This is a genomic window from Neptuniibacter sp. 1_MG-2023, from assembly GCF_030547185.1.
Taxonomy (GTDB): domain Bacteria; phylum Pseudomonadota; class Gammaproteobacteria; order Pseudomonadales; family Balneatricaceae; genus Neptuniibacter.
Genome location: NZ_JAUOQR010000005.1, coordinates 173014 through 230684, shown reverse-complemented (window position 1 = coordinate 230684; position 57671 = coordinate 173014). Strand labels below are relative to the sequence as shown.

Here is a 57671-nt window from a genome sequence, read left to right as displayed (position 1 = left end):
ATGGTGCTTAGTGATCCTAAAGTTGTTGTGTTAGATGAAGCGACCTCAGCTTTAGATTCAGAAACAGAAACTTCATTACATCAAGCTTTAGAAACATTCCTGAAAGGTAGAACAACTATCATTATTGCTCACAGGTTAAGTGCTGTGAAACAAGCTGATCATGTTTACGTATTTGAAGATGGAAAAATATGTGAACAAGGGCAGCATGAAGAGTTAATAAACAATAATGGCTTGTATGCACGGCTTTATGGTGATTATCAATAAAGCGGTCTTAAGGTTGTATAATGCGTAAGCAGTTTGAGTGGCGAGAAGATAATAAAGTTGAACTACTAGTCGATGGTGAAAATTTCTTCCCTGTAATGTTGGCTGAGATCGAAAAAGCGCGATATAGCTTGTTACTGGAGTTTTATTTTGTCTCTTCTGGTGTGATTACGAGCCGTTTTGTTCAAGCACTGATTAGAGCTGCACAACGCGGTGTTATGGTTAAATTGATCATTGATGATTTTGGATCTTATCGCTTCTCCAATGCAGACCGTGATGTGTTGAAGGCAGTAGGCGTTGAAATCGTTGTCTATAACCCACTGCATGTGAGCAAATTTACTCGAAATTTTGCCCGTGATCATCGTAAACTACTTGTTGCTGATCAGCGCGTCGCGTTCATCGGTGGTACAGGGTTAAGCGATGTATACTGGTTAGCAGATGAAGCTGGTTGTCCTTGGCATGACCTCATGGCTCAAATTGAAGGACCGGTTGTAACAGACCTTGTCACTATGTTTAATGAATTGTGGCAACGTTGTACAGCACAGGTGCTTTCGCCTGGTGGTAGTCTGGAACAAAAAGGTAACTCGAAGGTCAGAGTATGTACTGTTCAGGGACTCTATCAACAGGATATAAAAGCGAGTTTTTTGAAAAGAGTGAACAGTGCCAATAATAATGTGTGGTTAATGACCGCTTATTTTTTACCCTCTTTTTCTATGCGACACGCTTTACGGCGAGCTGCAAAAAGGGGAATAGATGTGAAATTAATCATTGCTGGGCCCCATACCGATCAACCTTGGGTATTCCACGCTTCTAAACGATATTACAGTCGTTTATTAAAAGCGGGTGTACGGATTTTTGAATATCAACCGAGATTTCTTCATGCAAAAATGTCGGTGGTTGATAGCTGGGCGAGCATAGGTTCATGTAATTTGGATCATTGGAATTTACGTTGGAACTTAGAAGCGAATATTGAACTGCATGATGAACAATGTTTAGAACAGATGACTCAGTTATTTAATGATGATTTGCTTCATTGTCAGGAAGTAACATATGAAAACTGGTCAAAAAGACCATGGCATCGTCGATTAAAAGAGACCTTATGGGCATGGATCAGCCATTTGGTGCTTAAAATAAGATAGAGAAGGAAGTGGAATTATGAATAAATTTACAATTGCAGCGGCTTTAGCTTGTTCACTAGCACTTACTGGCTGTGTGAATAGTTTAAGTGGAGATACTTATTCTCGTAGTGAAGCGCGTCAAGTACAGCAAGTGCAGTATGGCGTTGTGCAGTCTGCACAGCTTGTTGTTATTGAGGGAACAAATTCAGTTGTGGGCGCAGGTGCTGGAGCTGTCGTGGGTGGCGTAGTAGGTTCTAATGTAGGTGGCGGTAAAGGGAAGACCATAGCAACTGTTTTAGGTGCAGTTGCCGGTGGTTTAGCCGGTAAGTCAGCTGAAGAATCACTAACTCAGACTCAAGGCCAAGAGGTTACTGTCCGCCTTGATAATGGCAATACTATTTCTGTTGTTCAGGAAGTTGCTGATGGTCCAATGTTTAGATCAGGTGATCGAGTACGTGTATTAACTGGAAGTGGTACTGCTCGCGTAACCTATTAATCTTCTAAAAAATCGATACAAGGGTGGGTGGCTTTGCTACTACCTTGTATCGATCTCTAAATAGACGCAGTTTTTTGAAAGCTTGTTCGTGATGATTGGCTGTTTAAATTAGTTTTTCTTAATTGTTACTGTGCATTTTCCTCTCATATAGATTGCTATAAGATGCATGTTTTTTAATAAGGCTTCTTTGTATATGCCCTGTAATCATCAAGCTCATATCGGATTAACTGACCCTAAAAGCCCAGAAAATGTAGGCGCTATAATGCGTGCTGCGGGATGCTATAACGCTGCATCGGTGAGTTATACCGGTAACCGTTTTAATAAAGCTCAAGAGCAGGGGCGCCGTTTACAAACTGATACACGTAATGCTGTTGAGCGGATCCCTTTAGAACATGTAGAGTCTTTTAAACAAGCTATACCTAAAGGAGCGCGGCCGGTTGCTATTGAACTGGTGGAAGGGGCAACATCGTTAATTGATTATCAGCACCCTGAAAATGCGTTCTATATTTTTGGCCCAGAAGATCGATCTATAGATAAAGAGATTGTGGCTTGGTGTGAAGATGTAATCTACATACCTACTGTTGGATGTATGAACTTGGCGGCGACGGTTAATGTAGTCTTATATGATCGGATCGCTAAGTTGGGGCCCAAAGCAGATGGGGATGAATTGATTCGTCGTTCGAGGGATCGTAATAATCAATTAAAAGTATAAAGTTGGCGCAGGCGTAAGGTAATTAGTAGCCCGCGCCTCTATTATTACTTCTCAGGTGCGTGGAAGTGTAGGTAAAGATCCACTAACAGCTCTGGAATTTGAGAGCACATTTCTGCACAAAGATTTTCGTCATCACGTATTTTGTTGATGTCATCTTCGTCAAATAGCTCAGACGCAACCATAATCGGTAGCAGCATTTGGGCTACATCATCGTCGGCTTTATTGGAAAACCAGTTGTCTTCCTGAGTAAATACACCCTCCATGAACGCCTGAGACCACCAAGCAAGAGGCGCAATATCTTCATCTTCTTCTGGATCTAAAGATAGTTCACAAGGAAGCTCGATCTCTCCATCACTGTAAAAGTTGGCCCCGATGCTGGCGTAGAAACGTTTTAGTAGGGACATAATCTCTTTTTCTTGAGCGTCTGATTCCCACTTAGGTGTCTCATCGAATACTAATTCTAGCCATGTCTCTTCTGCCAGCGGGGTTGGGCTGATATTTAAAGCACAGAAAAGACCGTGAACGCCAATAAGATCAAGACAGTCTTCTGATACGTGATCTGAATAAAGAAAATCATCCAATTGATCCAACTCAGCGTCGGTCAAGGTATTTGCAGTGTTGAGAGACATGAAACTATTCCATAAAAGATAATGAGGTTGATTTTAGCCTGCTAAGTAATAATTAGCAGCTTTTTTGTTTGTCCTAGATGACCTAATTGGAGTGACAAGCTGTCTAGCTTTCTGGATAATCCGTGCATGATTTCTAGCGCCCTTCAGATCTTAAAAGACGTATTTGGTTACGAACAGTTCCGTGAGCCTCAAGCTGAGATAGTTGAGACACTGGTTAATGGCAGCGATGCGCTGGTTATTATGCCAACAGGGGGAGGAAAGTCCCTTTGTTATCAACTTCCAGCACTGATTCGTCCAGGAACAGCGGTGGTTGTCTCGCCTTTAATTGCCTTGATGCAAGATCAAGTTACCGCGCTCTCCCAGTGGGGGATTAGAGCGGGTTGTTTGAATTCTAGCTTAGATTTTTCTTTAATCAATGAAACAGAGCATCAGTTAAGAGCGGGTGGTTTTGATCTTCTCTATATAGCGCCGGAACGTCTATTACAGCCAAGAACGCTCTCACTCTTGCAAGAGTGCCCTATCGCCCTGTTTGCGATTGATGAAGCGCATTGTGTATCTCAATGGGGTCATGATTTTAGGCCTGAATACCTACAACTCAGCCGATTAGCAGAATTATTTACGGGCGTCCCTCGCATTGCATTAACGGCAACCGCTGATCAACGTACCCAGCAAGAGATTGTTCACCGTTTGGCACTACATGAACCCGCTGAGTTTATTCAAGGCTTTGACCGGCCAAATCTTCGTTATCGAATTGGTCAGAAAGATAAAGCTAAGCAACAACTTCTTAAGTTTTTAAAGAATGAGCATCCTAAAGATTCCGGCATTGTTTATTGCCTTTCCCGTAAACGGGTAGAGGATACGGCTGAGTGGTTGAGTGAGCAGGGGTTTAATGCACTACCTTACCACGCCGGTTTGAGAACAGATCTGCGTAGCCATAATCAGCATCGTTTCCTGACCGAAGAAAATATCATTATGGTTGCAACCATCGCATTTGGTATGGGGATTGATAAACCTAATGTTCGTTTTGTTGCTCACTTAGATCTACCAAAAAGTATCGAAGCTTATTATCAAGAAACAGGCCGTGCGGGACGTGATGGTTTACCTGCGGATGCTTGGATGGTTTATGGTTTGCAGGATGTAATGTTTCTACGCCAAATGCTAGAAGGCTCACAAGCGCCGCTGGAACAGAAAATAGTCGAGCAGCAAAAGTTGGAAGCTATGCTGGGGTTGTGCGAAATAACATCATGTCGTCGGCAAGTCCTATTGAGCTATTTTGGGGAAGATGATCATGCTCCCTGTGGAAATTGCGATACTTGTTTAGAGCCTGTACCTGTATGGGATGGCACGGATGCGGCGCGTAAAGCTATATCTGCGGTTTATCGTTCAGGGCAGAGCTTTGGTGTAAACCATGTTGTGGATACATTATTGGGTAAACCTAATGATAAAACTGAACGTTTTCAGCATCAGAAACTATCTACTTGGGGTATAGGTAAAGATTTAGATAGAAACCAGTGGCGTTCGGTTTTTCGTCAACTGGTGGCACGTGGATTTTTAGGTGTGAATGTTGATCAGCACGGGGTTTTACACTTAACGGATCGTTGTCGTCCCCTATTGAAAGGTGAGGAGAGGATACAGCTACGTAAAGATCAGCGTCAGCATACGCCTTATCGTAAGAATCAAGTACCGCAAAGTAAATTAGAAGCGGCCGATTATGCTTTATGGAATGACCTTAAAGCTACACGTAAGCGTTTATCGGATGAACAAGATGTACCGCCCTATGTGATCTTCCATGATGCAACGTTGATGGAGATGGTGATGTATCGCCCACAAACCTCCGATCAGTTTAGACGTTTAAATGGCGTAGGTGAACGGAAGTTAGATCTGTATGGAGCTGATTTCATTAGTGTGATTGAGCAACATGAGGGTAGTGGTAAGGATGAGGTTGCAAGCCAAGCTCAAGAATCGGTTTTGCTTTATAAAAGTGGTATGACCGTTGATCAAGTTGCACGCCAGCAGCATCTATCTGCCAATGCTATTTATGCTCATCTAGCGCAGTCTATTTTGAAAAAGGAGTTGGCTGTAGATGATGTTATTGAATTACCGAGTAATGAATTCAAAAATATTGAACAGGTCATCTTAGAGTGTCAGCACGAGTATGGCCATGCTTTAAAGCCGGTCTATGATGCTTTGGCCGGAGCTTATGAGATGGGTGTATTGCGTTGTATTAAAGCAAGTATGGATGCCTTGTGAGTGAGGAGCTTAGTTTAACGGCACTGTTTATCAGTGGTTTTATTTCAGCTACTTTATTACCTGGTGGTTCTGAGGTTTTGTTAGCTTGGCAGCTAAATGAAAACATACATAGTGCTACCAGTTTATGGCTAGCTGTAACGGCGGGAAATGTATTAGGTGGTGTTGTTACTTTCTTGATGGGGCGAGGGATAGCGCACTATTTTCCGCTACGTGTTTTTGATAAGCCGCGTCAGCAGAAGGCCCAGAGTTGGATAAAAAAGTACGGCGCCTTCTCTTTGCTTTTATCTTGGTTACCTATCATTGGAGACCCTATCTGTTTCATGGCCGGATGGTTGAAAACAGCTTTTATTTTAAGTGTACTAATGCTTACACTAGGGAAAGCAGTACGTTATCTGATTATTGTTGGCTTGTTTTAAAGCGGTTTAGATAAAAAGTAGGATCTTAAGTCATGTCACAGCGAACGCTATGGGGTAAATTGAGATTAACGATTTTAATCTTAGTGCTATTGGTTGTGGCGTTAAATGCTTGGCTCTCTCAGGTTCGTTCTACGGATTGGCAGGAGTCATTATGGGTGGTTATTTATCCTATTAATTCAGATCAACGGGCAGATACTCAGCAATTTATTAACGGATTGAGTGATAAAGATTTTGATGATATTGAACAATTTGTTAGCCGTGAAGCAAAACGCTACGGTATCGTTTTAGATCAGCCCGTTGAGGTTTATCTAGCGCCCCCTTTACCTAAAGACCCACCAAAACCACCTGAACAATCCAGTATTTTAGAGAGCGTAATATGGAGTCTTCATCTTCGCTATTGGGCTTGGAACAATAACAGTTGGCAAGGACCTAGTGCTGATGTGCAAGTGTATCTGCGTCTCTTTTCTCCTCGAAACCATCAGGTTTTAGAGCATTCTCTTGGTCTACAAAAGGGGATGGTGGGTGTCGTTAATGGTTTTGCCAGTAAGGATTATCAAAGGCAAAACGATTTTATTATCGTCCATGAGCTATTACATACTCTTGGTGCAACGGATAAATATGATCTACATAATAACCAGCCCATTTGGCCTGAAGGTTACGCTGATCCAAATCTGTCGCCTTTGCTGCCACAACTTCAAGCTGAAGTTATGGGAGGGCGCATCCCTGTTGAAAAAAGGTTCTCGGTTATTCCTAGTAGCTTAGAGGATGTTGTGGTGGGTGATGAGACAGCAAAAGAGATAAATTGGATAAAATAGCCCCCCTTTTTTTACTTAGCTTAGCGATAACTGTTTATTCCGCTGATTGTGCCTGTTCGAGCGCGTTGACTATGTCATTTTCAAGTTCAATTAATAGGGCTTGGGCGGGGCTGCTTGGCTTCTGTTGACTAGGTCTTAGAAAAAGCACTGTGGTGTTACTGTTTTTATGTAGCAAGGTTACTGATAGAGGGCATAATGCAGCCATCTCAGGGTCTTTATTAAGGATTTGATTAACATACCAAGGATTGCAAAATACTAAGCTTTGAATCTCTTCATAGCCATTTTGGTTATATTGATCACCCCAGCGTTCTTTAAAGTGATTAAGAGAGCTACCTATATTAGGTTCAAAAATCACAAAAAATTTATTGGCATCAAGTGATTGACTGATTTTATCGTAATTTCCCTCAAAATCACCTTCCATCTCTAACTTAAAAACCGGCGAAGCTATGGACATTGGGCTTAAAGTCGTGATTGTAAATGCAAAACAGATGAGGATAACTTTTCTGGCTAAACGGTTCATGATTAATTTGCCTTAAGATGTCTGATACAGGTTTATTTATATTTCTTTATAGCAGGGATTCCTTGAAAGTGTATCACTTAAAATGTTGATGTATAATTCGCGACCATCAAAGTATTGATGCTCATCTCAATTGAATCTAACCGAACTGAATCAGTTCCATGGCCGTGTCAGTAATGAACTCAAATAGTACGCCTGAAATACATAATCTTACATCTGCTGAGCTTGATTCTGCCGAACAGAAAAAGCTAAAAGTCCGTCAAAATAAGCTGCAGAAGCGACTACGTCGTGAGATGGGTAAAGCTATTGAAGATTTCAATATGGTTGAGGAAGGGGATAAAGTGATGGTCTGCCTCTCAGGCGGTAAAGATTCATACGCTATGCTTGATATCCTAATGAACTTGCAACGTAGTGCGCCGATTAATTTTGAGTTGGTCGCTGTGAACTTGGATCAAAAACAACCGGGTTTTCCTGAAGAAGTTTTACCTGCTTATTTAGAAACTATAGGCGTGCCGTTTCATATATTAGAGCGGGATACCTACTCGATTGTGAAAGAGGTTGTACCTGAAGGAAAAACAACCTGTGCGCTTTGCTCTCGTTTACGTCGAGGTTCGTTGTATGGCTTTGCTGAAGAGATTGGTGCGACAAAAATTGCGTTAGGCCATCACCGTGATGATATTTTGGAAACCCTTTTCCTGAATATGTTTTATGGTGGTAAATTAAAAACGATGCCGCCAAAATTAGTGTCGGATGATGGTAAAAATACAGTGATCCGTCCTCTCGCTTATGCTCGAGAGAAAGATATAGAAGCTTATGCTGAACTAAAAGGTTTTCCTATTATTCCGTGTAACCTTTGCGGTTCGCAGGAAAATCTTCAACGTCAGGTTATCAAAGAGATGTTGCAAACGTGGGATAAAAACTTCCCTGGTCGTATTGAAACAATGTTTCGCTCTTTACAGCATGTTGTGCCTTCGCATTTGGCTGACACTGAACTATTCGATTTTAAAGGTCTTCAGCAGGGCTACCCTCACGGTATAGTACCTGGAACTGAAACCCCAACCTTTAAACCTGAGATGCCGGTAGATGCGAGTGAAGCAGTACAATCTTACAATCCACAGAAGATTGATCTTCTGTCGTTGTAGTTCTATTTTTTGGCGTTTCGCGTTACTTATCTAAGTGACGGACTTTTGTAAATGTCCTAAATTGACGGTTATTAGTCATTGAGGACATTTCACCTCTAAGAGATACTGGCTCCATCTTATTGGAGGTATCTTATGAAGATCATCGTTGCTTTAGGTTATCAGGATTGCCAGATTCTTGATCTGACCGGGCCGTTGCAAGTGTTTGCTTCGGCTAATCAGGCACTAGGTTATGAAGCGTATCAACTTAAAATTGTTGGTGTAGATACGCATCCCATTTGTACCAATTCTGGTATGAAAATTTTACCCGATTTAGCGTTTTCTGATCTGATGGATGCGGATACCTTATTGTTATCAGGGGGGCGAGGGGTTAAAACCCTTCTCCATAATGATGAACTTATTGACTGGGTAAAGCAGAGTGCTAAGCGGGTTAATCGAATTGCTTCGGTTTGTAGTGGCGCTTTTCTATTAGCGGAAGCTGGATTGCTCAAAGGTAAGAAAGCGGTCACACATTGGAAGTCTTGCTCTTTACTCGATAAAAACTATGAGGATATCGAGGTTGAGAATGATGCTATCTGGCTTAAACAAGGGAATCTTTATACATCGGCAGGCGTTACATCGGGGATTGATTTAGCGTTGGCGCTTGTTGAAGAGGATTTTGGCCATGGGATTACTATGGATGTTGCTCGTGAGCTGGTGGTTTTTGTTAAACGTCCGGGCGGGCAGGCGCAATTTAGTACCCAATTAAATGCCCAGAATAAAGCCACAGGGGTTGTGGCTAAAGCACAGGCTTATATACAAAAAAACTTAGATAAATCCCTAGGATTGGCTCTGTTAGCTGAGTACTGCTGCGTTAGTGAGCGACATCTCTTTCGGCTTTTTAAAGAGAGTTGTGAGAGCTCGCCCGCGGCTTATATAGAGAGTAGTCGCTTGAACTTAGCACAACAGTTAGTGTGTGAAGGGAGGCTCAGTTTTCAACAAGTTGCTGAGCGTTGTGGATTTGTCTCTGCTGATAATTTAAGACGTGTTTTTTTGAGGCGCTTAGGTGTTAACCCTCGGGAATACAAAGAACGTTTTGGGACATACTCGTTGAGTAACGAAGTAGGGATAGATTAATGAATAAGAATGTTTTTTTACTCTCCGTATGCCAAGCGCTGCTGACAACGGGCAATGTTTTATTGGTGTCTGTCGTTGCGTTGATTGGTCAAAGTCTAACGGTTAATCCCAGTTTAGCAACGTTCCCCGTCGCCACTCAGTTTTTAGGCTTAATGGCAGCGACAATTCCAGCGTCCTTAATTATGAAGCGTATAGGGCGTAAAAATGGATTCTATTTAGGTAATTGTGTTGGTATTTTAGGCTCTATTGTATGTATCTTTGCATTAACCGCGGACCTGTTTTACTTGTTTTCATTAGGCACATTTTTGCTCGGTATTGGCATAGGGTTTGGTACCTTATATCGCTTTGCTGCTGTGGAAGTCTGCGCGGATGAACAGAAAAGTAATGCGATATCTTTTGTTATGGCTGGTGGTGTACTTGCTGCGATTGTAGGCCCTCAGTTAGCGATTTATAGCCAGACCTATTTCGGTGAGTTTGAATTTGTTGGGGCGTTTATCGGTTTACTTGCACTCTATACTATAGCGTTGTTGATGCTCTTTTTTACTGAGCTCCCATGTGAGCAAGAACAAAATACTTATGCGCCCCAGCGGCCGTTAAAAGAGATTGCCTCTCAGCCTGTATTTATCGTGGCAGTGATTGTTGCGATGGTCAGTTATGTCGTCATGAACCTGTTAATGACTGCAACACCATTAGCCATGGTTCGGTGTGGTTTCACCTTTCCTCAAGCGGCTCAGGTTATTCAATGGCATGTGCTTGGGATGTTTGCGCCATCATTTTTTACGGGGGGATTAATTAATCGTTTTGGTATCTATCCTATCATGCATTTAGGGGCCTTATTTATGCTGGCCTGTATAGGCATAAACCTTACCGGTGTTAGTGAATGGCATTTTTGGACTGCGTTACTCTGTCTAGGTATTGGGTGGAATTTTATGTTTATTAGCGCGACTCAGTTGTTTACTACAGTCTATAAACCCGCTGAGAAGGCTAAATCTCAAGCAAGTAATGAGTTCATTGTTTTTGGTATGGTAGCAGTTACTGCATTATCTTCTGGTTGGTTAGAGATGACATTAGGTTGGCAAGCAATGAATTGGATCGTATTGCCGCTAGTGTTATGGTCTATAGGGGTTATTTTCTATATTGGTCAACAGCGTAAAGTCGTAAATAATTGAGGTAAAAATGAGTTCTTCCCCGCTTTTGCTGACGGTATTAAGTTCATCACCTATCAATGTCCAGCTACATGGGTCTGTCGGATTTGAAGGTTTAGGGGTTGGTTCTATATCTGATATGAACCCAAGCCGGCTGGTGGCTTTAGGACGCGATGATGTACAGCGACTGGAGCAACTTTTTAAGCTTGGGGGGGGCTTAGAGCATACTTATTCTGATCTTTGGGCTGCGGTACTTTATCCCAATGCTCCTATTGAAACCGTTGATATTCAGCCTTTTATTCGTCCGCAGCGGGGGAGTGCGCATCTGTTTTCTATGGTCGGCGATCTCCCTGGGATTGTGAATAATGATCGTTTTCCTATTGGCGATCAATGGCCGATCAGTTGTACTGATCAAGAGCGGGCCTTTTGCTTGTTACAAGAGCGTATAAGAAAACTATGGAAAGAGAGCCGACCTGATCATGAAATGAGGTTAGCGCTGGTGGCTGATTATGCAGGACGATTAGAGAAGTTAGGGCCACATAATTTTATGTATTGGGATGGCGAAATGATGTTTTCTTATACCTCCCTGAGTTCAGATATTGAGCCTTTGGCTTATCAGCAGTTTTCGGGTGATAGCGTTAAGTTGAACGGTGCACTCCCTCTGACGATTATGACTGAAAACGATGCGGATATAGCAATTATTGCCAGCCATTCACTTCTGCCTCAGTCAACGCCTATGACTGCGGGTTCTGTTCTCTGCTTTTCGAGTGGGAATTATTTAGAGCGTTGTGATCCAGTGGTTTTTTGGAACGATTGAGATCGAGATCTACACTTATTGGCTACTTTTCTTATACTACCTTTTTATGCTGCAAGTGCGTAATAAGTCTAAGAGATTGATTATTGATCAATTGTTATAATATTTGATCAAGGTTAATGATTAACCTTACCTTAATCATGATAATGGACTTCAACTTATGATGTTTGTGGCGTTGTTGTAAAGGTTGTAATGGGTTGTTGGCCTATTTATATCTTATTTCGCTTGTATGACGTTTGTCTTAATATGCTTCGCTGCAGGTGCTCTTAATTATTATGGATTCCAAGGTTAGATCTATCTCTCATTCTGTAGAATCAGCGCTGAATGATAAATCTTCTACAAAAAGCTCTTTATTTTTTTGTGATAAGGCAGACCCTTCATTACTTGTTCAAGTATTTGACCGTATTGCTTTACCCACATTTGTTCTTGATAAAAACCATGTGGTTCTGCATTGGAATTCAGCACTTGAAAAGTTAAGTGGGCTGAGTCGTGAAGAGATGATTGGAACCGGGCATCACTGGAAGCCCTTTTATTCAACTCCGCGCCCTTGTTTAGCTGATTTAATTCTTCAAGGGGGGCGATATGAAGATGTTGAGCACTACTATACCAACAAATGTAAACGCTCTGCGTTAATCGATGATGCATATGAAGCTGAGGATTTTTTCCCTGAGTGTGGATCTGATGGTGAGTGGTTACACTTTACTGCAGCAGGCATCATGGATCCTGAGGGAAATTTAATAGGCGCCATTGAAACCCTCGAGAATGTTAGTGCTAGAAAAATTGCTGAGTTTGAGTTGCTTGAGCGGGAACGTACTTATAAAGAGTTAAGTGTGACCGATAGTCTAACTGGCTTATATAATACCCGACATTTTTATACGAAGTTAGAAGCCACGCTGGATGAAGCGCGACGTTATCATCATGAGTTTACCTTGTGTTTTTTCGATCTTGATGATTTTAAAAAGCTGAATGACACTTTTGGTCATTTAATGGGAGATAAAGTTTTAGAAACCTTTGGCTCTTTGGTTCAGTCCTCGCTTCGGGGGCTTGATAGCGGCTATCGTTATGGCGGAGAAGAGTTTGCGGTTTTACTGCCTTCCACTGATATTGAGGGGGCGGTTAAGGTTGCTAATCGTATTCGAGAAAGTTTAGAAAATTATCGATTTATACTGCCTGAAGGAACGAGTGGTAAGCTTAATGTGAGTGTTAGCATCGGCTTAACCTCTTATATTGTAGGGGATAATGTACAAAGTATTATGACCCGCGCAGATGATGGGTTGTATAAAGCGAAAAGCCAAGGAAAAAACTGCATTATAACGGTTTAACCTTTCTTGGCTCTGTGTAATGATTCGCTTACCTACATGGAGGCACGATGAAAAGTTATCTTTTTTCTACAGACAATGAACGCGGTGGGGTTATCCTCTGTGATATTGATACGCTACCTGACGCAGTAGAATATCTTAAACAGCGCTTTAAAGGGGTTGTTCGAGTTGAGCAGGGGCGCGATTATTGGTCGGAAAAAGAGGGCTTTGGTAGTTTGCCTGCATTAGAGGTAGAATCAAAAGACCCCACTTCGTCCCCTTAATTACCTACTTTAACGGCTATTAAGCGCCTTTTAATATTCAGGTTAACTTCGTTAGTGGTTCTGAGTTAAAAGTAAATAGTGTTAGGTTTTCAATTCTCTGCGATTCAAGTCTATAAGGTTAATGCGCTGACTTTATAGAGATTTTTCCTGACAAAGAAATCTGAGTTGAGTAAAGTACAGCTATTACTCCTCATAACGATTACTAAATCAGGAAACGGATGTTTCAGGTTTATCATTCCAACTCATTACTTGTATTGAAAGATCTACTTGTTGAACTTATTCGACGAGACCCTCTTTCTGACCCTTTTCGTGCAGAGCAGATTTTAGTGCAAAGCCCTGGCATGGCACAGTGGCTTAAATTGGAACTGGCTGCATCATCTGGTATTGCCGCATCTGTGGACTTTCCACTGCCAGCCTCTTTTTTATGGCACTGTTTTTCCGAAGTGTTAGAAGGGGTGCCTGCCCGCTCCGCTTTTAATAAGGAAGCGATGAGTTGGAAGTTGATGTTACTGCTACCGGATCTATTGGAGACAGATGAATTTTCTGCTCTTAGGAGCTACCTAGCTGATGATGAGTCTAGGTTTAGGCTCTATCAGTTATGTAATAAAATTGCAGATATTTTTGACCAATATCTCGTCTATAGACCCGAGTGGGTTGCTGATTGGGAGCAAGGCGGCTCTTTGGCCGCAGAGCGTCACCCTTGGCAACCGATTCTTTGGCGTGCATTAACCCAGCAGACTAAAGCGTTAAGTCAACCTCATTGGCACCGAGCAAATATGTTCAGTGCGTTTGTTGAGTCGGTACGAAACATTGGTGATATAGACAAACTCCCTAAGCGTTTATTTGTCTTTGGTATCTCTGCACTGCCTCAGAATTATGTTCAAGCTTTGCAAGTCTTAGGCGAACGTATTGATGTACACCTCATGGTGACCAATCCTTGTCGTTATTACTGGGGGGATATTGTTGATCAAAAACAGATCGCTAGAATGAATCGACGCTGGTTCAGTAAGCCTGAACTTGATTACAGTGACTATGCTGAAGGTAATCCATTACTTGCCTCTATGGGTAAGCTTGGACGTGATTATCTTTATCAATTACAAGACTGTCTTGGTGAAAGTGTTGGTGATGAGATTGATGCTTTTGCGGATCTTGAAAGACATTGTTTACTTAGCAGTATTCAACAAGACATCCTAGATTTAGACAATCCTGCTCAGTTTCCAGAAGATCCTTCCACAAGTTCTTATAAACACTCTATTACAAGCGATGACCAATCATTGATTGTACATAGCTGCCATAGTGCTTTACGAGAGGTTGAAGTCTTGCATGATCAATTACTCGCTATGTTTGAGAATGATCCTAATCTTAAACCCCGCGATGTAATCATTATGATGCCTGATGTAGCTCAATATGCTCCTTATATTGATGCTGTTTTTTCTAGCGTACCCTTTGAGCGCTATATCCCTTATTCCATATCTGATCGGAGTAGTCGCCAAGAAAACCCTTTATTACTAAGTTTTGAGAAACTCGTAAAACTCGATAGTAGCCGCTTTACCGTATCGGATGTTCTTGAATTGCTGGAAGTGCCTGCAATTATGCGACGTTTTGATCTGGATGAGCCGAGCTTTCAGCGATTAAGGTACTGGGTCGATCAGGTTAATATCCGTTGGGGGATGGATTCTGAACAGCGAAGCTTATGGCAATTGCCCTTGTTTGAACAAAATAGTTGGCGTTTTGGTTTGCGTCGAATGTTAGCAGGCTATGCGCTAGGGGAAGAGGTTGGTTATTGGCAAGATATTGCACCTTATATGGAGATTGAAGGTCTTGAAGCTGAACTTTTAGGCAAGCTAGCTGATTTTATAGATCTTCTCGACGAGGTAAAAGACAGCTTTAGTGGTGAACATGAGCTTACGGAGTGGGTTGATATTATTAATGGTTTATTAGATGCCATTTATAGTGCTGATGAAGCCGATGAAATACCTCTGAATGGAATTAGACAAACCTTGCAAGCATTGCAAGAGCAGCTTAGCGATGCGAACTATGTTTTACCCTTGTCTTCTACCGTGATGGCTGATTATTTGATAAATGGAATTAATCAACAGCGCTCGTCTCAGCGTTTTATGGTGGGGGCTGTTAACTTCTGTACGTTAATGCCTATGCGCTCTATTCCGTTCTCTGTGGTTTGTTTATTAGGGATGAATGACTCAGCCTATCCGCGGAGTATCCCACCTGTCGGCTTTGATTTAATGACTGATTACCCTCGACGGGGAGATCGTTCACGCCGAGATGATGATCGGTATCTTTTTTTAGAGGCGCTCTTATCTGCGCAAGCCTGTTTATATATCAGTTTTGTGGGGCGCTCTATCAAAGATAATAATGAGAAAATTCCATCGGTATTAGTGAGTGAATTATTAGACTATGTGACACAAAGCTATGTTTTAGAGGGGGATCAAGCGCTTTCTACGAGTGAGTCAGGTGAGAAATTAAGAGCCCATTTGATTCAACAGCATCCGATGGTACCCTTCAGCCCCGTGTACTTTTTGCCACAAGATTCGTCATCGTCGTTATTTAGTTATGCCCGTGAGTGGTTACCCGCGGCAAGTGCAGAGAGCGAAGCGCCTTCTGCTTTTTATGTCGATGCCTTAGTTGAAGAGCCTCAAGAGCAGGTTGAACTTAATGCTATTATTAGTTTTTTAAAGAATCCCTGTCGCAGCTTTTTCAATCAACGTTTAAAAGTGTTTTTTGCTAATCATGAAGTTAAAGCTCAAGATGAAGAGCCTTTTGCGCTGGATGGTTTACAAGCTTATTTAATTAAACAACGTTATCTTGAAACGGCACTGTCGGATGGTGATCTTAACCAGTTAGATCAGACCATACTTGCAGAAGGCGCCTTGCCTGTTGCAACCAATGGCCAATTAAAGCTTGCTCGGATTCGTCATGACTGTACTGAATTAGCGCACAAGTTATTGCCTCTATGTGAGGGTGAACCACAACGCTTAGAGGTCAAGATAGCCTTTCCTAATTTACTTTTACAGGGCTGGCTAGACCATTGTTATCCAGCCCACTTATTACGTTATCGACCCGCTGAGATCAATGCTCGTGATCGTCTGGGTAGCTGGGTTGAGCATTTAGCGTTGTGTTTGTCTTCAGATCAGTGTCGTAATACCGTATATCGAGGGTTGTCTGGTAAAGTTCACTACCGCGCTGTAGAAAAAGAACAAGCGTATATTTATTTAAAAACCATCGTTGAGTTTTACCAACAAGGTATGAATGCACCCCAAGCATTTGATGCTAACAGCGCACGTGAGTACTTTAAGCAATATCAAAAAGACCCTGATATAGCTTTAGCATCTATAGAAACCCTGTTTTACGGGGGTAGTCATAAAGCAGGTTTGCAAGATGATCCCTATATACGTCGAGCTTATCCTGACTATGCGCAGTTTTTGGAGCATTTTGTGCCTTTAGCAGAGGCCATCTATGCTCCGATGCTCGACTACATGGAGGAGGGTAAAGATGAGTAATATTTTACCTTTAGATCCATTAACTTTCCCGCTTCAAGGGCAACAGCTTATTGAAGCAAGTGCAGGAACGGGAAAAACTTATACTATTACGGCCTTGTACTTACGGCTCCTTTTAGGCTTAGGCAATATTAATGATAAGCCTTTAGGTCCAGATCAAATTCTGGTTGTAACTTTTACTGAAGCCGCCACCGAAGAGTTAAGAGACCGTATTCGTAGTCGAATTGTGGATGCGCGTTCCGCATTTTTGCAGGCAAATAAAGATATATCCGATCCCTTTCTAATCGCATTAAAGCAGCAATCAGCTGATCATGCTCAAGCAATTAAATTGCTTGAGCAGGCGATTCGTCAGATGGATGAGGCTGCTATTTTTACGATCCATGGTTTTTGCCAGAGGATGCTAAAACGTCATGCTTTTGAAAGTGGTTCATTGTTTGATAACGAACTAACAAAAGATGATCAGAGCTTGATTCGTAGTGCGGTTGTCGATTTTTGGCGCAACACCATCTATCCACTTAATAATGATTTAACTGAGTTAGTCTTATCAGAATGTTGGAAAGGACCTGATGAGTTAATGTCTCAGCTGCGAGGGCTGCTGAACCATACAGATTTAAAGGTTGAACCGGATCTGTCTGGGGCCTCTTTACAGGAGGCCTATGATGAACGTTTAGAGGCGTTGAATCATTTCAAACAGTCTTGGTTAGCAAATGATAATGACCTTATCGCTTTAATTCAGGCCTCAGGTGTCAATAAGCGGAGTTATACCAAAGCGAGTGTGCCTAAATGGCTCGCGCAAATCGATCAGTATGCGGCATCTGAACAGTTAGAACCTAATTCAAGCTTGTTGAAGGTGATGAAGCGGTTCACCCAAACAGTGCTTAATGAAAAAACAGATAAAGGTGAGGCGCCACAGCACCCATTATTTGTGGAATTAGATGCTTTACTCTCTCAGCCTTTGCCTATCAGAGAGATATTATTAGGGCGAGCACTGCAAGAGGTCAGTGAGCGTTTACAGCAAGCTAAGAAACAGTATCAGTTACAAACATTTAATGATCTGCTGACGGATTTAAGTGATGCGCTTCGATCTGAAAAAGGCAGTGCGCTCTCTACTGCAATTAATCAGCAATTTCCTGTTGCGATGATTGATGAGTTTCAAGATACAGATCCACTTCAGTACGGTATTTTTTCATCTTTATATGCGGATCAATCTAATACAGCATTGGTGATGATCGGTGATCCTAAACAGGCTATTTATGCTTTTCGTGGTGCGGATATTTTCACCTATATACAAGCACGGCGTTCAGTGAAAGAAACTTATACCTTAGATACTAATTGGCGTTCGACTCAAGCAATGGTTGATGGGGTTAACAAGTTATTTGAGTTTGCGGATTCTGCATTTATTTATGATGAAGATATTCCATTTTATCCAGTAAAAGCGGCGGATAAAGGGGCTAAAAAGCTTAAGCTACAAGAGCATAAACCGGCAGCTCTTACGTTTTGGTGTCATCCAGAGGAAACTCCCTTAAAGAAAGGGCAGTATCTAACTACATTTGCTCAAAGTACCGCCGCTGAGATTGACCGCTTACTTAATTCTGACGTGACTATTGATGAGCGACAGATTGAAGGGTCAGATATTGCTGTATTAGTACGTGATCGTTTTGAAGCAGAAGAGGTGCGTCGTGCACTGGCGGTGTATGAGCACCCCTCTGTTTATTTAAGTAACCAAGATTCTATTTTTACTTCTATCGAAGCGTTAGAGCTGTCGTTAATTTTAGCTGCAGTTGAAACACCGCAAAAGGAACGTACTTTAAAAGCTGCGCTTGCGACCGAGTTATTGCAACTGGATATAGTGCAACTTGATGCTCTCAACCATGATGAAAATCTCTGGGAACAGGTTGTTACTGAATTTACTGGCTATCGTGATCTATGGTTAAAGCGGGGGGTATTACCTATGCTTACCCAGCTTTTGCATCAGCGGAATTTGGCGGCTAAAACATTACAACAAGCCTCAGGTGAAAGGCGATTAACCAATCTATTGCATCTAGCTGAGTTATTGCAGCAGGCTAGCAGTCAGTTAGAGGGTACGCTTGGATTACTGCGTTGGTTTAATGAGCAGATTAGCAATCCTTCTAGTGCCAATGATGATCAAATCTTACGCCTTGAAAGTGAACGAAACTTAGTTACCATCGTGACGGTTCATAAGTCAAAAGGCTTAGAATATCCCATTGTGTTTTTGCCTTTTGCTTGCAGTTTTAGAGAAGCTAAAACTGCCCTTTATCATGATGAAAATGGACAATCCATTTTGGATATGGGTAAAAACGCAGCGGCGCTTGAGCAAGCAGATAAGGAGCGTTTAGCTGAGGAGTTAAGGTTGCTCTACGTGGCATTGACCCGTTCGGTTTATCGTTGTTATGTCGGTGTGAGCGATATACGTACTGGTAATAGTAAAGCATCCCGTCTAAAAGACAGTGCCTTAGGGTATTTATTGCTCCAATCTGGCCGCTCACTGGAAGAGGCTTTATCTGAGTTAGCCTTATGCTCTCCCGCTATAGAGGTGGTTGTTCCACCGGATCATGGTGTTCAAAAAGATCTATTTACGGCGGATGATGTAGTAAATCCAAGGTTAGCAGCGCAGATGTTTACAGGGAGTATTGATCGAGAGTGGCGTGTCAGCAGTTATTCTGCTCTTAGCCGTCATAGCACGGCTTATATACCCGATCTGCCTGGCTTGGATCTTGAGGTGGTGGATGAGGCTACTCAGCTTGTCGAAGTAGATATACCTGAAGGCCGTAATATTTTCACTTTCCCTAAAGGGGCAAATGCAGGAACCTTTTTACACGGTATTTTTGAAGAGATTAGTTTTCCCGCGTTTATCCACGCGCAGACTCAGTCTGGCGGTTTGTTAGACGAGGGATTTTCTCAACAGATAAGCGATCAATTGGTATTGGCCGGTTATGAAGTGGAATGGTTGCCGGTTATTGAGCAGCTGATTACCGATATATTGACGACTGATTTGACGAGTAACGGTTTGAAGCTAGGCGGTGTTGCTGATTCTGATCGATTAGTTGAGATGGAGTTTATGCTCAGGGCTGATAGGGTGACAGTCTCTGATTTAGAGGTGCTTATTCGCAAGTACGATCCTCTTTCAGCCAAAGCTAAGCCTTTATCATTTGAGCCTTTAAGAGGCATGCTTAAAGGCTTCATTGATCTGATCTTTCGTGATGGAGAGCGATATTACATAGTCGATTATAAATCGAATCATCTCGGTTATGAGAGCGGTTGTTATAACCAAACCTCGCTAAACGAGGCTATGATCGAGCATAGATATGACCTGCAATATCTACTGTATACCTTGGCTGTACATCGCTTATTGAAACAGCGTATTCCTGATTATAATTATGAGCGCCATTTTGGAGGTGTTTATTACTTATTTCTGAGGGGGATCGGTCCTTTGGCGGATAACTCAGGGATTTTTAATTGTCGTCCTGAGCAGGCTTTAATTGAAGCACTGGATCAACTATTTTCAGGTGAAGGCTTGGGAGGTAACGCGTTATGATGAACCCAGTCGATGACCAGAAAGATAACTACCTTTTTCAACTTAAACGATGGGTTGGCTTAGGTTATATCCGCTCAGTTGATTATCAGTTAGCCCATTTTTTATCGGATAAAATCGTTTACTCTCCAGAGAATATCTTATTATCCGCTTTGGTTAGTTATGAGCTGGCGACAGGTAATGTTTGTTTACCTCTTTCTCGGCTTCAATCTCCCCAAGATTATTGGCCGGATGAAATCAGCGATCTGTTGATAAAGATAGATTGGTCACGTGTTGAACTAGATGAATTAGTACTAGGTTCTGGCGAACCTGTTACCCCTCTAGTTCTTGATAAAGAAAGGTTTTATCTTTATCGCTATTGGCAATACGAGTGTTCGGTTGCTGAGGCGTTGATACTGCGTGCAGTCTCGATTGAAACCGATGAGGTTCTGCTGCAAGCCGGGTTAAGAAGTTACTTTCCCACCGAAAATACGGAAGAGATTGACTGGCAGAAAGTGGCGGCTGCATTAGCAGTACAAAAACGTTTCTCTGTTATCAGTGGTGGCCCGGGCACAGGCAAGACAACGACTGTTATTAAACTGCTCGCGCTTTATATTGAGCAACAGAAAGCAAAAGGGGATAGTTTTACTATTCAACTTGCAGCGCCTACAGGTAAAGCGGCTGCGCGTTTAGCTGAATCTATTTCTAGTGCTAAGCATAAATTGGATCTTGAGCCTCAATTAAAAGCTGAAATACCATCAGAAGCGAGTACTCTGCACCGTTTGTTGGGGGTTATTCCTAATAGTATCCGTTTTCGGCATGATGCAGAAAACCCCTTACACCTCGACCTTTTAGTGTTAGATGAAGCCTCGATGGTTGATCTACCAATGATGTCTCGTTTGCTTAGAGCCTTGCCTGCTTCCGCACGTTTAGTCTTGCTGGGAGATCGTGATCAGTTAGCGTCGGTTGAAGCGGGTAGTGTTTTAGGCGATATCTGTAGTTGGCCGGATAAGCTTTATTATTCGGCACAGCAATCTTCTCAGCTGAATAAGCTTTGCCAGTTAGCACAACCTTTGCCTGTAGGGGCTAGTAGTACATTTTCGGATAGCCTAGCAATGTTACATAAAAGTTATCGCTTTGATGATCAAAGTGGTATCGGTTATTTAGCAAGGGCCGTCAATGCGGGTTGTTGTACTGATGTAAAAGCCGTGATTAAAGCGGGTTATAGTGATCTTAATTATCACTACCTGTCGCAAGATAGCTATGAGGCTATGATCAACACTTGTGTCGATATTTATGCCGAACTCTTTAAAGGCCTTTTCTCTGGAGGCAATCCACAACAGTTATTAGTTAACATGACGCGCTTCCAGCTTTTATGCGCACGTCGTCAGGGTGCTTATGGAGTGGAAGGTCTTAATGATCGTATTTATACCGGACTGCGAGAGCGAGGCTTGATTAAGGAAGAGGGGGGATGGTATCCAGGCCGTCCTATTATGATCACTCGAAATGATACCTCTCTTTCTCTGTTTAATGGTGATATAGGTGTCGCTGCTTTTGATGATACTGGTCGTCTAAAAGTTTGGTTTGAAGAGAGTGGAGAGCTGAGATCAGTATTGCCCAGTCGTTTACCTGAGCATGACACTGTATTTGCAATGACGATCCATAAAAGTCAGGGTTCTGAGTTTGAGCGGGTGATGATGGTATTACCACCAACTGACAGTCCTTTATTAAGTAGGGAGTTGTTGTACACCGGCGTTACCCGTGCCAAAAAGGTGTTGGATATTATTGCAACTGAATCTGTTTTATTACTAGCAACGGAAAGGCGAACGGAAAGAGCGGGAGGTTTAGCTCTGAGATTGTGGAAATAATCTACAGGGCATACAGGTGATAAATAAACGGCTCAGATTGATACAATCTGAGCTGCAATTTATGTAGATCTATTTAAGAAATACCAAACGTTTAACGGCCGCGATGGTGTCGTCTTTGTTGCTCTAACTCATCCATACGACTTTCTATGCGAATCGGTTTTACTTTAGCTTTACTATTTTCCCAAAGCTGCAGAATAATAATTCCAGCAGCAATAGCAAGAAGAACGGTAAATGTCATCATAACCTACTCCTAAGCCGGTATTGGACCAGCTATAACGTAATTTCAGTATAACCTAAACGAGATCACTATTATCAAAAAGAAAGATCTAAAAAACTATGATTAAGTCTCAGCTTAAATGATAGATCTCTTTTTGTAGCATCGTAAAAGTTTTTAAAACAGCTTACGGCTTCTATTACTATATTGGGGTAATATTTTATTTTTAAACGCCAGCTTGAGTCAGAAACGCTTCCAGCTCAGTAAAACCACCAATATGCTCTTGGCCGCAAAATACCTGAGGAACAGTTTCAACAGGTTTGCCTACTGTTTTTTCTAAGTCTTCTTTGCTGATATTTTCTTTATGAATATCAATGTAACGATAGTCCAGACCTTTTATTTCACATAGCTCTTTTGCTCTTACGCAGAAACCACAACCTTCACGACCAAAAATAGTAATACGTTTCATTGCTGGACCTTCCTTCTAATATTTAAGTTGAGTGTATTGAAACAGCTTCTTATAGGGATGACTAATTAGATCTATTAATCTTCTCGATTGTTTTTCTAAATCAAATAATTTGGTCATTAATTTTGGTGCAAAAGCAGAACTATATTGGTGCGCTAACCTCTAACTTTTGCTGGACACTTATAAGTGTGAGTAATCTTGTGCAGTGCAATAAGGGGTTCAATCAGGGATGGTTATTGGGCTTAACCACTTTGTCCCCAGTGTCTGTGGATAACCCTGTAAACAACCCTTGGGAAAGCAACTTAAGCCCCTATAAAATGGCTCTATCTCATATCTGGTTAAAAAATAACCAGCTATTTATCTTGTTGATTTTAAAGGTATATTCTTGTTTTTTAATGTATATAAAAGGAAATTGCTAAGTTTTGGAGCATTAATGCTTTCGTCATTAATCTTTAACTTATGTCAATGCCTTTGTGGGTTAAATATAAAAAAACCAGGCAAATAAACCTGGTTTTTTTATGACTCAAATATACAGCTTAAAACCACTCATCTTTCCGTTTTCTTCGTTTAGGAAAGTATGGGAGAATCAAACCTAGAATTACACCCCCTAAAGCTACTAGACCGCCATGTGTAAACCAACGCATTAGATTGCTTTCATCGCTAGACTCAATTTTAAAATTAAGCTCTTTGATGGTCGCATTTAATTCTGCTACTTCACTGGTTAGAAGCTGATTCTTTTCGCGCATACCACCTGATTCACTTTGCAGTGTCTCTATTTTAGCGGCTTGCTCAGCGACTGTGATTTGGCTTTCTTCAAGACTGCTTTGGAGCTTCGGTAATCGAACTGAGATACTATCGCCTGGGTCTACAGCGGTCGGTTCAACCCAACCTATGCGCCCCTTAGACATACGTATCTGGACATACTTCGTCTTTGGATCTCGTTTTAGTATATCAACAGAGCTACCACTGGGGATGCGTGTGATAATACGATATTGATTGCTCGGGCCATTATGAACATAGATCATTGCGTCATCGGCAATATGACCTTTTTCAGCATGGACGGAGGCAGAAAAGAGTAGAATTGTGGCTAGAATTAACTTTTTCATTGATACAGTTGTTTGAACACTAGAATTTGTCATATTGTACGGATTAAACTGGCTGCTTAACAGGTTGTTTTGTAAGTAAAGACGTAAAAAGTTCCATAACTGACTAAACAGTGAGGTAAAGTTACGTATTACCAAGAAGCGAGACAGCCTCAGTATGCCTGTTTGGCTATTGTTAAGATTCATATTGTTTTAATTCGTTCACTTTATTTTTTAATCGTTTAAAAAATAGTAATTAATTCTTCAGGGGAACTAAATGGAAAATTTCTTTGACGCCTACGTCTTTCCATGGATCGTAGATATTCTTATTGCGCTTGCTATCTTTTTTATCGGTCGCTGGGTTGTTAAACAGCTGATAAAACTGTTAGAACGCGTTCTGCGTAAATCTAAGCTTGACGATATGTTGATTAACTTCATCACATCTATAGCTAATGTTGTGATGCTACTTTTTGTAATTGTTGCTGCATTAAGCCATTTAGGTGTTGATACTACATCACTTATCGCTTTGGTTGGTGCTGCAGGTTTAGCTATTGGCTTGTCTCTTCAGGATTCTCTGAAGAACTTCGCAGCTGGCGTTATGCTAGTGATCTTTAAACCTTTCCGTGAAGGTGATTTTGTTGAGGCTGCGGGTGTTTCTGCTGTGGTAGAGCATATCCAGATCTTCAACACGATTATGCGTACAGGTGATAACCGTGAAGTTATCGTTCCAAATGGTGCTATTTATAGCGGCGTAATCACTAACTTCTCTGCGCGTGATACACGTCGTATCGATATGGTATTTGGTATTGGCTATGATGATGATCTACGCAAGGCAAAAGAAGTATTAGCTGAGATCATTGCTGCAGATGACCGTATTCTAAAAGATCCAGCACCTGTTATCGCTGTATCAGAATTGGCTGATAGTAGTGTTAATTTTGTTGTACGTCCTTGGGTCAACTCTGCTGATTACTGGGCAGTGCTTTGGGGCACAACTGAAGCGGTTAAATTACGTTTTGATGAGGAAGGTATTAGTATCCCTTTCCCTCAAATGGACGTTCATATGCATAAACAAGAAGAAGCTTAGTTTCTAAGTATTTTTCTTATGATTGAAAAGAGCCTCATTTGAGGCTCTTTTTTTACATAAATTCTAAAACAACAATGATTTTAAGTTATGGATTCTTTTCCTCATCACCTTTTAATAACTTAAGTTCTTTGCTTAACAATAAATTTTCCTGTTTGATCTTTTGTGATTCCAATCGGTATTTCATTATTTCCTGATAACGGGCTTCAATTTTATCTTCGAGTTGATCAATAGTTTCCTGCTGACGTGCTGTTTTGTCTTCTAGTTTATCGAGCTGTGTCTGTAGCTCTTCGATCAAGCCAAAGCTTGTCATGCTGACACTGCTATCACTGTCGCTATCTTTCTCTGTTGTTTGTAGCTCAGAGAATATATGGCTGTATAAGGCCTTTAAGTCAGCTTCTTCACGTTGGTTGTAGCGGATCGTGTTCTCTATAGCATTATGTGCGCTGGCTGCACCTAGAGAGCCTGCGAGCACATGCTCCACCATGCGATGGAACTCGACGAGCTCTATAATGGTGATAGTTTCTTTTTTAGAGACTTGTAAATCTTCGGCGATGGTAAGTACTTCATTGGTCGCTTTCTCTTCATCAATATAATTTGATAAGAGGCTTTTTGCTTCTTCAATTTTAAGCTGTAAAGGGATGTAAGCGTCTAATCCTGTAGGGCGTGCCTTACGTTTTTTCCTTGTGGTCATCGAGCTGATAAATTCAGTTCTAAGGTTTCTTTCGCTTTTATTTGGGCTAAAGATTAGAGAGCCGATAATGTAGCAGCCGATGTTAAATACCATAGACCAAAAAACCGCATGGGTAATCGGGTGTAAACCCTCAAGTCCAAAAAGTGCTTCAGGTCTCAGTGCTTGTATATGCCAAGGCCCATTGGTTAATAGGTCTTCTGAAAACCACCCTTGCTTAATAAATGTGGGAACCAAAAGGCTATAAAACCATATACAAAAGCCAGAAAGTAAGCCTAATTGGGCACCGAGACTATTGCCCTTTTTCCAGAAAATACCACCAAATAAAGCGGGAGAAAATTGTAGAACAGCAGTAAACGAGATAAGCCCAATGGCTACTAATATATAAGCATCAGAGAACTCGTTAGCAAATAACAAGCTTCCCATTAAAATAAGGGCAACAACCAACCAGCGCAGTTGTAATAAGTAGCTCCGAATAAACTGTAGGGGAGGAATTCTTTCCAATATAGGTAGAATTAGATGATTGGACACCATAGTTGAAAGCGTCATTGTGGTAATAATAATCATCCCTGTTGCCGCTGAAAAACCACCAATAAAGGCTAATAGTGTGAGACCACTACTACCGGATTGTTGAGGGAGAAGTAACACAAAAAAGTCGGCTGATTCTGAAGGCATTCCCATTAGTAAGCCGGCAGCGGCGATAGGCACAACGAACAAATTGATTAACACCATATAAAGTGGGAATACCCACATGGCTGTTTTGATATGCCGGTGATTGGCGTTTTCGATAACAGATACATGGAACTGTCGAGGTAAGTTATGTATTGCTGAGAAGCTTAAGATCAGTAGTGTGGCCCACATCAGCCCGCTGTCTTTAGTGGCTGTAAAGCTGGCAACATGCTCTAAGTCTGCGTCTTTTAGACGGTTTAAGATGTCGCCAAATCCATCGAATAAATAATAGGTAGCAAAAATACCTACAGCTATAAATGCAATGAGTTTCACTAGGCATTCAGCAACTAGTGCAGCCATCATTCCTTGGTGGCGTTCTGTTGGGTCAAGCCTTCGAACACCAAAAATGATGGTAAAACCTATCATGAAGAGTGTAACGGTCCAGCCCGCTAAATCATGCTGCGAGCCGCTGTTAGGACTATTAGTGATCAGTTCAAATGAGCTAATGATAGCTTCAAGTTGTAGAGCGATATAAGGAACAATACCGATTAGGGCGATGAGGGTAACTGTTGCAGCGATCTTTTGAGAACGGTTATAACGGGTAGAGATAAAGTCAGCGATACTGGTAATTCTGAATGTTTCTTTCACTTGAATCATGCGTTTAAGCGTAATCCACCAGAAAATAATCCCTATCAGGGCCCCACCATAGACACCTAAAAATAGTAAGCCGGAAGATGCAGCAAAACCTACACTGCCATAAAAGGTCCAAGATGTGTGGTAAACAGCTAAGGATAATGCGTAAACCCAAGGGCTACTTGATGTGGGCTTAGGTTTGTTTTGGATGCGTTTTTCAACTACCTGAGCAATAGAAAAAAGCAGACCTACATATAAGCTAATATAAAGAATAACGGATAGCGGTGTGAACATATTACCCAGCTCAATCTATCTCTGTGAAGTGTCGTTATATTAAACCCTATATCTTGTGGGCTAAAGAGGTTGAGATTAATAATTATAGATGTCTTGCACTAAAGGTCCAAAAGGAAGGGTTAGGCTTTAAATAAATGGAAATCTTTAGATTTGCTTTGTATTGCTATCATCTTTTGTATGTTTATGTTGTTCACAACAGCTATCAGGAACCGGATCATAGCCTCCGTCATTATAGGGGTGACAGCGGCCAAGCCGTTTGATGCCAAGCCATGTACCTTTAATCGGTCCATGCACTTGAATGGCTTCAATCATATAGCTTGAGCAGGTTGGATAAAAACGGCAACGGGGCCCAATCACGGGACTGATCAAGTAGCGATAAATGTTGACTAAGCCAATTAATAATTTGCTTAGGATATTTTTTAAAAAAGTACTCATCCCACCATTCTAGTTGAATTGAGCTATTCAATATAGCGTAAAACGCAATATATAAGGTTTTGTTAATGTAAAGATTGTGCTGTTTAGCTCACAACCCTAAATTAATCATATTAGGGTTGTGAGGCTAGGTACTAGGTGTCTATTTTTCACACCTTTGGTTTATGTTAACTATAAATGTTCTTCTGCATATTCAGCTAAACGTGAGCGGAAAATACCTTCAAGATGAATGTTGGCGGCGCCTTCATAATCTTTAAAGCGTTCCACTAAATAAGTTAAACCTGAGGTTAGTGGGGTTAAATAGTTGGAATCGATCTGCGCTAAATTACCTAAGCAGATAATTTTCGAGCCTTTACCGCAACGGGTTACTATCGTTTTAAGTTGTGAAGGGGTTAAATTCTGGGCTTCATCCAGAAGAACAATTGCGTCCTGAATACTTCGTCCACGAATGAAGTTGAGTGATTTAAATTGGATGTTTGCCTTCTCGATAGCATATTTTACACTGCTTTGAGGGCGTTCATCGTTCTCATGCATAGCTTCAAGGTTATCTTGAATTGCACTCAACCAAGGGGTCATTTTTTCCTCTTCTGTTCCTGGGAGGAAACCTATATCTTCAGCCACAGGTGGTGTTGATCGCGTCACAATAATCTTATTATAACGGCGTTGTTCGATAACCATTTCAAGGGCACAGGCGAGGGCCATTAATGTTTTACCTGAGCCTGCAGCACCATTAAGAATAACCAGATCTAAATCAGGATCTAAGACTGCGTTCATGGCAAAGGCTTGGAAAATATTGATGGGCTCAATTCCCCAACAGTTTTGCTGCATTAGCCTGTCTACGCCTAAATCGCGAAGTGTAACTTGGCCATCACGAACCGAGGTGACGCGTGCGGCAAACTCTTCTGTATCATCGTAAAGGTATTCGCAAGGGTAGGTGTTGGGTAACACCTCTTGGCCTATTTGATGGTAGGTGTGGGTGTCTTCTTGATAGCTAGTGACATCTTCAACTTGCTCCCAGAAATTACCCTCAATGTTGTAGTGGCCTGCCGGTAAAAGATCAATATCTGAAACGAGTTGATCGGTTCTATAATCTTCAACCTTTTTTAGACCCGCGCCCAATGCCTTGAGGCGCATATTGATATCTTTTGTGACCAGAATAGTTTCACGGTGAGGGTTTGTTGCTTGTAAGTGCAACGCGCAGTTAATGATCTGGTTATCTTTGTTGGAGTTCTGCGGTAGGAAGCCTTGTCGTGCGGTAAGTTCATGATCAGGGAAAATGCTCAATTGTCCTAATTTATAATCACTGTTAGCGCTAGACAGAGGGGTAATAATATCTACGCCTTTGGTGATTTGAGCCGCATCTTTAGCGTGGGTGATGATGTCATCTATAGCACGTATCGCTGCTCGTGCTTCTTGAGAAACATTTTTCTTTCTATCCTTTATATCGTCCAACTCTTCTAAAACAGTCATCGGAATAGTGATGTCCTGTTCTTTGAATTCATAAAGGCATTTAGGGTCATGAAGTAAAACGTTGGTGTCGAGAATATAGAGTTTAGAGGCGGTCATAGCCGGTTCCTTCTATAGCCGAGGGGAGTAATGCAAACCAGAGGTTGATTCACGTCAGGGCGAGTGCGACGAAGCCTAGGATTAGGTGCCACAATTCTTCTTGTTATGCTGCAAACGTTATAGTCCGTTTGATCCACTAGGGTTTCTCAGTTGTAGGCTGATTGATTGGTTACTTTTATCTTAGTCGATGAGATTTATCGCGCTAATTTCTAAGTAGCCAACTCCACATAGTCTAGTAATACATATGTTGCTGTAGTATGACAAGAGGCAAATTGTTGCAAGGAAATTAATATGGCGATTGAATCTATAGTGATATTGACCGGTGCGGGTATCTCTGCAGAGTCTGGTATTAAGACTTTTCGCGCCTCAGATGGCTTATGGGAAGATCATAAAGTCGATGATGTGGCGACACCTGAAGCGTTTGAACGTAATTCTCGATTAGTCCATCGTTTTTATAATGAACGCCGTAATCAGCTATTGTCACCTGAGATAAAACCTAACTTAGGTCATTATGCGTTAGCTGAGTTAGAAGAGAAATTTTCGGGCAGAGTTTTAGTCGTTACCCAGAATATTGATAACTTGCATGAACGGGCAGGAAGTAGAAACCTCCTACATATGCATGGTGAGTTATTAAATTTACGCTGCAAAGAAACAGGTGTTATTTACAGGATTGATCAAGACTCACAGCCAGAAGATCTCTGTCAATGTTGTGGGTCATCAGGGAACTTACGGCCAGATATTGTCTGGTTTGGTGAACTGCCTATGCATATGCCGCAGATCTATAATGCGTTGGAGCAGTGTGATCTATTTATCTCTATTGGCACTTCTGGGCATGTTTATCCTGCTGCCGGTTTTGTTGAGATTGCTAATGCTGCAGGTGCATTAACGGTTGAGCTTAATCTTGAACCATCTAGGGTGGGAACGGTTTTTGATCATAAGATTTATGGCCCCGCAAGTGAAATAGTGCCTGAATTTGTTAATGAAATCCTTTGCCAGATTTAAACTAGGTTTTTGATTTAGAATGGCTTTTTGTGGGTTTCTGTTTTCTGTTCTATAGTTAAACGGGTTCTTTTATTTTATGAGTTAAGAACCTTAATAAGACTTAGGTTGTAAATATTGCTATGTATTTTCATATCACTGTAACAAGCAAAATTTAAAACTAAGATAGATCCATATGTTTTTGATGTAAATCGAGTTGATATAGATATTTCTCGATTCAGGAGATGGTCATTATGATGGCAGAAAAGTACGTAACCACCAGTATTACTCCATTAGAGAGCCTGGATACGTTATCTCCCTATGAGATAGCTAAACTTCAAGATGTGAGTCAAGGCGGGCTTTATCGTTTGTTTCGCCAGTGCTGTTTAGCCGTTTTAAATAGTGGTAGTGCACTTGATAGCACCAAAATGGTGTTAGATAAATTTAGTAACTTTGATATAAAAATTAGCCAAAAACATCGCAGTGTTCAGCTTGAACTACTTAATGCCCCTGCGGCTGCGTTTGTGAATGGTGAAATCATTACAGGTATCAGAGAGCATCTATTCTCTGTATTAAGAGACCTGCTGTATGTAGGTTCTGAAGTAGATGAATGCTGCCCAGGGGCAAGTGAGTCAGACACCATTACGAATAGAGTCTTTCATATTCTTCGCCATGCGGATGCCATACGCCCCCATATACAGCCTGATTTAGTTGTGTGTTGGGGAGGTCATTCAATAGAGCGTCCTGAATATGAATACACAAAAAAAGTTGGTTATGAGATGGGCTTGCGAGGGTTGAATATTTGCACAGGTTGCGGCCCTGGAGCGATGAAGGGGCCAATGAAAGGCGCGACAATCTCTCATGCTAAACAGCGCATAAAAAATGGTCGTTATGTGGGGATTTCTGAGCCAGGTATTATTGCCGCGGAAAGTCCTAACCCTATAGTTAATGAACTTATTATTATGCCTGATATTGAGAAACGATTAGAGGCATTTGTACGTTTAGGGCATGGGATTGTTGTATTTCCCGGTGGTGCAGGAACGGCAGAAGAGATTCTCTATATTTTAGGTATTTTATTACATGAAAAAAACCATAATTTGCCTTTCCCATTAGTACTAACGGGGCCGGAAGGTAGTGAAGATTATTTTGCTACAGTGGATGCTTTTATTAAAGCGACCTTAGGTGATGAGGCAAGTAAACGCTATCAAATTATTATTGATGATCCCCATGATGTTGCAGAGGTCATGAGAGAAGGCTTGGAGCAAGTGACTCGTTATAGAAAAGCAACCAGTGAGTCGTTCCACTATAACTGGCAGTTATATATTCCAGAAAGTTTTCAGCAGCCATTTGAGCCAACCCATGAAAATATGGCGGGATTAAAGCTGATGAAAGATCAGCCAGACTTTGAATTGGCAGCTAACTTACGTCGGGCCCTGTCTGGTGTTGTTGCAGGTAATGTTAAAGAGCCTGGGATTCGTGCTATTGAGGAAAATGGACCGTTTGAAATATGTGGTGAGGAAGCGATTATGGCTCCTTTGGATCAATTACTAGAATCATTTGTTGCTCAACGACGAATGAAAATCAACTATCAAGAGTATCAACCCTGTTACCGTTTACGCCCAGAATCTGAAGCCGTTGCGGTTTGAGAGTCAGGGTGGGATATATATTTTAGATATAAAAAAGCCGGATACTTATCCGGCTTTTAGTATGTATAAATAACTAGTTAATTAGTTGATCATTAAGGTCTTTCAAATAAAGCTGCAATCCCTTGGCCGCCACCGATACACATAGTGGCTACAGCATAACGGCCACCTGAACGCTGCAGCTCATAGAGTGCTTTTACGGTAATAATTGCACCTGTGGCGCCTATAGGGTGGCCCAAAGAGATACCGGATCCATTGATATTGACTTTATCTGTTGGTAAATCTAAATCGCGACATACGGCGAGTGCTTGCGCGGCGAAGGCTTCGTTGACTTCCCAAACATCAATATCCGAAACATCCAAATTAGCATCTGCGAGTAGCTTTCTAACCGCAGGGATTGGGCCTATGCCCATATATTTAGGTTCGACACCAGCAAAAGCGTAGCCGACAAGTTTAGCCATAGGCTTTAATCCTTTTGCTTTAGCAACGTCAGCCGCCATAAGCGTAACGGCGGCGGCAGCATCATTAAGGCCAGAGGCATTGCCTGCCGTGACTGATCCCTCTTTTTTGAAGGCAGGACGAAGCTTCTGCATATCAGCTAAAGTGCAGCCATGGCGTGTGTGCTCATCTGTATCGAAAGGCACCATTTCGCGCTTAACTTTGACATTGATCGGTAGGATTTGCTCTTTAAAGGTGCCTGCTTTTATCGCAGCTTCAGCTCTATTGTGACTAAGTACCGCTAAATCATCTTGATCTTCACGGCTGATGCCCCATTTTTCAGCAACATTTTCAGCTGTAATTCCCATGTGATTATCGTCAAATGGACAGGTAAGTGCACCAACCATAGCATCAAGTATTTGCCCATCACCCATACGAAGACCAAAGCGCGCAGAGGGCATCCAATATTGAGCTCTACTCATGGATTCTGAACCGCCAGCTACCGCAGCATCACAAACGCCTAATTCTATCTGTTGAGCTGCGGTAATAATTGCTTGTAAGCCACTGCCACATAAACGGTTTAACGTGAGTGAAGGGGTTTCGTGTGTAAGCCCTCCATTCACAGCCGCTACGCGGCCTAAATACATGTCTCTACGTTCAGTATGAACCACATTACCAAACACGCTGTGGCCAATATCTTCGGGCGCTATGCCGGCACGCTTGACGGCTTCTGCAACACATTCTGCGGCCATTTGGCAGGGTGGGATATCTTTTAAGCTTCCGCCGTAACTACCAATAGCTGTACGCACGCCACTCAGTACCACGATCTCTCTTTGGGTCATTTTTATATGCCTTATTTATTTTAGTTGAGGAGAGAAAGTCGCTTGCTTCATTATTAGATTACCGCTACCAAGAAACTTTCTATCTTCACCATAGCACCGCAATCTGGTGGGTAGATATACAAAAGTAAGCCTTGGTATAAGACATTGGTTTTACATTTGAGTCTTTTTTAGACTGATGTCTAAGACCTAAACACAATTTTTTTGTTTTTAGTGAAATGCTTTTGGAAGAGTGCTCGAATGATATTTTTTGTTGTTATGGTTCCGCTAGGGGATAGGTGTAGAAAAAAGAGTAACAACTCTTTTGGTTTTTAGCCTATGGATAAATAGTGAAGAGGCACGAAAGTTAAATGGGTCTTGCCCTTTAAGTGGGAATATTGGTTTACTGTCCATCGATTTTAACGGCGTTGTTTTTTATTTAGATCAAATCTACAACGCCCCACTATTTTACAAAAGAGTACCTGGAAAGGAGCGAGAAATGCGTTGTCATGAAGTTGATTATGAAATTATAGGTGAAGCGCTTCAGGTTGTTGAAGTGGAGCTAGATCCCGGTGAAAAGGTGATTGCCGAGGCGGGTATGATGAATTATATGGAGGAGGACATCACGTTCGAAACGAAGATGGGTGATGGCTCTGAACCGGATCAAGGGTTGATGGGGAAATTATTCTCTGCGGGTAAACGTATGGTTATGGGTGAGTCTGTATTTATGACCCATTTCGGTAATGAAGGCTCGGGTAAACGTCGAGTGGCTTTTGCAGCACCTTATCCAGGTAGTATTGTTGCGCTTAATTTAGCGGATTACGGTGATCAAATCACCTGCCAGAAAGATGCATTTCTCTGTGCGGCCTTAGGAACTAAGGTTGAAATTGCTTTCTCGAAAAAAATTGGTGCGGGCTTTTTTGGTGGTGAAGGGTTTGTTTTACAAAAGCTCGAAGGGGATGGCATGGCGTTTGTCCAAGCGGGGGGCACTGTTGTTAGAAAGGAACTGAATAACGGGGTGTTGCGTGTTGATACGGGTTGTTTAGTTGGTTTTACCGATGGAATTGAATATGACATCGAGATGGTGAAAGGGCTTAAATCTATGATCTTTGGTGGTGAGGGTCTGTGGTTGGCTACACTCAGAGGTACGGGGTCTGTTTGGGTGCAAAGTTTACCCTTCTCGCGGTTGGCTGATCGCTTGATTGCATCTGCACCATCGTCGGGGGGTTCTGATAAAGGAGAGGGGTCCGTTTTAGGTGGTTTAGGTCGAATGCTGGACGGTAAATAAGCGTTTTTCATTTCTTGGAACTTGGCTTGCTTAGCGATTATCGAAATGGGGGAGGTGGATTAATCCCCTATAATACTATGACAATAGTATGAAAATCGGTATATTTGTTTGCTTTGATTTTTGTCGATTAGTTCTTTGTAAAAAAGACGCATAGTTACAGGTATTAACTTGAGAAATAAACTGGTTATAACGCTGACAACCGTTTATGGGTCACGCCAATATACGATTAGCCAAGTGGCCAAGTACCTATTGTTCATTTTTATTATATTGTCTGCGGCCAGCTTTTTTGTTTCTAATGCTTTGCTTGTTGTTAAAACTGATAACTTAGCCGACCTTGAAGAGGATCATCAAGAGCTAAGTGAAAGTTACGAAATGATGGTGGGCTCCCAACAGTTATATATTGATGAACTAAAGAATTTAAGTTTATCGCTAAGCTCCCTTAAGCATGAGAGAGATAAACTAGAAGAAGAAAACATTCGTATGGGTGAATTAAACTCTACTTTAGATAGTTCGCTTTATGGGCTTGAGGATCTATTGGGGGTGGAACATCAAACGAATATTGACCCGTTGAGAGCTGAGCAATTAACTATAGAGGCTAATAAACGGTTATTCTTTTTGCATAGTATCCCTAACGGTGTGCCTATACAGGCCATTCGTATATCGGATAAGTTTGGGCCGCGTATACATCCGGTTAGAAAGAAACGGGTAGTGCATCAAGGAATTGATTTTAAAGCGAATAGGGGCACGCCAATTTATGCAACCGCTGACGGAGTTGTAGAATATGCTGGTTATAATGAACGTAGCGGTTTTGGCAAACTAATAATATTGCAACACAATTTTGGTTTTAAAACGTACTTTGCGCATCTGGATGCAATTAAAGTAAAAAGTGGAGAGTTTGTCAGTAAGGGACAACTGATAGGGAATAGTGGGAATACAGGTATGACAACTGGGCCTCATCTACATTATGAGATAAGGCACTTGTTTACAGCTATAGACCCTGAACCCTTTCTCTCTTGGAATATAACAAATTTTGACTCTTTGTTTACAAAGGTTAAGGGCGTTAAATGGGCATCCTTAAAAGAAATGTATCCACTAAATCAACACAGTCAGCTATTACAATAATTGCTGAAGGAAATAAGTTTTGCGGCGATATGAGCATTATTGGAAAAATGCATATTGATGGCATTTTTGAAGGTAATGTTAGCTCGTTAGATAATATTTCAATTGGTAAAACAGGTCATGTGCGCGGTCTAATTAAGGCACGTGCCGTTGATGTTTGTGGATTACTTGAAGGTGAAGTCATCTGTGATGACCTTCATATAGATTCAGGTGGTCAGGTGCGTGCGACGGTTGAAAGTAAGCAGATGTCGATTCATCCGCAGGGATGTTTTTTAGGAGAACGCCGTCTTAAAGAGGTATCTGCGTTAACTGATGACAGTAAAAAAATAGAAACGGGTATGGATGCGATTGATTCCTTGCCTGATAAAGTGGTTTTAGATAGTAAATCGGATTCCTGAGTTGTTCTTTAATATAGGTTTGCTGGGAATGGCTTTGTATGTGTGAATTATTAGGCATGAGTGCCAATGTTCCTACAGATATCTGCTTTTCGTTTGCTGGATTGATGCAGCGGGGCGGAGGTACTGGACCACATAAAGATGGGTGGGGTATCGCTTTTTATGAAGGTAAGGGCGTACGTTGCTTTCATGACCCTAATCCTAGTGTGAATTCAAAAATTGCTAGTTTAGTTAAAGAGCATCCTATAAAAAGCCATGTGGTGATTAGTCATATTCGTCAAGCGAATGTGGGGGATATTTGTTTAGAGAATACTCACCCGTTTCAACGCGAACTTTGGGGATTTACTTGGACGTTTGCTCATAATGGTCAGCTTGATAAATCGCTCTTTTCACTTCCTTTATCTTACTATCACCCTGTAGGGACTACGGACAGCGAATATGCTTTTTGTTGGCTGCTTGGTGAACTAAGAACGCGTTTTCCTAAAAAGCCTGATGATTTTAGTGAGGTTTCCGCGTTTATTCATACTTGTTGTGAGAGATTGCGTGAGTTGGGGGTTTTTAATATGTTATTAACCGAGTCAACACACCTGTTTGCATTTTGTGGCAGCAAACTGTCTTGGATTACGCGTAAGGCGCCTTTTGGTGAGGCTAGCTTAACTGATTGTGATGTGACAGTAGATTTTGTTCAAGAAACAAAACCTAGTGATATTGTTACTGTGATCGCAACGGTTCCATTAACGGTGAATGAAGAGTGGGTCGCTCTGGAACCTGGTGAATTGGTGACTTTTGTTAAGGGATTAGTACAGTAGTAATCACTTCACTTTTCGAGGAGGTTTTAGGTGGTCGAAAAGCAAGATTCTCTGCTGAGTATTGAGCAAGAAATTGAGCAGGAGATTAAGAGCTATCCTAATCTGACAGTGCTTTGGGATCGAGTTTGTAAAGACTTTGCCTATAAATCTGCTTTTTCAAATATGGGGTCAACGCTGACCTATGCCGAGCTTGATGAGGCCGCACAACATCTAGCCTCCTACTTACAAAATCACACTGAGCTAAAACCAGGCGATCGTATCGCGATCCAGCTACCCAATATTTTACAATATCCAGTCTGTATTTTAGCGGCTTTACGCGCTGGCTTGGTGATTGTTAATACGAACCCCCTATACACTGCGTCAGAAACCATTAAGCAATTTAACCATGCAGGTGTTAAGGCGGTTGTTATTCTCGCCAATAACGCCCATATGATTGAAAAGGTTGTCCCAAATACATTAGTTAAAACGGTGCTAGTCACTGAACTAGCAGATCTGCATCCATTTAGTCGACGAGTACTGCTTAACTTTATTGCAAAATATATTCGTAAAATCGTTCCTAAATATAAAGTGCCTAAAGCTGTATCGTTTAGGGATGCTTTGGCTAAAGGGGCGCGGAGTGCTTTGGAGGCTGTTGAGCAGAAGCCAGATGATCTGGCTGCTATACAATATACAGTAGGAACAACGGGAGAGCCTAAAGGTGTCGCCTTAAGTCATCGTAACTTGATTGCGAATGTACTTCAGCTTAAAAGCCGTCTTCCGGAAAGTTTAAGGATAGGCGAAGAGGTAGCCATTGCACCGTTGCCGGTGTATCACATCTATGGTTTTACGTTGAACTGTCTTGTTATGCCTTTGATGGGTGCTCAAGTCGTTCTGATTACGAATCCTAGAGATACCAGTGGTTTTGTGAATGAGCTTGGGCGCTGGGATTTCACCATTTTTTCTGGCCTTAATACCTTATTCATATCTCTGTGCAGACACCCTATGTTTGGACAGTTAGATATGACTCGGTTGAAGTTGACCTTATCTGGAGGTATGGCACTTACTCGTTCTGTGAGCGATGAGTGGGAATCCTTAACGGGCTGTCCAATCTATCAAGGTTATGGCTTAACTGAAGCCTCTCCCGTAATCGCCGTTAGTTATGTACAAGGTGCTCCGTTTGGTTCTGTCGGTCAACCACTACCGCTGACTGAGGTGAGAATTGTTGGTGAGCAGGGGGAGGAGTTGTGTGCAGGAGAGATCGGTGAACTTTATGTTCGAGGCCCTCAGGTTATGTCAGGTTATTGGCGAGATGGTTCGAATATCCCTGATGAGGCTGGCTGGTTAGCTACGGGGGATATGGCGCGTATTATGGAAGATGAGTCGCTCCAGATAGTCGATCGTAAAAAAGATATTATCAATATATCCGGTTTTCCTGTTTATCCAAATGAGCTCGAGAATGTTATATCGAGTCATGTTGATGTTGTCGAGTGTGCGGTTATAGGGCTTCCTGATGAGCAATCAGGAGAGGTGATAAAGTTATTCATCGTGACACAAAATAGGCGTCTTACGGTTAAACAAATACGGGATTATTGTCGAGAGAGGCTAACCTCTTATAAAGTTCCACGTTTGGTTGAGTTTAGAACCCACCTGCCTAAGTCAAATGTTGGTAAAGTTTTGCGACGTGCATTGTTAGATGAGGAGTTGGCGGGGATGCAAAAGCTCCGCAAACATTTGTAATTACACTGTGGCAGTACAGCTTTCATCGTCTTTTTCTGTATAAAAAATCACATTGTAGCGAACACGTAAATCTCAAGTGTTGTGAGTAAACTGAATTTAATCAGCTTGGGTTATGCTAAAATCGCTATCAATAAATTGTTTACATGTTAATTATTTTCTTATGTTTAAGCATGAGCTTGAGAGTATTGGTTGAATGAAAATATTGCAGACCAGAGCAGAGATCGGTTTTACTGAGTTTGTTGCATTAATGGCGTTTGTAACCTGCTTTGTAGCTATGTCCATTGATTTGATGTTGCCTGCTTTATTTCAAATAGGTCAGGATCTAGGTGTTCAGAGAGATAATGATACACAATTGATAGTCAGCACGATTTTTATTGGGGTGGCGATAGGGCACCTTATCTACGGCCCGTTAGCTGATGTGATTGGACGAAAACCATCAATTTATCTGGGTTTTGCAATTTTTATTTTAGGCACGCTTATCTCTCTTTTTGCTGTCAATATGAGCATGATGTTGGTGGGCAGGTTACTACAAGGCTTAGGCGCTGCGGGTCCTCGCATAGTAACTATTGCTATTGTTCGAGATAAAAGTCATGGCTCTGAGATGGCCCGTGTGATGTCATTGATTATGACTGTTTTTATTCTTGTACCGGTCATCGCTCCGATTATAGGGCAAGGCATATTATTGGTATCTAATTGGCGAATGATGTTTGCTTTTCTTTTTTTTGCAGCTGTTTTTATTTTAATTTGGTTTGCGCTCCGTTTACCTGAAAGCTTGCCTTTAGATCAACGAAGTCAATTTTCGGTTAAAAGTATAGTGAGTGGTTGTTGTGAAGTAGTCACTAATCGGGTGGCGATGGCGTATGTTATAGCTTCTGGACTTGGTTTTGGTGCGTTCCTTGGCTTTTTAAGTTCAATTCAGCAGGTTTTGCAGGATTTGTATCATTTAGGGGCTAAATTCCCTCTTTATTTTGCTGTTTTGGCCACAGGAATTGGTGTGGCTAGTTTTATTAATTCTAAATTAGTTATGCGCTTTGGATTGAGGCAGCTAGTTATGGGTACTCAAGTTGCCACATTGATTATTTCAATTGCTGTGCTTATAAGTACATATTGGTTAAGCCCTGTACCACCCTTATGGTTCGTAATGGGGTATTTTCTGGTGGTCTTAATGGGAATCGGTTTGTTGTTTGGTAATCTTAATGCTTTATCTATGGAGCCTTTTGGGCATATTGCGGGTTTAGCTTCGGGCGTGATTGGCGGGGTTTCTACATTAATAGCCGTTGTTGCTGGTGTGGTCGTTGGTCAAGCTTTTAACGAAACATTGGTGCCGATTATTGTTGGTTTTATCTTACTGCCTGGATTGTCGTTGTTATTTACTTATTGGGCCAGTAGGCGAGCCATTTAAGAGTAGTGAAGAGATGTGCTGGGGCTAATGATTTAAGGATTGTACTTCTTGTGCTGTTAGCTCTCGACTCTCTCCAGGTTTTAAACTCTCGTCGAGTGCTAGTGCACCTATTGATACTCTATGTAATTTTAATACAGGATTTCTAAATCGCCCAAACATCCGCTTGATTTGATGATAGCGGCCTTCCTTTAAAGTGACTTCAGCGACATGCTCAGAGATGATTTCAAGCTGGGCAGGTAAGGTTGTTATATTCTCATAAGGAAAAAATATACCTTTAGCAAAAACCTCTGCGTACTCTTTAGTTAACGGTTTTTCTAACGTCACTTTATAGACTTTGTTAACTTTTTTATTAGGTGATGTTAGGTTGCGTGACCATTCGCCATGGTTGGTTAGTAGTAGTAAACCCGACGAATTTAGATCTAGTCTGCCTGCAATATGGAGATCGGCGTACTGGGGTTGCAATAGGTCTATAACTGTTTTGTGTTGATTATCTTTGGTGGCGCTGATAACCCCTACAGGCTTGTTCATCATTATGTAGATTGGTTTGTTGTTCTGAAGGCACTTTCCATCACACTCTATTTGCGTGAATTGATCGATAACTTGATTGGTTGTTGCTGGTTGGCCATTTATAAATACTCTCTTTTGCGCAAGCAGCTGCCTGACATCACGGCGGTTAATACCTGTTTTGATTGAGATAAATCGATCTAATCGCGCCTTTTTGGATTCCATTTATAAGTTCTTTGGTCAACAGTTAATAGGAAGGCGTGCATTTTCAAAAGAGATGCATCAGTGTTTTTATGGCTAGAAGCTAAGCGCTATGGCTCGATTTTAGAAAGTTCTTTGATGATATCCATTAATTGTTCAAGCTTCTTTTCACCTAGACGGTTAGTAAAAGCTTTATATCTAGCTTCAATCTCAGGGCTTAAATGTTGAATTAATTTATTGGCTTTACTTGTTAAACTAATAAGCGTTATACGCTGGTCTTCGGTTGATTTTCTCCGGGTTATATAACCTTGTTGCTGGAGGCGTGTGAGAATACCAGTAAGGCTGGGACTTAAAAGGCAGCAGCTTGTTGCTAATTCTTTTGATTCCATCTCTTTGTATTCATGAAGTGCGCGTAATACGCGCCATTGCTGTTCTGTCAGAGAGTACTCATTTAGCAATGGGCGGAAAAAAAGCATACTGGCTTCACGCGCTTTAAGGAGTTGAAGTGGTAATGAGTCTTCAAATTTACGCATGAATTATTCTCTTTAATCATAATTGGATTGTATTTTTGCGGCTTAATAGAAAATGTTCAAGAAAATTAGCCATAATACTTAGTATATGGGGGGATTTTTCTTTGGCGTTTAATTAGCACTTTTGGGTATTTAAATATAAAAACAGGCCGTAAACCAAGATATGACTGCTCATATTAGGTGGTTATAGCGGTTATGCCGTGCTGTATCAGTTGGTGCTGTTACCCTCATAAGGTAGAATGCCTTACTTTAAATTATGTTTTGGATGTACGTGTTTTGACCCTCTCTATTGAGCTGTTATCTGCTCGCTTACCTGATTGCCGTATTGCTGATCGCTACCGTTTAAAGCGTCGATTAGATCGAGCTCGACGTGAGGGGGCTAATCAGGAAGCCTTACTTGTTTTGTCTGATGCAATAGATGCGTCTTGTCGACAGGTTGAATTGAAAAAAGGCTTAAGCCAAGATATTCAATACTCTGATCTGCCTATTAGTGCCCGTAGAGAAGAGATTGCTGCAGCGATTTTAAATAATCAAGTGGTTGTTCTCGCTGGTGAAACTGGTTCAGGTAAAACCACTCAGCTTCCTAAAATATGTCTTGAATTAGGTTTAGGTTGTAAAGGGCTGATTGGTCATACGCAGCCGCGTCGGCTTGCTGCTAGAACGGTTGCGACTCGAATAGCCGAAGAGCTGAATACGACGCTGGGTGAGAGAGTTGGCTATCAGGTTCGTTTTCATGAGCAGGTTAACGACTCGACTCAAGTGAAGCTGATGACGGACGGTATATTGCTTGCGGAAACTAAGCATGACCGTTTTCTTGAGAAATATGAAGTATTGATAATTGATGAAGCTCATGAGCGAAGTCTAAATATTGATTTCCTTTTAGGGTATATCAAACGGATATTGCCTAAACGTCCTGATCTTAAGTTGATCATTACCTCTGCAACAATTGACCTTGAACGGTTCTCAAAACACTTTAATAATGCACCTATTATTGAAGTTTCAGGTCGAACTTATCCTGTTGAGATGCTCTATCGTCCTTTGCATGATTATTCTGCCGATGATGAAAAGACAGTGGATATGCAGCAGGGGATTTTGGCAGCTGTTGAAGAACTCTTACATATGGAGAGAAAACAGGGGAAGGGGCCGCAAGGCGATATTTTGATCTTCCTGCCTGGCGAAAGAGATATAAGAGAAACCGCTGACCTTTTGCGTAAGGCTGAGCTTAAACATGTGGATATATTGCCGCTCTACGCTCGTCTGTCACTTGCGGAACAAAATAGGGTGTTCCAGCAAGGAAAAGGGGCGAGGGGGACCCGTTTGGTTTTATCAACTAACGTAGCAGAAACATCCCTAACAGTTCCCGGTATAAAATATGTTATTGATACTGGGCTGGCTCGTATTAGTCGTTATAGCTATCGCTCAAAAGTGCAACGCCTCCCTATTGAAGCCATTTCTCAAGCCAGTGCAAACCAAAGAGCGGGTCGTTGTGGTCGAGTATCTGATGGTATCTGTATTCGTCTTTATTCGGAAGAAGACTTTGTTAGCCGCCCTGAATTTACCGATGCAGAGATTCGACGCACAAACTTAGCGGCCGTGATTCTACAAATGTTGTCGCTTAAGTTAGGTGATATTGCAGAGTTCCCATTTGTTGATCCGCCAGATAATCGTTTTATTAATGATGGTTTTAAGTTGCTGCAGGAACTGGGAGCAGTGAACTCAAAACGTCAGATAACAACCATTGGTTGGCAGTTGGCTAAACTCCCTATTGATCCGCGTTTGGGGCGGATGGTGATCGAATCGGCGCGTAATAACTGTCTCCGTGAGATGTTAGTGATAGTAAGTGCATTGGGGATACAGGACCCAAGGGAAAGGCCGCAAGATAAACGTCAAGCTAGCGATGAAAAGCACAAGCTTTATGCCCATGAAGAATCTGACTTTATGACGTTTGTTAATCTTTGGGAATTATATGAGACGCAACGGCAAGAGTTAACCCAAAATCAGTTACGAAAATACTGTAACAAGAACTTTCTTTCCTACATGCGTATGCGCGAGTGGCGTGATACTCACCGTCAGTTACATATTATTTGTAAAGAATTACAGGCAAAAGAACACAGCTTTGTTGAGCGTGAGGAAGCCGCATCTTACGAATCTATACACCGCTCGTTATTGGCGGGCCTATTAAGTCATATGGGCTTTAAACAAGAAAATAAAGAATATTTAGGTGCGCGCAATCGACGATTTTTTCTTTTTCCTGGTTCTGTTGTTTATAAAAAAGCCCCTAAATGGGTTATGGCTGCAGAGATGGTTGAAACTAGCCAGCTTTATGCCCGCTGTATCGCTAAAGTCGATCCTGTGTGGGCCGAGAAATTAGCCCCCAGTCTGATTAAGAAAAATTACAGTGAGCCTCATTGGGAGAAAAAAAGAGCTGAGGTGGTCGCTACGGAGCAGGTGACGCTTTATGGCATGATCATTGTGCCTAAAAGAAAAGTGAGCTACGGGAAAATTGATGTTGAAATTTCTCATGAGATCTTTATCCGTCAAGCGTTGGTTGAAGGTGAGTTAAATAGTTCAGCTCGGTTTGTGCAAAAGAATCGAGCCTTACTTAAGGGGATTGAGAAATTAGAAGCTAAGTCTCGTAGGAAGGATCTGCTCGTCGATGAGGAACAGCTTTACGAATTCTATCGTTTGCGGCTTAAAAGCTTATCAGGTGAACATATAGTTAATGGCGCGGGTTTCGAAAAGTGGCGTAAGCGTGTTGAACAAGATAATCCTGAGTGTTTAGTCATGCAGGAGGAGGATATCCTTCAGCGTTCTGCTGATCATGTTTCTGAAAGTATTTATCCCGATCATTTAAATCTTGAGGGTGCGCGGCTGAAACTCTTTTATCATTTTGCACCGGGAGCCAATGATGATGGTGTGACTTTGCAAGTCCCTCTGCCTTTATTAACGTCTCTCCCTTTGAAAACAATTGAATGGCTGGTTCCAGGGATGCTGGTGGAAAAATGTACCGCAATTCTTAGAGGCTTGCCTAAGCAACAGCGAAAGCATTTTGTTCCGGTTCCAAACTATGTTGATGCTTTTATGCAAGCAGTGGAGTTTGGTGTAGGGGATCTTTATGAGATTTTTGCTCATCATCTACTTAGGATGACGGGTGTTCGAATACAGCCGCGAGAGCTACGTGAGACTGTATTAGAAGATCACCTGCATATGAATTTGCGTTTAGTTGACGAAAACGGGCATCTGTTAGATGAGTCCAGAGACTGGGAGCAATTAAATAGTAAGTATGCCTCTCAAATCAGTCAGCGATTAACTGAACGTTCAGATAGAAGTGAGGAGAGCAGCTGGGGACGAGAGGGATTAACAGATTGGGACTTTGGAGTACTTGAACCTAGTTGTAAAGTGAATAAGTATGCGGGCGTCGAAATTGAAGCTTATCCAGCGCTTGTTGATAGGGGAGAGAGTGTTACGTTATGTTTAAAACCTCACCAAGCTGAAGCGAATAATCTAAGTGTTGATGGCATAGTAAGGCTGGCTGTGCTCAATATGCGAGAGCAAGTTCGTTTTGCTCGGAAAGCGTTAAGTAATGAAAAACTCACTAAAGTTATCCTACGCAGTTCAGGGCTTTTAAATAAGCAAACGTTTGTGGAAGAGGTTATCTGGCACTCAGTTAGACAGTTGCTTAAATTGGATGATGATTTAATTCGCAATTCGGAACAATTTGAGGAGCGGCTAAGTAGATGTAAAGCTGAGCTTGTGCCAGCTTGCGAGAGTTTACTAATAGTTATTAGCCAATTATTTGATAGTTACCACCAAATCCAAAAGCAGTTGAAAGGTAAAGTACAATTAAATGAAGTGCCTGTGCTGAATGATATTAAAAAACAACTGGCTGAACTGTTAGAGACTCAGTTTATAAAAACTCAGCCCCATGAAGTCTTGATGCATTATCCTAGATATTTGAAAGCAATAGAGATACGTCTAGAGAAATTTAGACGTAATTTAAGGCAAGAGAGTTTACTAAGTGATCAGCTAGAAAAGTTTTATGGCCAATATAAGACACGCTTTCAGCGAAATGTAGAGCAAGGCATCTATGATCCTAATTTAGAAGAGTATCGTTGGTTGATTGAAGAGTATCGCGTTTCACTCTTTGCTCAGCAGTTGGGTACACAAAAGACTGTTTCTGAAAAGCGCCTAAAACAGCAGTGGGGTAAAGTAATACCTTGATATAGGTCAAGGGATAAAGGAAGTACTACTTTTGTCGGGCCTGTATTTAGATGTATTATGTAGTCAAAGGTTGCACATGCTCGAGGGGTATGATGTAATGCGCGAAATTTATTTATAATCACCTGCTTAACGTGTTGTTATAAGAGAGTTTATTAGCTCTGTTATCACAGGCAGAAACGGTGAATAAAGCGAGAATTAAAGTTATTAGTAGTCTCGCCGACTAAAAAATTATAAGAAAAACTTATTCATTAGTTTGAAAAGTTTTTCTTTTGTAGTATTTTCATATAGTAAGTGCGCCTAGAGCGCGCTGCGATAAGAAAAAATTAAAAGTTCACTACTAGTATGTTGAATATATTGAAGGGGAAATGTTGATGAAAAAGTCACTGATTGCACTAGCTGTAGCTGGCGCTATGACTGCACCAATGATCGCACAGGCTGATGCTACGCTATACGGATCTTTCCGTATTGGTTTGGAGCAGGCAGAAGATTCTGATCTAGATCTTGTTGACCAGTCTTCTCGCATTGGTATTAAAGGCGATGTTGATCTAGGCTTAGAAAATACTACGGGTCTTTTCCATTGGGAAGCAAACGTTTCTACAGCGGATTCTGGGGCATATAGCTCTGGTATCTTTGGTAAACGTTTGGCTTACATCGGTGCTAAAGGCGATTGGGGTAAAGTGCTAGCAGGTCGTCAGTACCACCCTCACTACCTATTGATCAATGCGCCAGTAGGCGTATTTAATCCGGGTGCTAACGGTTATGGTGAACGTTTCTACGTTGCAGCTAGAACCCTTAACGGTGCAGTAGACTTCAAACGTGTTGATAACTCGATTGCTTACTACTCACCAAACATCTCTGGTCTAACAATTATTGCTGGTGGTGTATTCGCATCTAGTGGTTCAGATTCAGATGGTACGCTTGATGATACTGTTGATGGTTACAACGTTGCTGCAACCTATACAGTTAACGGTTTAACAATCTCTGGTTCTGTTGCAAGTGTTGAGAGCGGTGTTGAAGATACTGATGTTTGGGGTCTTGCTGTTTCTTACAAATCTGGTCCATTTGCAGTAGCGCTAACTCACGAAGATGGTGAGAAAGACACTGGTACATCACTAGAGCAAGATGCGACTCACTTGATGGGTAAATACACTGTAGGTACTACATCTGTATACGCTCGTTACGCTACTTTTGATGACAACAGCCTAACTACTGATCTTGATCAGTGGGGTCTAGGTGTTACTCGCGTTATGGGTAACGGCCGTGTATTTGCTGAATACATCGATAACGATAGCGATGATGCATCTTTCGGTGATAAAGCGCAGATCGGTTACCGTCTAGACTTCTAAGTCGACATTTCCTTACGGAAATTTAGAAAAGGCTTCCTTCGGGAAGCCTTTTTTCGTTATAAATAATCACTACTTTTGTGCTGTTTTTGAAAATAAGCGCGTTTCCTGTTTTTCATATCTACTTAACTCAGCTAAAATAGAGCTTCAATATTGTGAGCAAATTTAAGGGAAACTGGATGAAAGCCAAATTACGTAGTTTGTTGGTTGCTGGTGCAGTATCAATCATGTTAAGTCAGCCTTCTGTTGCTGCTGACGTTGAAGTTGATCCATGGGAAGGTTTCAACCGAGCGATGTTTAGCTTTAATGACGGTTTAGATACTTATGCACTAAAGCCAGTTTCTCAAGGTTACAAAGCAATTATGCCTGATATTGCTGAAACGGGTGTTAGTAACTTTTTCGGAAACTTATCTGATGTCGGAACTTTGTTGAATAACTTGCTGCAAGGTAAGTTCAGCAATGCGACACAAGATTTTGCTCGTATCGCATTTAATTCTACTTTTGGTTTGGCCGGTCTAATTGATGTTGCTACACCAATGGGTATTGAAAAGCACGATGAAGACTTTGGGCAGACCTTTGGGTACTGGGGAGTAGAAAGCGGTCCTTATTTGGTCTTGCCTTTCTTTGGCCCAACAACTGTGCGTGATGGTATTGGCAGGGTGCCTGATTATCTTGTTGATCCTGTACGCCAGTTAGATGATAACGGTGCTCGTAATGCGATGTATGCGACGCGGATTATTAATGATCGCGCCGAATTACTTGAAGCCGAAAAACTGATCTCTGGTGATAAATATACCTTTGTTCGTGATGCCTATCTTCAGAAACGAGCCTTTTCCATCGTAGATGGCGATGGCGAAAATTATGATGAAAGTAATTTCTAGTGTTAATCATAACCCCAGCTTTACATTTTAGGCTGGGGTTTTTGAATTTTTACGCAATGTTACTTATAAATTTTCATTGTATGTTAAGGCAGCAGCATCTACTCTGTTGTCTCATAGATCTTCGCCTATTTAATAGGGCTAGGTTATGAGAGACACTTACCAAACTATTTTATTAGTTGATCATGTTGCGGAAGCCATTGATTCGATTGTTGATGCCTGTAGTCATATAGAACTTCGTCCGGTAAAAGTTTCAACTGCTTATAATTGTGATTATGCTAAAGAGTTGCTCAATGAGCATGACTTTTCACTAATAATCGCGGGTTTAAGTGAAACCTTCACTGTTGACGATATTGCCTCCCTAGCTGAACTCCATTCCCCTAAGCCTATACTTGTATTGATGCCGGAAGCTAAGTGTGACCAGGTTTTATTGGCACTACGAAAAGGGGCTAATGATGTTTTTATTCAAAGCGAGATAGCTGAAAAGAGTGCGGATTTTTCTGATTCTATTTCTAAGCTTTTACTTCTTGCTGATTTAATTGAGAAGAAGCTTCATTATCGAAACGAGTTAGAAAAGAGCCTCAGTGAACTTCAAATTGATCAGCAAGCAGCGTTGCAAATACAACAGAATATGCTGCCTGATAAGGAGCTGAATGTTGGAGGGTTGTTGGCTCGTTACTTATTAATTCCTTCATTGTATTTAAGTGGCGATTTTGTTGATGTGGTCCCCATTGACGCTGATAAAACGATGTTTTATCTAGCTGATGTATCAGGGCATGGTGCTTCATCTGCCTTAGTTACAGTGCTGTTAAAAAACATGACTAACCGATTGGTCAGGAATTATAACCGCTCTTCAAGTTTCGATATTTTATCGCCGGTGAATACGCTTTACCGTATCAATTCGGAGTTGTTGGACACTGGATTAGGAAAACATTTAAGTATTTTTATCGGTCTTTTTGATAGCAAAGAGGCCAGTTTGACCTATGCTGTAGGTGGGCATCATCCTATGCCTATTTTGACTGATGCAGTTGGTACACGCTTTCTAGAAGGGCGGGGAATGCCGGTAGGGCTTTTTCCTGAACCTTTATTTGATGAGCGAAAGTTACAGTTGTTAGATGAGTTTGAAATTACATTGTTCTCGGATGGCATTTTAGAGATGTTACCTGAAGGGAATATGAGTGCTAAAGAGCAGAGACTTATTGATGTTGTAATTGCGGCGAATGGTGCTGGCCCAGATGTAATTAAGGAAGCATTGCTTCCTAATATTATAAATGATGCACCTGATGATATTGCAATAATGACAGTTTGCAGGCAGTAAATAATGCAAGAAGGTTCAATTTATTCGGCGTTGGTTGATGGCAGCTTTGTTTTAAAGTTTGTAGGTGATGTACGCTTAACGCTCTGTACTTCGTTGGATTGTCATATAAATGACGCTCTAGCTAAAGCATCTGTGTCTAATATTTTAATCGATCTGACTCAGGCTGAGGGTATTGATAGCACCTCATTAGGCCTTATTGCAAAGTTATCTATTAAAGCGAGTGATGCTAATCTTGGTAAGCCTACACTAGTCTCTACAAACCCTGATATTACTAGTATTTTGTATACAATGGGCTTTGATCATATTTTTATATTACTTGAAGAACTTCCCACCAGTATTAAGGACTTGAAAGAGCTTCCTTTTGTGCAAGAGTCTGTGGATGAGATGAAAGAGCGAATAATCTCAGCGCATCAAATTCTGATGGGGTTAAATGATTCTAACCGTGAAGCCTTTAAAGACTTAGTTTCTACGCTTGAATCGGTTAACGAGAATAAATAGTGTTTGGCGAGTGTGGAATTTAGGGTATTTTGTAGTGCTCTTTTCCTTGCTGCTGATTTACCTAGCTATATTCACTGCCTGAATTATCAGTGATAGATAGCTAGTCTTCTGTTCAGTGATAACAAAATTATTGAGTCAATTTTGTTATCAACAAACTCTGTGGATAAACTTGTTAGTAATAATTGGTTAACATGCTGAGCACCCACAAATAGCGCTATTTCAACCTATTGCTTGAAAAAGGAACAGCTTTTAAAAACCTTATTTTTCAGTAGGTTGATTACTGTAATCTAGATTTAATAAATCTTGTGTTTCATCATAGTCAATAGCTCCCGTCTTATTATTTATAATAAAAGTGCCTGAATTACCTTGTAGGAGTCTTGCTACTTTGTGCTTGCCTTAATCTATTCTTTGGTCTCTTTTTCTTGTGCTTCTAGTTGTTTCTCTATCAGGCTCCTTTATAGTCTGAAGTTGTAATGCAAGATAAGCATAGGAAAGTGATGTCTACTCAATATACCTATACAACGTTTTTATATTGGCTCTTGTTAGCGGGCCTGATTGTATTCTTTCTTTTCCTAAGTTGGGATCTGCATCTGTTCCACACTATTTTTGCGCAAGATATTACGAGAATTAGTTCACTAATTTTTATCCTGTTCATCGTCGTTTCTGTTCATTGTGGTTACCGTAGCTGGTTTATTGCTTCACAGTCATTAATGCTATTTAAGATTAAAAAATTGAGTCTAGATGATCTAAGGCTCTTATCGGAAGATTCACTCGAGGGACGGTCAGTCATTAAAGGCTTTTTGGGCAAAGTGCTAAATAGTCATTCCGAACCTGATAAAACATTAGCAACGGAAGTATTAGCTGAATCCTTGCGGGGAACCCATCAAGTTGGCTGGTTTATGGCTGGGGTTGTTATTAAATTGGGGTTATTGGGCACCGTTGTTGGTTTTGTTTTGATGCTTAGCTCAATCTCTGCGTTCGAACAATTGGATATCTCTGATATAAAAGAGTTAATGCAGCAGATGACCCAGGGGATGGGGGTCGCAATGAACACAACGATGGTTGGATTAATTGCGAGTATGTCTTTAGGTATTCAGTTGTTATTGGTTGACCGTTGTGCGGATAGGCTTTTGTTAGAGGCGATTGATTTTAGTTTATCCACTGCCGACTTGCTTGTAGATGATAGAGGTGAAGGCGGTGTCCCTCTTTCAGCGCAAAAGTAATTTTGATATAGATCCCTTCACGGATCTTCTTTTTAACGTTTTATTAACGTTTACTTTTCTTTTTCTGATCGCTTTATTGCTTTTAAACCCTCCGGCTAAATCGGGCATTATTGATCCAAAAGCCGAATTTATTATTACAGTGAGTTGGCCTGATGGAGATCCAAATGACATTGATGTATGGGCAACAGGGCCTGAAGGAACGAAAGTTTGGTACAAAAAAGCTCAGGATGGGTTAATGCACCTTGATCGTGATGATCGGGGGTTGGCGAATGATACACAAGTTGTGAATGGTAAAGAGATTATTAATCCGCTTAATCAAGAGGTGTTAACGATTAGAGGACGTCCTTCGGGAGAGTTTGTTATTAATGTCCATTATTTCAAGAGTGAAACAAAGAAAAAGGTTCCAGTGACTGTGTATTTAGCTGAAGTGAATCCGGTGATGAAAGTCCTTTATTATCAGACAACAGTGTTAGCAGAGGAAGGCGATGAGAAGACGGTCGTGCGATTTTCACTTACTGCTGCAGGGCAAGTTACTAATATAAATCAGTTACAGAAAAGTTTAGTAAAGGCGATTGATAAATGAATGAAGTGCTATTTGGTTTAACCTTAGCTTATGTTTTTTTTACTGCATTAGTGCTGCTTTCGCTGATCTATAGCAGGATTTTTTGGGGTGTAAAAGCATTATTAATCATTTTAGCTATAGGCTTCTATAGCTTAAGTTATCAGGGCTGGAAAGAGACACAGGGCTGGCCAAGCAAGACCGCTTTACCTGAAAGGTTTCTATTACATTATGCCGTGGTTGAAGAGCCAGACAAAGAAATGGGTAGTGAAGGTCGTATTTATATGTGGTTAACATCCACGGTTGATCATCAGTTATCAGAGGAGCCAAGAGCTTTTCAGCTGGATTATGATTTAGGTTTGCATGGTAAATTAGAAACAGCAATTCGAGAAATAAATAATGGAAATCTACAATTAGGTGAACTGAACCCTAATCAAGCCATTGAAAAAGGCGCTAAACAAAAAAATAGAGCAGGGCAGAAATATCTAGGTTTACAGTTTGTTAAGCTTCCAGACCCCGCGTTACCGGAGAAGTAATATGCGCTTTATTTGTATTCTCTTAATGTCAGTCATTATAGTGGGGTGTCAGGGGGATATTTCTGAAAATGATTATTTCCCCGTCAATAAAGGTGTCGAGTGGCATTACAGCGTTTTTGAAGATTTAACTGACACAACACAGAAGCGACAATTTAGTATCACGAATTTAGGGCCTATCGACCTGAAGGGGGATTACAGTGGTATGCCTGTTTTCGCGCGTAGGACTAGCGATGGGACCGTTTATTATGTATTGCAAGATGATACGGGTAGCTATCGAATTGCAAAACGTACAGTAGTAGAGCTAACTCCTAGATTTGATGACAAAGAGATAAAAATTCTCCCTAATAAGGAGGACTTAGAAGTGGGACGTAGTTGGGTGGCAGAAACTCGCTCTTATGCTTTACATGGCCTGCGCTCAGCGCTACCTGACCCAAGTAAAAAAGCATTTGGCCTCACTTATGAAATTGTCGCGTTAAATAGCAGTGTGGTTGTGCCTGCAGGTAGATTTGAGAATTGCGTTAAGGTAGAAGCTTCAGGTGTTATTAGTCTTTACGCTGATCCACGCTTAGGTTATCAAGATATTACCGTTACGCAGACCGAGTGGTATGCACCTGGAGTTGGATTGGTTAAGTTAGTGAGAAGTGAACCAATGGATTTAGAAATTTACAAAGGTGGCAGTATTACTTTTGAGCTTAATCGATTTGAGTCTTAGCGATAGTTAATTTCTTGTAGGATATCTTGTACCCAGCGTAAACTCTCTTCCTGTGCATGGCCAAGTGAATCGGTAATATGTGAATCGTTAAGCACAGCCCATTCGCCAGTCATATAGTTTTTTACATCACTGAGTAACTGCCCTAGAGTCCCCGATCCTTTAAGCAGTGCGTTTGAGACCTCTTTGGAAACGGGCAATTGCTCCATAATATCGTTGAGCTCTAGATTTAACATAGCATCCATACCTGAAAGCATGCCTATTAAAAATGCAGTACTAGAATTTACGGCACCATAATTTGCCGCAGCGAGTTCACACATGCGTGCACGAGTCAGTATCTCTTGGGTTAATGCATTGGAGACATGAGGATGCTGGGTAGTATTAATAAGCAGAGCCCATTTTTTTAGTTCATCTATGCCTAATGCAATTATCGCTTCGGAGATATTATTGATCTTTCTCGATAGAGAAAAACGGGCTGAGTTAACGATTTTTAATAACTTTAAAACAAATTCTGGATCTTTGCATATGATCGCTTCAATTGATTTAGGTGTCGCCTTAGCGTTTTCTAACTCTGCAATTAGTTGAAGGGTTATTAGGTCATCACAGGATAATTTACGTCCCTCGATGAGCTGTGGGCGACAGAAAAAATAGCCTTGGAAAAGTTTAAAACCAAGTTCCTTACAGTATTGAAACTCTTCATAGGTTTCTACTTTTTCGGCCAGTAAAGTCACCTTCTTTTTTTTCAGCGCAGTGACATGCTGAATGAGTTGAGTAGGTGAAAGAAGCTGAATATCAATCTTGACTATCTTCGCTAGTTTTAAGGCAGGTTCCCAGCTTTCATCATAGATAAAATCATCGAGAGCAATGCGGTAGCCGTTATCGGAAAGAGTATGCAGTCTGTGGATAATTTCATCAGTGATTGCTACGTCTTCCAGTACTTCTAGTACTAAGGCTTCGGGCCTAAGGGCCGGTAGGTTTCCATTATAAATCCATTCTGCATTGAAATTAATAAACGCTGGAATAGCTTGAACACGGTTATTTTGGAATATGCTGCTATAGGCGTTTAACAGAACTTCTGCCGTTGCTTGAGTTCCATCAAAGGGTAGTTGAGGACCTATACCTTTTGCGTCTCTATATAATAGCTCGTACGCAATCGTATTGAGCTCCTTATCAAGAATTGGTTGTCTTGCAAGTAAAACAGAGAAAGCCAAGGTGTTAATCTCTTTTAGTTGATTTTTTATTGTAGCTAGCCATAAAAATAATAACGCTTGTATGATACTAAAACGATCATTAATTTAAGTAGACGATTCTATTTATATAAGAGCTCTCTTGTTTAATACAGGATTCTATCCTATTTGAAATTAAGACCTAGGTGTACTTTACAGGTGTGAAGTTAATGGTTTTTGTTTTAACTTCTTGAATTCTATCGTTATTATTTTATTTTTATTGGATTTTAAAAAAGCGGCGTGGCGTTAGTTTGGACTAATGATAACTGATGTTTGAATCATAAATTTTTCTCTTTAACTGATTGTGTCGTTATAAATGAGGTGTTTATGCCCTTAACGCGAAGAAAATTTTTGCTGGGATCTTTGCCATTAACCTTAGTTGGTTGCACAACGCATGATGCCTTTCGTATTGCTCAGGGCGTAGCAGGAGGAGGGGCTATCGAAGATGTTGTTGTCTCTCGCGCACAGAGTAAAGCAAGGAGTTGGGTCACGAATCCTCAGTCGTTAGTAAACGATATAAAGCGAGTTGATAGTTTTCTTACACATATATCGTCTGCTTGGGGTGGTGATGATTCGGTAAAACCATCCCCGAAAGAATATGTGAAATATACTGATGGCTATACGAGTCGCGCGCTAGTTGATTTTGAAACGGGTATTGTCAGAGTGGAAAGTCAAAATAAGCAGCTCTTAAAGCAATCAATTATCAAGACGCTTTTGACGCCGGCTAACCCCGAGAAAGTAGACCTATTTTCTGATCAAGAGGTTGTGCTTGGAGATGAGCCTTTTTTATTCAATCAAATTGTTGATCAAGATCATAAGCCGATTCGTTGGGCGTGGAGGGCAGATCGTTATGCTGCCTATTTGTTGAATCAAGGTGTTCATACCCGTCAGATTAAAATGCCAGACGGCTCACAGAAAAGTGTCTCTTACGTTGAATTCCCTTTACTTCAACAGCATAAGCTTACTCGACAACATAAATACGCATCTTATGTAGAGCGTTACGCTGCAAAATATCAGTTAGCCCCAGCACTTGTTTACGCCATTATTGAAACTGAAAGTAATTTTAACCCCTATGCCGTGAGTTGGGTGCCCGCCTATGGCCTTATGCAAATTGTACCAACAACCGCAGGTAGGGACGCGTTTGAAGAGGTTCATGGCTACGCAGGTACGCCATCGGCCTCCTATTTGTTCAATATTGAAAATAATATTCGTATGGGGTGTGCTTATTTGCATATTTTACAAACTCGTTATTTAGTGAAGGTTCGCAACCCGGTTAGTAAAGAGTATTGTGTTATTGCTGCTTATAATGGCGGAGCGGGTAATGTATTAAGAAGCTTCTCTTCTCAGCGAGAAGAGGCGTTTAATATAATTAACCGATCGTCGAGTGAGCATGTATGGTCTAGCTTACGTACTAAAATGCCGGTAGAAAGTCAGGGCTACTTAGTGAAAGTGATCTCGGCTAAAAAAAGATATTAAAAGTTGTTTTTACAGGGAGTGGTTATGACAACTCGATGGATAATTAATGGATTCATTTTACTCACCCTTTTCGGATCTACCTTATCGTCTGCTGACGATAAAGCGTTGATCCAGCGATGCCAGTCTATACAAGATTCGATAAAGCAGCTTACTAACCTTAAGCGAAAGGGGGGAGATAGTAAGAAGATGAATCGCTTGCATAAGCAACGTAACGGATACAAAAAACAGTACAATGAATATGACTGCAAGCGTATTCGGCAGCATTTGAAGTGATGGTATTCTTATCACTGTAGTTACAAACTTCATTCGAACTCTTATTGCTATATAAATCTTATAGAGATAAAAATGTACCTTCTTTTTTTAGATCGTTAAAATATATCTAATTATTATCTTAATTATTTGGAGCTTTTTTTGACTCAGTTTCGTCCATGTATAGACCTGCATCAAGGTCAGGTTAAGCAGATAGTTGGTGGTAGCTTAAATGAGAGTGGCGCAGATACTAATTTTGTTAGTACATATGATGCGGCTTATTATGCGGAGCTGTATAAGACACACCAGCTTTTGGGCGGTCATGTAATTGCATTAGGCCCCGGTAATAAGGAGCAAGCATTGAAAGCGTTAGCAGCTTGGCCTGGTGGATTACAGTTTGGTGGTGGGGTTAACAATAGCAATGCCGAAGAGTTTTTACAGGCCGGAGCTTCCCATGTAATTGTGACTTCATATCTCTTCGTCGATGGTCAATTTAGTTGTGAAAGGCTGGAAACGATTAAAGCGGTAACGGGTGTAGAGCGATTAATTTTAGATCTGAGTTGTAGGCGTACTGAATCGGGTTGGCATATAGCTACAGATCGTTGGCAAACCGTCACAGATATGGAGGTTAATACGGAGACATTGTCTGAGCTAGCATCGCACTGTGCTGAATTTTTAATTCATGCTGCTGATGTGGAAGGGCTTCAGGGTGGTATTGATGAGGATCTTGTTAAGCTGCTTGGTCTTTCTTGCCCAATACCGGTGACCTACGCAGGAGGCGCCCGCTCTTTAGATGACCTTAAATTGGTTGAGCGGTTATCTGGAGGAAAGGTTGATCTGACGATAGGAAGCGCCTTAGATATTTTTGGTGGTTCTGGTGTGACACTTAATGAGTGTATTGAATGGAACAATCGATAGGCTGAAAGGGTTAGGTGCTTGACCTAACCCGTTCAGTACCGTTTTTAAATCATATCTATGGCAATATCACGGCCTTTATTCAAATAAAGATGCAAATTCTGCATATCCTTCATTGATCAGATCTTCCTTTGCTATAAAGCGTAACGATGCTGAATTGATGCAATAGCGAAGCCCACTAGGTGCTGGTCCATCATTAAAAATATGACCAAGGTGAGAATCAGCTTTAGAGCTTCTGACTTCAACCCGTTTCATAAAAAGAGAATTATCTTCTTTTTCAATGATCGGTACGCCCTTAATAGGTTGTGTGAAGCTAGGCCAGCCTGTACCTGATTTGAACTTATCTTTTGATGAAAAAAGAGGCTCTCCACTAACAATATCTACATAAATGCCTTCCCGTTTCTCGTCCCAATAAGCATTGTCGAATGGGCGTTCCGTACCGTCTTCTTGTGTCACATTAAATTGCAAAGGTGTTAAGACCGAGCGTAGATAATGCTCCGACGGTGTGACGAAACGATCGGCTGCTACATCAGCAACAGAAGCTTGGCTAGTATATTGTGTGTAATCAATTTTTAGCTCATCTCCCCAGCGGCTGCTGAGATATTGATCTCTACCTGACCCGTTCCGGTAGTAACTATAGCGAATAGGATTTTTGAGGTAATAATCTTGATGGTAATCTTCGGCCTTATAAAAACTTGTATAAGGGCTAATTTCAGTGGCCATTGGTTGATTAAAAACGCCAGATTTCTCTAATTTAGCAATGGAGGCTTCAACCGCTTTTTTCTGTGCATCGTTGTGGTAAAAAACTGCAGGTCTGTATTGTTGCCCACGGTCAACAAACTGGCCCTTGCCATCAGTAGGGTTCATACCGCGCCATAAGCGTTCTAGCAAACCTTCGTAAGAGATTACATTAGGATCATAAAACACTTGAATCGCTTCAGTATGTTTTGTTTGCCCCGATGAAACCTCTTTGTAAGTGGGGTTAGGTTTTACACCACCACTGTATCCAGAAATAACCTGGACAACGCCTTTTAACTTTTCAAAATCAGACTCAGTACACCAAAAGCAGCCGCCTGCAAATGTAGCCACGGCTAAGCGAGTGGACACTTTGTTTTGGAGAGGGTCTTCGGTAGAAGCACTTTCGGTGCCGATTACTAGACTACTAAGGCCCAATCCACTTAAAGCAATAATTGATGCCACTATAATTTTCTTCATTATTATTCCTAACCCATCCAATTGTATCTTGCATACTTGGATGCATTATTAAGAACTAGGTTCCTTCTTTTTTTAAAAAATCCTACATTGGGTGAGATTCTTGGTTTTTTGCTATGCTTATTGGATGTGTGTTTAGGTTTGTTGAAGGTATGATACAAAGAGGTGAAAAAATGAAACCGGTTGTAACAGCAAAACCATTTAGCTCACCTTGTGTTCGCAATTGCTGCCTAGATGATAATGATGTTTGTTTGGGATGCTATCGATCTATTAAGGAAATTATGCAGTGGAGCAATATGTCAGATGCTGAGAAATCAGTAACCTTAGATAAGTCTCAAAGCCGTCAGGAGCTTGCAAGGCAGAAGCATATTGAGTTGATGGATAGTTTTCAGTAAACGCTGATAGGTAAACATG

Annotated in this window: 51 protein-coding genes (1 of these 51 running past the window's edge); 37 read left to right on the top strand and 14 right to left on the bottom strand. The window is 41.3% G+C overall.

What is annotated here, in order from left to right; translation table 11 throughout:
- From Q4492_RS08410 to Q4492_RS08395, 4 genes are all read left to right on the top strand, one after another.
- Positions 1 to 264, top strand: partial view of an ABC transporter ATP-binding protein gene (locus tag Q4492_RS08410; protein WP_303416885.1) — the final stretch only. It extends 1515 nt beyond the left edge of the window; 264 of the gene's 1779 nt are visible here — the last part of the coding sequence; its start codon lies off the left edge, out of view; the stop codon is at positions 262 to 264.
- 20 nt (positions 265 to 284) lie between these two features.
- Positions 285 to 1400 carry a phosphatidylserine/phosphatidylglycerophosphate/cardiolipin synthase family protein gene (locus tag Q4492_RS08405; RefSeq protein ID WP_303416884.1) on the top strand — a complete coding sequence of 372 codons (1116 nt, stop codon included), beginning with the start codon at positions 285 to 287 and terminating at the stop codon, positions 1398 to 1400.
- A 16-nt stretch (positions 1401 to 1416) separates the two neighbouring features.
- Positions 1417 to 1875: a glycine zipper 2TM domain-containing protein gene (locus Q4492_RS08400; protein ID WP_303416882.1), complete on the top strand. Its 459-nt coding sequence runs from the start codon at positions 1417 to 1419 to the stop codon at positions 1873 to 1875.
- A gap of 193 nt (positions 1876 to 2068) precedes the next feature.
- Entirely contained in the window at positions 2069 to 2587 is a 519-nt protein-coding gene (locus Q4492_RS08395) for an RNA methyltransferase (protein ID WP_303416881.1), read from the top strand.
- A gap of 44 nt (positions 2588 to 2631) precedes the next feature.
- On the opposite strand, the gene Q4492_RS08390 is transcribed toward Q4492_RS08395, so the two are convergent.
- Positions 2632 to 3216, bottom strand: coding sequence for a YecA family protein (locus Q4492_RS08390; RefSeq protein WP_303416879.1), 585 nt, complete (start codon positions 3214 to 3216; stop codon positions 2632 to 2634).
- Positions 3217 to 3342: 126 nt separating this feature from the next.
- Between Q4492_RS08390 and recQ the strand changes: the two genes are divergently transcribed.
- From recQ to Q4492_RS08375, 3 genes are read left to right on the top strand one after another with little or no spacing between them, the layout of a single operon-like run.
- Complete coding sequence (recQ, locus tag Q4492_RS08385; protein WP_303416878.1) at positions 3343 to 5466, top strand: DNA helicase RecQ; 2124 nt, start codon at positions 3343 to 3345, stop codon at positions 5464 to 5466.
- Complete coding sequence (locus Q4492_RS08380; protein ID WP_303416876.1) at positions 5463 to 5882, top strand: YqaA family protein; 420 nt, start codon at positions 5463 to 5465, stop codon at positions 5880 to 5882. The genes recQ and Q4492_RS08380 overlap by 4 nt, the downstream gene beginning before the upstream one ends.
- Before the next feature lie 32 nt (positions 5883 to 5914).
- Positions 5915 to 6697 carry a hypothetical protein gene (locus Q4492_RS08375; RefSeq protein WP_303416874.1) on the top strand — a complete coding sequence of 261 codons (783 nt, stop codon included), beginning with the start codon at positions 5915 to 5917 and terminating at the stop codon, positions 6695 to 6697.
- Between the two features lie 34 nt (positions 6698 to 6731).
- Here Q4492_RS08375 and Q4492_RS08370 read toward each other — a convergent pair whose 3' ends face one another.
- Complete coding sequence (locus Q4492_RS08370) at positions 6732 to 7217, bottom strand: DUF302 domain-containing protein (RefSeq protein WP_303416873.1); 486 nt, start codon at positions 7215 to 7217, stop codon at positions 6732 to 6734.
- Positions 7218 to 7390: 173 nt separating this feature from the next.
- Here Q4492_RS08370 and ttcA point away from each other — a divergent pair, with 173 nt between their 5' ends.
- From ttcA to recD, 9 genes are all read left to right on the top strand, one after another.
- Positions 7391 to 8356 (top strand): tRNA 2-thiocytidine(32) synthetase TtcA, encoded by a 966-nt coding sequence (gene ttcA, locus Q4492_RS08365; protein WP_303416906.1) that lies wholly within the window; start codon positions 7391 to 7393, stop codon positions 8354 to 8356.
- A 132-nt stretch (positions 8357 to 8488) separates the two neighbouring features.
- Entirely contained in the window at positions 8489 to 9469 is a 981-nt protein-coding gene (locus tag Q4492_RS08360) for a GlxA family transcriptional regulator (protein ID WP_303416871.1), read from the top strand.
- The gene (locus tag Q4492_RS08355; protein WP_303416870.1) at positions 9469 to 10638 is read left to right on the top strand and encodes an MFS transporter; all 1170 of its coding nucleotides are present in this window, start codon (positions 9469 to 9471) and stop codon (positions 10636 to 10638) included. The genes Q4492_RS08360 and Q4492_RS08355 overlap by 1 nt, the downstream gene beginning before the upstream one ends.
- Before the next feature lie 7 nt (positions 10639 to 10645).
- Positions 10646 to 11431, top strand: a complete 786-nt coding sequence (locus tag Q4492_RS08350; protein ID WP_303416868.1) for a class II glutamine amidotransferase — start codon at positions 10646 to 10648, stop codon at positions 11429 to 11431.
- Between the two features lie 272 nt (positions 11432 to 11703).
- Entirely contained in the window at positions 11704 to 12750 is a 1047-nt protein-coding gene (locus Q4492_RS08345; RefSeq protein WP_303416866.1) for a diguanylate cyclase, read from the top strand.
- A 47-nt stretch (positions 12751 to 12797) separates the two neighbouring features.
- Complete coding sequence (locus tag Q4492_RS08340) at positions 12798 to 13010, top strand: hypothetical protein (RefSeq protein ID WP_303416865.1); 213 nt, start codon at positions 12798 to 12800, stop codon at positions 13008 to 13010.
- A gap of 218 nt (positions 13011 to 13228) precedes the next feature.
- Positions 13229 to 16528, top strand: coding sequence for an exodeoxyribonuclease V subunit gamma (recC, locus tag Q4492_RS08335; RefSeq protein WP_303416863.1), 3300 nt, complete (start codon positions 13229 to 13231; stop codon positions 16526 to 16528).
- Entirely contained in the window at positions 16521 to 20081 is a 3561-nt protein-coding gene (gene recB, locus Q4492_RS08330) for an exodeoxyribonuclease V subunit beta (protein ID WP_303416861.1), read from the top strand. The genes recC and recB overlap by 8 nt, the downstream gene beginning before the upstream one ends.
- On the top strand, positions 20078 to 21925 hold the full coding sequence (gene recD / locus Q4492_RS08325; RefSeq protein WP_303416859.1) for an exodeoxyribonuclease V subunit alpha: 1848 nt from the start codon (positions 20078 to 20080) through the stop codon (positions 21923 to 21925). Before recB ends, recD begins: the two co-directional genes overlap by 4 nt.
- Positions 21926 to 22016: 91 nt before the next feature.
- Here recD and Q4492_RS08320 read toward each other — a convergent pair whose 3' ends face one another.
- The 3 genes from Q4492_RS08320 to Q4492_RS08310 all read right to left on the bottom strand — a co-directional run bounded on the left by Q4492_RS08320 (position 22017) and on the right by Q4492_RS08310 (position 23894).
- Positions 22017 to 22166 carry a hypothetical protein gene (locus Q4492_RS08320; RefSeq protein ID WP_156473660.1) on the bottom strand — a complete coding sequence of 50 codons (150 nt, stop codon included), beginning with the start codon at positions 22164 to 22166 and terminating at the stop codon, positions 22017 to 22019.
- Between the two features lie 199 nt (positions 22167 to 22365).
- A complete protein-coding gene (locus tag Q4492_RS08315; RefSeq protein WP_067864239.1) occupies positions 22366 to 22608 on the bottom strand; it encodes a GrxA family glutaredoxin in 243 nt (80 codons plus the stop codon).
- A gap of 533 nt (positions 22609 to 23141) precedes the next feature.
- Positions 23142 to 23894 (bottom strand): TIGR04211 family SH3 domain-containing protein, encoded by a 753-nt coding sequence (locus Q4492_RS08310; RefSeq protein ID WP_303416855.1) that lies wholly within the window; start codon positions 23892 to 23894, stop codon positions 23142 to 23144.
- Positions 23895 to 23964: 70 nt separating this feature from the next.
- Between Q4492_RS08310 and Q4492_RS08305 the strand changes: the two genes are divergently transcribed.
- On the top strand, positions 23965 to 24771 hold the full coding sequence (locus tag Q4492_RS08305) for a mechanosensitive ion channel family protein (RefSeq protein ID WP_067864242.1): 807 nt from the start codon (positions 23965 to 23967) through the stop codon (positions 24769 to 24771).
- Positions 24772 to 24856: 85 nt separating this feature from the next.
- Here the strand turns inward: Q4492_RS08305 and Q4492_RS08300 are convergent, their stop codons facing one another.
- From Q4492_RS08300 to Q4492_RS08290, 3 genes are all read right to left on the bottom strand, one after another.
- Positions 24857 to 27055, bottom strand: coding sequence for a hypothetical protein (locus tag Q4492_RS08300; protein WP_303416852.1), 2199 nt, complete (start codon positions 27053 to 27055; stop codon positions 24857 to 24859).
- 144 nt (positions 27056 to 27199) lie between these two features.
- On the bottom strand, positions 27200 to 27490 hold the full coding sequence (gene yidD / locus Q4492_RS08295) for a membrane protein insertion efficiency factor YidD (protein ID WP_067864248.1): 291 nt from the start codon (positions 27488 to 27490) through the stop codon (positions 27200 to 27202).
- Positions 27491 to 27658: 168 nt separating this feature from the next.
- Positions 27659 to 29053 carry a PhoH family protein gene (locus tag Q4492_RS08290; RefSeq protein WP_303416850.1) on the bottom strand — a complete coding sequence of 465 codons (1395 nt, stop codon included), beginning with the start codon at positions 29051 to 29053 and terminating at the stop codon, positions 27659 to 27661.
- Positions 29054 to 29344: 291 nt separating this feature from the next.
- Between Q4492_RS08290 and cobB the strand changes: the two genes are divergently transcribed.
- Together cobB and ppnN are read left to right on the top strand one after the other, a co-directional pair.
- The gene (gene cobB, locus Q4492_RS08285; protein WP_303416848.1) at positions 29345 to 30055 is read left to right on the top strand and encodes a Sir2 family NAD+-dependent deacetylase; all 711 of its coding nucleotides are present in this window, start codon (positions 29345 to 29347) and stop codon (positions 30053 to 30055) included.
- A gap of 230 nt (positions 30056 to 30285) precedes the next feature.
- Entirely contained in the window at positions 30286 to 31677 is a 1392-nt protein-coding gene (gene ppnN, locus Q4492_RS08280) for a nucleotide 5'-monophosphate nucleosidase PpnN (RefSeq protein ID WP_067864259.1), read from the top strand.
- Positions 31678 to 31769: 92 nt separating this feature from the next.
- Here ppnN and bktB read toward each other — a convergent pair whose 3' ends face one another.
- Positions 31770 to 32954 (bottom strand): beta-ketothiolase BktB, encoded by a 1185-nt coding sequence (bktB, locus tag Q4492_RS08275; protein ID WP_303416844.1) that lies wholly within the window; start codon positions 32952 to 32954, stop codon positions 31770 to 31772.
- 475 nt (positions 32955 to 33429) lie between these two features.
- On the opposite strand from bktB, the gene Q4492_RS08270 reads away from it, so the two are divergent.
- The 6 genes from Q4492_RS08270 to Q4492_RS08245 all read left to right on the top strand — a co-directional run bounded on the left by Q4492_RS08270 (position 33430) and on the right by Q4492_RS08245 (position 39659).
- Complete coding sequence (locus Q4492_RS08270) at positions 33430 to 34218, top strand: TIGR00266 family protein (protein ID WP_303416843.1); 789 nt, start codon at positions 33430 to 33432, stop codon at positions 34216 to 34218.
- A 168-nt stretch (positions 34219 to 34386) separates the two neighbouring features.
- The gene (locus Q4492_RS08265) at positions 34387 to 35340 is read left to right on the top strand and encodes a M23 family metallopeptidase (RefSeq protein ID WP_303416841.1); all 954 of its coding nucleotides are present in this window, start codon (positions 34387 to 34389) and stop codon (positions 35338 to 35340) included.
- Positions 35283 to 35735 (top strand): polymer-forming cytoskeletal protein, encoded by a 453-nt coding sequence (locus tag Q4492_RS08260; RefSeq protein WP_303416839.1) that lies wholly within the window; start codon positions 35283 to 35285, stop codon positions 35733 to 35735. The genes Q4492_RS08265 and Q4492_RS08260 overlap by 58 nt, the downstream gene beginning before the upstream one ends.
- Positions 35736 to 35773: 38 nt before the next feature.
- Positions 35774 to 36541: a class II glutamine amidotransferase gene (locus tag Q4492_RS08255; RefSeq protein ID WP_303416837.1), complete on the top strand. Its 768-nt coding sequence runs from the start codon at positions 35774 to 35776 to the stop codon at positions 36539 to 36541.
- A 30-nt stretch (positions 36542 to 36571) separates the two neighbouring features.
- Complete coding sequence (locus Q4492_RS08250; RefSeq protein WP_303416836.1) at positions 36572 to 38257, top strand: AMP-binding protein; 1686 nt, start codon at positions 36572 to 36574, stop codon at positions 38255 to 38257.
- 193 nt (positions 38258 to 38450) lie between these two features.
- Positions 38451 to 39659 (top strand): multidrug effflux MFS transporter, encoded by a 1209-nt coding sequence (locus tag Q4492_RS08245; protein ID WP_303416834.1) that lies wholly within the window; start codon positions 38451 to 38453, stop codon positions 39657 to 39659.
- A 24-nt stretch (positions 39660 to 39683) separates the two neighbouring features.
- On the opposite strand, the gene Q4492_RS08240 is transcribed toward Q4492_RS08245, so the two are convergent.
- Together Q4492_RS08240 and hpaR are read right to left on the bottom strand one after the other, a co-directional pair.
- A complete protein-coding gene (locus Q4492_RS08240; RefSeq protein WP_303416833.1) occupies positions 39684 to 40388 on the bottom strand; it encodes a pseudouridine synthase in 705 nt (234 codons plus the stop codon).
- A gap of 86 nt (positions 40389 to 40474) precedes the next feature.
- Positions 40475 to 40897: a homoprotocatechuate degradation operon regulator HpaR gene (hpaR, locus tag Q4492_RS08235; RefSeq protein WP_303416831.1), complete on the bottom strand. Its 423-nt coding sequence runs from the start codon at positions 40895 to 40897 to the stop codon at positions 40475 to 40477.
- A gap of 273 nt (positions 40898 to 41170) precedes the next feature.
- On the opposite strand from hpaR, the gene hrpA reads away from it, so the two are divergent.
- The 9 genes from hrpA (at position 41171) to Q4492_RS08190 (ending at position 52182) form a co-directional block, all read left to right on the top strand.
- On the top strand, positions 41171 to 45115 hold the full coding sequence (gene hrpA, locus Q4492_RS08230; protein WP_303416829.1) for an ATP-dependent RNA helicase HrpA: 3945 nt from the start codon (positions 41171 to 41173) through the stop codon (positions 45113 to 45115).
- 371 nt (positions 45116 to 45486) lie between these two features.
- Positions 45487 to 46461, top strand: coding sequence for a porin (locus Q4492_RS08225; protein ID WP_303416828.1), 975 nt, complete (start codon positions 45487 to 45489; stop codon positions 46459 to 46461).
- 176 nt (positions 46462 to 46637) lie between these two features.
- The gene (locus tag Q4492_RS08220; protein WP_303416826.1) at positions 46638 to 47339 is read left to right on the top strand and encodes a VacJ family lipoprotein; all 702 of its coding nucleotides are present in this window, start codon (positions 46638 to 46640) and stop codon (positions 47337 to 47339) included.
- A 145-nt stretch (positions 47340 to 47484) separates the two neighbouring features.
- Positions 47485 to 48654, top strand: a complete 1170-nt coding sequence (locus Q4492_RS08215; protein ID WP_303416824.1) for a PP2C family protein-serine/threonine phosphatase — start codon at positions 47485 to 47487, stop codon at positions 48652 to 48654.
- Positions 48655 to 48657: 3 nt separating this feature from the next.
- Positions 48658 to 49152 (top strand): STAS domain-containing protein, encoded by a 495-nt coding sequence (locus Q4492_RS08210; RefSeq protein WP_303416823.1) that lies wholly within the window; start codon positions 48658 to 48660, stop codon positions 49150 to 49152.
- Positions 49153 to 49649: 497 nt separating this feature from the next.
- Positions 49650 to 50375, top strand: a complete 726-nt coding sequence (locus Q4492_RS08205) for a MotA/TolQ/ExbB proton channel family protein (protein WP_303416821.1) — start codon at positions 49650 to 49652, stop codon at positions 50373 to 50375.
- Positions 50350 to 50958 carry a hypothetical protein gene (locus tag Q4492_RS08200; protein ID WP_303416820.1) on the top strand — a complete coding sequence of 203 codons (609 nt, stop codon included), beginning with the start codon at positions 50350 to 50352 and terminating at the stop codon, positions 50956 to 50958. Before Q4492_RS08205 ends, Q4492_RS08200 begins: the two co-directional genes overlap by 26 nt.
- Positions 50955 to 51470, top strand: coding sequence for a hypothetical protein (locus Q4492_RS08195; protein WP_303416819.1), 516 nt, complete (start codon positions 50955 to 50957; stop codon positions 51468 to 51470). The genes Q4492_RS08200 and Q4492_RS08195 overlap by 4 nt, the downstream gene beginning before the upstream one ends.
- Position 51471: 1 nt before the next feature.
- Positions 51472 to 52182: a hypothetical protein gene (locus tag Q4492_RS08190; RefSeq protein ID WP_303416818.1), complete on the top strand. Its 711-nt coding sequence runs from the start codon at positions 51472 to 51474 to the stop codon at positions 52180 to 52182.
- On the opposite strand, the gene Q4492_RS08185 is transcribed toward Q4492_RS08190, so the two are convergent.
- A complete protein-coding gene (locus tag Q4492_RS08185) occupies positions 52179 to 53390 on the bottom strand; it encodes an EAL and HDOD domain-containing protein (RefSeq protein WP_303416817.1) in 1212 nt (403 codons plus the stop codon). The genes Q4492_RS08190 and Q4492_RS08185 overlap by 4 nt on opposite strands.
- 366 nt (positions 53391 to 53756) lie before the next feature.
- Between Q4492_RS08185 and Q4492_RS08180 the strand changes: the two genes are divergently transcribed.
- The gene (locus tag Q4492_RS08180) at positions 53757 to 54881 is read left to right on the top strand and encodes a murein transglycosylase domain-containing protein (protein WP_303416815.1); all 1125 of its coding nucleotides are present in this window, start codon (positions 53757 to 53759) and stop codon (positions 54879 to 54881) included.
- A gap of 81 nt (positions 54882 to 54962) precedes the next feature.
- Here Q4492_RS08180 and Q4492_RS08175 read toward each other — a convergent pair whose 3' ends face one another.
- Positions 54963 to 55187 carry a hypothetical protein gene (locus tag Q4492_RS08175; RefSeq protein ID WP_303416814.1) on the bottom strand — a complete coding sequence of 75 codons (225 nt, stop codon included), beginning with the start codon at positions 55185 to 55187 and terminating at the stop codon, positions 54963 to 54965.
- A 105-nt stretch (positions 55188 to 55292) separates the two neighbouring features.
- On the opposite strand from Q4492_RS08175, the gene hisA reads away from it, so the two are divergent.
- On the top strand, positions 55293 to 56048 hold the full coding sequence (hisA, locus tag Q4492_RS08170; RefSeq protein WP_303416812.1) for a phosphoribosylformimino-5-aminoimidazole carboxamide ribotide isomerase: 756 nt from the start codon (positions 55293 to 55295) through the stop codon (positions 56046 to 56048).
- 75 nt (positions 56049 to 56123) lie between these two features.
- Here hisA and msrA read toward each other — a convergent pair whose 3' ends face one another.
- Complete coding sequence (msrA, locus tag Q4492_RS08165) at positions 56124 to 57260, bottom strand: peptide-methionine (S)-S-oxide reductase MsrA (protein ID WP_303416811.1); 1137 nt, start codon at positions 57258 to 57260, stop codon at positions 56124 to 56126.
- Between the two features lie 170 nt (positions 57261 to 57430).
- Between msrA and Q4492_RS08160 the strand changes: the two genes are divergently transcribed.
- A complete protein-coding gene (locus tag Q4492_RS08160; protein ID WP_303416810.1) occupies positions 57431 to 57652 on the top strand; it encodes a DUF1289 domain-containing protein in 222 nt (73 codons plus the stop codon).
- Positions 57653 to 57671 lie beyond the last annotated feature (19 nt).

Coding starts and splice junctions, on each gene's coding strand:
- Q4492_RS08215 (WP_303416824.1), top strand. CDS start 47,485: ATGAGAGACACTTACCAAACTATTTTATTAGTTGATCATGTTGCGGAA.
- Q4492_RS08190 (WP_303416818.1), top strand. CDS start 51,472: ATGCGCTTTATTTGTATTCTCTTAATGTCAGTCATTATAGTGGGGTGT.
- Q4492_RS08400 (WP_303416882.1), top strand. CDS start 1,417: ATGAATAAATTTACAATTGCAGCGGCTTTAGCTTGTTCACTAGCACTT.
- Q4492_RS08320 (WP_156473660.1), bottom strand. CDS start 22,166: ATGATGACATTTACCGTTCTTCTTGCTATTGCTGCTGGAATTATTATT.
- Q4492_RS08270 (WP_303416843.1), top strand. CDS start 33,430: ATGCGTTGTCATGAAGTTGATTATGAAATTATAGGTGAAGCGCTTCAG.
- Q4492_RS08405 (WP_303416884.1), top strand. CDS start 285: ATGCGTAAGCAGTTTGAGTGGCGAGAAGATAATAAAGTTGAACTACTA.
- Q4492_RS08315 (WP_067864239.1), bottom strand. CDS start 22,608: ATGAAACGTATTACTATTTTTGGTCGTGAAGGTTGTGGTTTCTGCGTA.
- Q4492_RS08395 (WP_303416881.1), top strand. CDS start 2,069: ATGCCCTGTAATCATCAAGCTCATATCGGATTAACTGACCCTAAAAGC.
- Q4492_RS08225 (WP_303416828.1), top strand. CDS start 45,487: ATGAAAAAGTCACTGATTGCACTAGCTGTAGCTGGCGCTATGACTGCA.
- Q4492_RS08370 (WP_303416873.1), bottom strand. CDS start 7,217: ATGAACCGTTTAGCCAGAAAAGTTATCCTCATCTGTTTTGCATTTACA.
- recD (WP_303416859.1), top strand. CDS start 20,078: ATGATGAACCCAGTCGATGACCAGAAAGATAACTACCTTTTTCAACTT.
- Q4492_RS08300 (WP_303416852.1), bottom strand. CDS start 27,055: ATGTTCACACCGCTATCCGTTATTCTTTATATTAGCTTATATGTAGGT.
- cobB (WP_303416848.1), top strand. CDS start 29,345: ATGGCGATTGAATCTATAGTGATATTGACCGGTGCGGGTATCTCTGCA.
- Q4492_RS08255 (WP_303416837.1), top strand. CDS start 35,774: ATGTGTGAATTATTAGGCATGAGTGCCAATGTTCCTACAGATATCTGC.
- Q4492_RS08240 (WP_303416833.1), bottom strand. CDS start 40,388: ATGGAATCCAAAAAGGCGCGATTAGATCGATTTATCTCAATCAAAACA.
- Q4492_RS08220 (WP_303416826.1), top strand. CDS start 46,638: ATGAAAGCCAAATTACGTAGTTTGTTGGTTGCTGGTGCAGTATCAATC.
- Q4492_RS08390 (WP_303416879.1), bottom strand. CDS start 3,216: ATGTCTCTCAACACTGCAAATACCTTGACCGACGCTGAGTTGGATCAA.
- yidD (WP_067864248.1), bottom strand. CDS start 27,490: ATGAGTACTTTTTTAAAAAATATCCTAAGCAAATTATTAATTGGCTTA.
- Q4492_RS08305 (WP_067864242.1), top strand. CDS start 23,965: ATGGAAAATTTCTTTGACGCCTACGTCTTTCCATGGATCGTAGATATT.
- Q4492_RS08375 (WP_303416874.1), top strand. CDS start 5,915: ATGTCACAGCGAACGCTATGGGGTAAATTGAGATTAACGATTTTAATC.
- Q4492_RS08210 (WP_303416823.1), top strand. CDS start 48,658: ATGCAAGAAGGTTCAATTTATTCGGCGTTGGTTGATGGCAGCTTTGTT.
- recQ (WP_303416878.1), top strand. CDS start 3,343: ATGATTTCTAGCGCCCTTCAGATCTTAAAAGACGTATTTGGTTACGAA.
- Q4492_RS08260 (WP_303416839.1), top strand. CDS start 35,283: ATGGGCATCCTTAAAAGAAATGTATCCACTAAATCAACACAGTCAGCT.
- Q4492_RS08340 (WP_303416865.1), top strand. CDS start 12,798: ATGAAAAGTTATCTTTTTTCTACAGACAATGAACGCGGTGGGGTTATC.
- bktB (WP_303416844.1), bottom strand. CDS start 32,954: ATGACCCAAAGAGAGATCGTGGTACTGAGTGGCGTGCGTACAGCTATT.
- Q4492_RS08195 (WP_303416819.1), top strand. CDS start 50,955: ATGAATGAAGTGCTATTTGGTTTAACCTTAGCTTATGTTTTTTTTACT.
- Q4492_RS08310 (WP_303416855.1), bottom strand. CDS start 23,894: ATGAATCTTAACAATAGCCAAACAGGCATACTGAGGCTGTCTCGCTTC.
- msrA (WP_303416811.1), bottom strand. CDS start 57,260: ATGAAGAAAATTATAGTGGCATCAATTATTGCTTTAAGTGGATTGGGC.
- Q4492_RS08290 (WP_303416850.1), bottom strand. CDS start 29,053: ATGACCGCCTCTAAACTCTATATTCTCGACACCAACGTTTTACTTCAT.
- ttcA (WP_303416906.1), top strand. CDS start 7,391: ATGAACTCAAATAGTACGCCTGAAATACATAATCTTACATCTGCTGAG.
- Q4492_RS08345 (WP_303416866.1), top strand. CDS start 11,704: ATGGATTCCAAGGTTAGATCTATCTCTCATTCTGTAGAATCAGCGCTG.
- recB (WP_303416861.1), top strand. CDS start 16,521: ATGAGTAATATTTTACCTTTAGATCCATTAACTTTCCCGCTTCAAGGG.
- Q4492_RS08160 (WP_303416810.1), top strand. CDS start 57,431: ATGAAACCGGTTGTAACAGCAAAACCATTTAGCTCACCTTGTGTTCGC.
- Q4492_RS08360 (WP_303416871.1), top strand. CDS start 8,489: ATGAAGATCATCGTTGCTTTAGGTTATCAGGATTGCCAGATTCTTGAT.
- ppnN (WP_067864259.1), top strand. CDS start 30,286: ATGATGGCAGAAAAGTACGTAACCACCAGTATTACTCCATTAGAGAGC.
- recC (WP_303416863.1), top strand. CDS start 13,229: ATGTTTCAGGTTTATCATTCCAACTCATTACTTGTATTGAAAGATCTA.
- Q4492_RS08175 (WP_303416814.1), bottom strand. CDS start 55,187: ATGAAGTTTGTAACTACAGTGATAAGAATACCATCACTTCAAATGCTG.
- Q4492_RS08350 (WP_303416868.1), top strand. CDS start 10,646: ATGAGTTCTTCCCCGCTTTTGCTGACGGTATTAAGTTCATCACCTATC.
- Q4492_RS08205 (WP_303416821.1), top strand. CDS start 49,650: ATGTCTACTCAATATACCTATACAACGTTTTTATATTGGCTCTTGTTA.
- hpaR (WP_303416831.1), bottom strand. CDS start 40,897: ATGCGTAAATTTGAAGACTCATTACCACTTCAACTCCTTAAAGCGCGT.
- Q4492_RS08355 (WP_303416870.1), top strand. CDS start 9,469: ATGAATAAGAATGTTTTTTTACTCTCCGTATGCCAAGCGCTGCTGACA.
- Q4492_RS08245 (WP_303416834.1), top strand. CDS start 38,451: ATGAAAATATTGCAGACCAGAGCAGAGATCGGTTTTACTGAGTTTGTT.